This is a genomic window from Citrobacter sp. Cpo221 (assembly GCF_030332345.1).
GTDB classification, from domain to species: Bacteria; Pseudomonadota; Gammaproteobacteria; order Enterobacterales; family Enterobacteriaceae; genus Citrobacter; species Citrobacter portucalensis.
On record NZ_JAOWIA010000057.1, the window covers coordinates 189,156 to 246,139 of the forward strand.

At 53.2% G+C, this 56,984-nt stretch carries 57 protein-coding genes, 1 tRNA gene and 1 pseudogene (2 of these 59 cut by a window edge); 24 read left to right on the plus strand and 35 right to left on the minus strand.

The genetic code is table 11. The annotated features are described in order from the left end of the window. Positions 1-462, minus strand: partial view of a nitrogen assimilation transcriptional regulator NAC gene (gene nac, locus OGY72_RS16495; protein ID WP_008784390.1) — the 5' portion only. Its footprint begins 456 nt before the window's first position; 462 of the gene's 918 nt are visible here — the first part of the coding sequence; its start codon is at positions 460-462; its stop codon lies beyond the left edge, outside the window. 327 nt (positions 463-789) lie between these two features. On the opposite strand from nac, the gene OGY72_RS16500 reads away from it, so the two are divergent. Then, positions 790-865 (plus strand) — tRNA-Asn (locus tag OGY72_RS16500). Positions 866-940: 75 nt separating this feature from the next. Here OGY72_RS16500 and OGY72_RS16505 read toward each other — a convergent pair. Continuing rightward, positions 941-1,027 (minus strand): annotated as a pseudogene (locus OGY72_RS16505) (type II toxin-antitoxin system PemK/MazF family toxin); the annotation flags it as partial. A 183-nt stretch (positions 1,028-1,210) separates the two neighbouring features. Here OGY72_RS16505 and OGY72_RS16510 point away from each other — a divergent pair. The 8 genes from OGY72_RS16510 to fecE all read left to right on the plus strand — a co-directional run bounded on the left by OGY72_RS16510 (position 1,211) and on the right by fecE (position 10,057). Continuing rightward, entirely contained in the window at positions 1,211-2,194 is a 984-nt protein-coding gene (locus OGY72_RS16510; RefSeq protein ID WP_286548360.1) for an alpha/beta hydrolase, read from the plus strand. Positions 2,195-2,485: 291 nt separating this feature from the next. Further along, complete coding sequence (gene fecI / locus OGY72_RS16515) at positions 2,486-3,007, plus strand: ferric citrate uptake sigma factor FecI (RefSeq protein ID WP_008784388.1); 522 nt, start codon at positions 2,486-2,488, stop codon at positions 3,005-3,007. Further along, on the plus strand, positions 3,004-3,957 hold the full coding sequence (fecR, locus tag OGY72_RS16520; protein WP_264957228.1) for a ferric citrate uptake sigma factor regulator FecR: 954 nt from the start codon (positions 3,004-3,006) through the stop codon (positions 3,955-3,957). The genes fecI and fecR overlap by 4 nt, the downstream gene beginning before the upstream one ends. Positions 3,958-4,043: 86 nt before the next feature. Beyond that, a complete protein-coding gene (gene fecA, locus OGY72_RS16525; protein ID WP_286548366.1) occupies positions 4,044-6,368 on the plus strand; it encodes a TonB-dependent Fe(3+) dicitrate receptor FecA in 2,325 nt (774 codons plus the stop codon). Between the two features lie 73 nt (positions 6,369-6,441). Next, entirely contained in the window at positions 6,442-7,341 is a 900-nt protein-coding gene (locus OGY72_RS16530; protein WP_003832216.1) for a Fe(3+) dicitrate ABC transporter substrate-binding protein FecB, read from the plus strand. Next, positions 7,338-8,336, plus strand: coding sequence for an iron-dicitrate ABC transporter permease FecC (gene fecC, locus OGY72_RS16535; RefSeq protein WP_264957232.1), 999 nt, complete (start codon positions 7,338-7,340; stop codon positions 8,334-8,336). The genes OGY72_RS16530 and fecC overlap by 4 nt, the downstream gene beginning before the upstream one ends. Beyond that, the gene (gene fecD, locus OGY72_RS16540; RefSeq protein WP_286548370.1) at positions 8,333-9,289 is read left to right on the plus strand and encodes a Fe(3+) dicitrate ABC transporter permease subunit FecD; all 957 of its coding nucleotides are present in this window, start codon (positions 8,333-8,335) and stop codon (positions 9,287-9,289) included. The genes fecC and fecD overlap by 4 nt, the downstream gene beginning before the upstream one ends. Then, the gene (gene fecE, locus OGY72_RS16545; protein ID WP_286548372.1) at positions 9,290-10,057 is read left to right on the plus strand and encodes a Fe(3+) dicitrate ABC transporter ATP-binding protein FecE; all 768 of its coding nucleotides are present in this window, start codon (positions 9,290-9,292) and stop codon (positions 10,055-10,057) included. Positions 10,058-10,147: 90 nt separating this feature from the next. On the opposite strand, the gene OGY72_RS24805 is transcribed toward fecE, so the two are convergent. Together OGY72_RS24805 and arsH are read right to left on the minus strand one after the other, a co-directional pair. Then, the gene (locus tag OGY72_RS24805; protein WP_348652543.1) at positions 10,148-10,231 is read right to left on the minus strand and encodes a hypothetical protein; all 84 of its coding nucleotides are present in this window, start codon (positions 10,229-10,231) and stop codon (positions 10,148-10,150) included. 262 nt (positions 10,232-10,493) lie between these two features. Next, positions 10,494-11,192: an arsenical resistance protein ArsH gene (gene arsH, locus OGY72_RS16550; protein WP_048211256.1), complete on the minus strand. Its 699-nt coding sequence runs from the start codon at positions 11,190-11,192 to the stop codon at positions 10,494-10,496. 85 nt (positions 11,193-11,277) lie between these two features. Here arsH and OGY72_RS16555 point away from each other — a divergent pair, with 85 nt between their 5' ends. The 7 genes from OGY72_RS16555 (at position 11,278) to OGY72_RS16585 (ending at position 18,896) form a co-directional block, all read left to right on the plus strand. Beyond that, the gene (locus OGY72_RS16555; protein WP_047041444.1) at positions 11,278-11,598 is read left to right on the plus strand and encodes a transcriptional regulator; all 321 of its coding nucleotides are present in this window, start codon (positions 11,278-11,280) and stop codon (positions 11,596-11,598) included. Positions 11,599-11,642: 44 nt separating this feature from the next. Continuing rightward, positions 11,643-12,932: an arsenic transporter gene (locus OGY72_RS16560; protein ID WP_148362118.1), complete on the plus strand. Its 1,290-nt coding sequence runs from the start codon at positions 11,643-11,645 to the stop codon at positions 12,930-12,932. 12 nt (positions 12,933-12,944) lie between these two features. Then, the gene (gene arsC, locus OGY72_RS16565; protein WP_148362119.1) at positions 12,945-13,370 is read left to right on the plus strand and encodes a glutaredoxin-dependent arsenate reductase; all 426 of its coding nucleotides are present in this window, start codon (positions 12,945-12,947) and stop codon (positions 13,368-13,370) included. A 130-nt stretch (positions 13,371-13,500) separates the two neighbouring features. Continuing rightward, complete coding sequence (locus OGY72_RS16570; RefSeq protein WP_149385028.1) at positions 13,501-13,968, plus strand: GNAT family N-acetyltransferase; 468 nt, start codon at positions 13,501-13,503, stop codon at positions 13,966-13,968. A 244-nt stretch (positions 13,969-14,212) separates the two neighbouring features. Next, positions 14,213-15,529 carry a shikimate transporter gene (gene shiA, locus OGY72_RS16575; RefSeq protein WP_286548377.1) on the plus strand — a complete coding sequence of 439 codons (1,317 nt, stop codon included), beginning with the start codon at positions 14,213-14,215 and terminating at the stop codon, positions 15,527-15,529. Between the two features lie 118 nt (positions 15,530-15,647). After that, positions 15,648-17,102: an AMP nucleosidase gene (locus OGY72_RS16580; RefSeq protein WP_032942969.1), complete on the plus strand. Its 1,455-nt coding sequence runs from the start codon at positions 15,648-15,650 to the stop codon at positions 17,100-17,102. Between the two features lie 15 nt (positions 17,103-17,117). Next, complete coding sequence (locus OGY72_RS16585; RefSeq protein WP_286548379.1) at positions 17,118-18,896, plus strand: aminopeptidase P family protein; 1,779 nt, start codon at positions 17,118-17,120, stop codon at positions 18,894-18,896. A 55-nt stretch (positions 18,897-18,951) separates the two neighbouring features. Here OGY72_RS16585 and ptsG read toward each other — a convergent pair whose 3' ends face one another. The 14 genes from ptsG to yceD form a co-directional block, all read right to left on the minus strand. Next, entirely contained in the window at positions 18,952-20,385 is a 1,434-nt protein-coding gene (ptsG, locus tag OGY72_RS16590) for a PTS glucose transporter subunit IIBC (RefSeq protein ID WP_003036277.1), read from the minus strand. A gap of 416 nt (positions 20,386-20,801) precedes the next feature. After that, positions 20,802-21,599: a metal-dependent hydrolase gene (locus OGY72_RS16595; RefSeq protein WP_003832193.1), complete on the minus strand. Its 798-nt coding sequence runs from the start codon at positions 21,597-21,599 to the stop codon at positions 20,802-20,804. A gap of 10 nt (positions 21,600-21,609) precedes the next feature. Further along, positions 21,610-22,614 carry a DNA polymerase III subunit delta' gene (holB, locus tag OGY72_RS16600; protein WP_003832190.1) on the minus strand — a complete coding sequence of 335 codons (1,005 nt, stop codon included), beginning with the start codon at positions 22,612-22,614 and terminating at the stop codon, positions 21,610-21,612. Beyond that, positions 22,611-23,252, minus strand: coding sequence for a dTMP kinase (gene tmk / locus OGY72_RS16605; RefSeq protein WP_286548381.1), 642 nt, complete (start codon positions 23,250-23,252; stop codon positions 22,611-22,613). The genes holB and tmk overlap by 4 nt, the downstream gene beginning before the upstream one ends. Further along, positions 23,242-24,264: a cell division protein YceG gene (yceG, locus tag OGY72_RS16610; protein WP_008784373.1), complete on the minus strand. Its 1,023-nt coding sequence runs from the start codon at positions 24,262-24,264 to the stop codon at positions 23,242-23,244. Before yceG ends, tmk begins: the two co-directional genes overlap by 11 nt. A gap of 2 nt (positions 24,265-24,266) precedes the next feature. Then, positions 24,267-25,076, minus strand: a complete 810-nt coding sequence (gene pabC, locus OGY72_RS16615) for an aminodeoxychorismate lyase (RefSeq protein ID WP_286548382.1) — start codon at positions 25,074-25,076, stop codon at positions 24,267-24,269. Between the two features lie 135 nt (positions 25,077-25,211). Continuing rightward, on the minus strand, positions 25,212-26,453 hold the full coding sequence (gene fabF / locus OGY72_RS16620; RefSeq protein ID WP_003036260.1) for a beta-ketoacyl-ACP synthase II: 1,242 nt from the start codon (positions 26,451-26,453) through the stop codon (positions 25,212-25,214). 85 nt (positions 26,454-26,538) lie between these two features. Beyond that, a complete protein-coding gene (gene acpP, locus OGY72_RS16625; RefSeq protein ID WP_000103754.1) occupies positions 26,539-26,775 on the minus strand; it encodes an acyl carrier protein in 237 nt (78 codons plus the stop codon). Between the two features lie 154 nt (positions 26,776-26,929). Continuing rightward, positions 26,930-27,664, minus strand: a complete 735-nt coding sequence (fabG, locus tag OGY72_RS16630; RefSeq protein ID WP_003036255.1) for a 3-oxoacyl-ACP reductase FabG — start codon at positions 27,662-27,664, stop codon at positions 26,930-26,932. Positions 27,665-27,676: 12 nt separating this feature from the next. Beyond that, entirely contained in the window at positions 27,677-28,606 is a 930-nt protein-coding gene (gene fabD / locus OGY72_RS16635) for an ACP S-malonyltransferase (RefSeq protein WP_126318487.1), read from the minus strand. 15 nt (positions 28,607-28,621) lie between these two features. Continuing rightward, a complete protein-coding gene (gene fabH / locus OGY72_RS16640) occupies positions 28,622-29,575 on the minus strand; it encodes a beta-ketoacyl-ACP synthase III (protein WP_003832181.1) in 954 nt (317 codons plus the stop codon). Between the two features lie 77 nt (positions 29,576-29,652). Next, on the minus strand, positions 29,653-30,732 hold the full coding sequence (gene plsX / locus OGY72_RS16645; RefSeq protein ID WP_071846967.1) for a phosphate acyltransferase PlsX: 1,080 nt from the start codon (positions 30,730-30,732) through the stop codon (positions 29,653-29,655). A gap of 123 nt (positions 30,733-30,855) precedes the next feature. Continuing rightward, positions 30,856-31,029 carry a 50S ribosomal protein L32 gene (rpmF, locus tag OGY72_RS16650; RefSeq protein ID WP_003036242.1) on the minus strand — a complete coding sequence of 58 codons (174 nt, stop codon included), beginning with the start codon at positions 31,027-31,029 and terminating at the stop codon, positions 30,856-30,858. Between the two features lie 16 nt (positions 31,030-31,045). Then, complete coding sequence (yceD, locus tag OGY72_RS16655) at positions 31,046-31,567, minus strand: 23S rRNA accumulation protein YceD (RefSeq protein WP_003036239.1); 522 nt, start codon at positions 31,565-31,567, stop codon at positions 31,046-31,048. A gap of 197 nt (positions 31,568-31,764) precedes the next feature. On the opposite strand from yceD, the gene OGY72_RS16660 reads away from it, so the two are divergent. Further along, positions 31,765-32,349, plus strand: a complete 585-nt coding sequence (locus tag OGY72_RS16660) for a Maf family protein (protein ID WP_003832177.1) — start codon at positions 31,765-31,767, stop codon at positions 32,347-32,349. Positions 32,350-32,431: 82 nt separating this feature from the next. Here OGY72_RS16660 and rluC read toward each other — a convergent pair whose 3' ends face one another. Beyond that, positions 32,432-33,385, minus strand: a complete 954-nt coding sequence (rluC, locus tag OGY72_RS16665) for a 23S rRNA pseudouridine(955/2504/2580) synthase RluC (RefSeq protein ID WP_003036228.1) — start codon at positions 33,383-33,385, stop codon at positions 32,432-32,434. Between the two features lie 574 nt (positions 33,386-33,959). Between rluC and rne the strand changes: the two genes are divergently transcribed. Continuing rightward, positions 33,960-37,223, plus strand: a complete 3,264-nt coding sequence (gene rne / locus OGY72_RS16670; RefSeq protein ID WP_286548389.1) for a ribonuclease E — start codon at positions 33,960-33,962, stop codon at positions 37,221-37,223. A 41-nt stretch (positions 37,224-37,264) separates the two neighbouring features. Here rne and OGY72_RS16675 read toward each other — a convergent pair whose 3' ends face one another. Next, entirely contained in the window at positions 37,265-38,290 is a 1,026-nt protein-coding gene (locus OGY72_RS16675) for a LysR family transcriptional regulator (RefSeq protein WP_286548391.1), read from the minus strand. Positions 38,291-38,311: 21 nt separating this feature from the next. Between OGY72_RS16675 and OGY72_RS16680 the strand changes: the two genes are divergently transcribed. Beyond that, positions 38,312-39,511 (plus strand): MFS transporter, encoded by a 1,200-nt coding sequence (locus OGY72_RS16680; protein WP_100272646.1) that lies wholly within the window; start codon positions 38,312-38,314, stop codon positions 39,509-39,511. Between the two features lie 78 nt (positions 39,512-39,589). Here the strand turns inward: OGY72_RS16680 and flgL are convergent, their stop codons facing one another. The 11 genes from flgL to flgB all read right to left on the minus strand — a co-directional run bounded on the left by flgL (position 39,590) and on the right by flgB (position 49,465). Then, a complete protein-coding gene (flgL, locus tag OGY72_RS16685; RefSeq protein WP_032942958.1) occupies positions 39,590-40,543 on the minus strand; it encodes a flagellar hook-associated protein FlgL in 954 nt (317 codons plus the stop codon). 14 nt (positions 40,544-40,557) lie between these two features. Next, positions 40,558-42,216 carry a flagellar hook-associated protein FlgK gene (flgK, locus tag OGY72_RS16690; protein ID WP_279274884.1) on the minus strand — a complete coding sequence of 553 codons (1,659 nt, stop codon included), beginning with the start codon at positions 42,214-42,216 and terminating at the stop codon, positions 40,558-40,560. Positions 42,217-42,280: 64 nt separating this feature from the next. Next, on the minus strand, positions 42,281-43,231 hold the full coding sequence (flgJ, locus tag OGY72_RS16695) for a flagellar assembly peptidoglycan hydrolase FlgJ (protein WP_279274885.1): 951 nt from the start codon (positions 43,229-43,231) through the stop codon (positions 42,281-42,283). Further along, entirely contained in the window at positions 43,231-44,307 is a 1,077-nt protein-coding gene (locus tag OGY72_RS16700; RefSeq protein ID WP_032934416.1) for a flagellar basal body P-ring protein FlgI, read from the minus strand. The genes flgJ and OGY72_RS16700 overlap by 1 nt, the downstream gene beginning before the upstream one ends. 33 nt (positions 44,308-44,340) lie before the next feature. After that, the gene (locus tag OGY72_RS16705) at positions 44,341-45,039 is read right to left on the minus strand and encodes a flagellar basal body L-ring protein FlgH (RefSeq protein ID WP_032934415.1); all 699 of its coding nucleotides are present in this window, start codon (positions 45,037-45,039) and stop codon (positions 44,341-44,343) included. A 57-nt stretch (positions 45,040-45,096) separates the two neighbouring features. After that, the gene (flgG, locus tag OGY72_RS16710; protein WP_003036202.1) at positions 45,097-45,879 is read right to left on the minus strand and encodes a flagellar basal-body rod protein FlgG; all 783 of its coding nucleotides are present in this window, start codon (positions 45,877-45,879) and stop codon (positions 45,097-45,099) included. Positions 45,880-45,892: 13 nt separating this feature from the next. Next, a complete protein-coding gene (locus OGY72_RS16715; RefSeq protein ID WP_286548399.1) occupies positions 45,893-46,648 on the minus strand; it encodes a flagellar basal body rod protein FlgF in 756 nt (251 codons plus the stop codon). Positions 46,649-46,668: 20 nt separating this feature from the next. Further along, positions 46,669-47,904 (minus strand): flagellar hook protein FlgE, encoded by a 1,236-nt coding sequence (gene flgE / locus OGY72_RS16720; RefSeq protein WP_286548401.1) that lies wholly within the window; start codon positions 47,902-47,904, stop codon positions 46,669-46,671. A 26-nt stretch (positions 47,905-47,930) separates the two neighbouring features. Beyond that, entirely contained in the window at positions 47,931-48,629 is a 699-nt protein-coding gene (gene flgD / locus OGY72_RS16725) for a flagellar hook assembly protein FlgD (protein ID WP_286548403.1), read from the minus strand. 11 nt (positions 48,630-48,640) lie between these two features. Further along, positions 48,641-49,045, minus strand: a complete 405-nt coding sequence (flgC, locus tag OGY72_RS16730) for a flagellar basal body rod protein FlgC (RefSeq protein ID WP_003036191.1) — start codon at positions 49,043-49,045, stop codon at positions 48,641-48,643. 3 nt (positions 49,046-49,048) lie between these two features. Next, positions 49,049-49,465: a flagellar basal body rod protein FlgB gene (gene flgB / locus OGY72_RS16735; protein ID WP_003036189.1), complete on the minus strand. Its 417-nt coding sequence runs from the start codon at positions 49,463-49,465 to the stop codon at positions 49,049-49,051. A gap of 157 nt (positions 49,466-49,622) precedes the next feature. On the opposite strand from flgB, the gene flgA reads away from it, so the two are divergent. The 3 genes from flgA to flgN all read left to right on the plus strand — a co-directional run bounded on the left by flgA (position 49,623) and on the right by flgN (position 51,095). Continuing rightward, a complete protein-coding gene (gene flgA / locus OGY72_RS16740; RefSeq protein WP_148362127.1) occupies positions 49,623-50,282 on the plus strand; it encodes a flagellar basal body P-ring formation chaperone FlgA in 660 nt (219 codons plus the stop codon). 93 nt (positions 50,283-50,375) lie between these two features. Continuing rightward, positions 50,376-50,669: a flagellar biosynthesis anti-sigma factor FlgM gene (gene flgM / locus OGY72_RS16745; RefSeq protein WP_003832153.1), complete on the plus strand. Its 294-nt coding sequence runs from the start codon at positions 50,376-50,378 to the stop codon at positions 50,667-50,669. A gap of 3 nt (positions 50,670-50,672) precedes the next feature. Continuing rightward, positions 50,673-51,095, plus strand: coding sequence for a flagella biosynthesis chaperone FlgN (gene flgN / locus OGY72_RS16750; protein ID WP_003036178.1), 423 nt, complete (start codon positions 50,673-50,675; stop codon positions 51,093-51,095). A gap of 85 nt (positions 51,096-51,180) precedes the next feature. On the opposite strand, the gene murJ is transcribed toward flgN, so the two are convergent. The 4 genes from murJ to rimJ form a co-directional block, all read right to left on the minus strand. Then, on the minus strand, positions 51,181-52,716 hold the full coding sequence (gene murJ / locus OGY72_RS16755) for a murein biosynthesis integral membrane protein MurJ (RefSeq protein ID WP_003832150.1): 1,536 nt from the start codon (positions 52,714-52,716) through the stop codon (positions 51,181-51,183). A 222-nt stretch (positions 52,717-52,938) separates the two neighbouring features. Continuing rightward, positions 52,939-53,862, minus strand: coding sequence for a Gfo/Idh/MocA family protein (locus OGY72_RS16760; RefSeq protein ID WP_286548406.1), 924 nt, complete (start codon positions 53,860-53,862; stop codon positions 52,939-52,941). 1 nt (position 53,863) lies between these two features. Continuing rightward, entirely contained in the window at positions 53,864-54,511 is a 648-nt protein-coding gene (locus OGY72_RS16765) for a YceH family protein (RefSeq protein WP_286548408.1), read from the minus strand. Positions 54,512-54,545: 34 nt separating this feature from the next. Continuing rightward, entirely contained in the window at positions 54,546-55,130 is a 585-nt protein-coding gene (gene rimJ / locus OGY72_RS16770) for a ribosomal protein S5-alanine N-acetyltransferase (RefSeq protein WP_003832145.1), read from the minus strand. A 259-nt stretch (positions 55,131-55,389) separates the two neighbouring features. Between rimJ and mdtH the strand changes: the two genes are divergently transcribed. Together mdtH and OGY72_RS16780 are read left to right on the plus strand one after the other, a co-directional pair. Then, positions 55,390-56,598, plus strand: coding sequence for a multidrug efflux MFS transporter MdtH (mdtH, locus tag OGY72_RS16775; RefSeq protein ID WP_003832142.1), 1,209 nt, complete (start codon positions 55,390-55,392; stop codon positions 56,596-56,598). 114 nt (positions 56,599-56,712) lie between these two features. Beyond that, positions 56,713-56,984: the 5' portion of a lipoprotein gene (locus tag OGY72_RS16780; protein WP_020996498.1), read on the plus strand. 289 nt of this gene lie beyond the right edge of the window; only the first 272 of its 561 coding nucleotides appear in the window; it begins with the start codon at positions 56,713-56,715; its stop codon lies off the right edge, out of view.

A 56,984-nucleotide genomic window follows, 5' to 3' on the forward strand; every position in this document is an offset into this window, starting at 1 on the left:
CGCCACAGGTGAACGCTCATAGAGCACTGCCATATCTAATTGCCCGCTGAGCAGCTTGTCATTCAGCACTGCCCCACTGTTTTCATGCAAATAGACCAGCACATCAGGCAGTTCGGCACGTAGCGTCTGTAATAACGGCATGGTAATGGATGACGCGACTGTCCCCGGCGCAAGGCCGATAGAGACCTGTCCACTCAAGGTCTGGCCCACGTTATTAACCGCAAGTTGCGCCTGTTCGCACTGACGTAAAATCGTCCGGGCGTGGGTATATAGCACTTTTCCTGCTTCCGTCGGCGTGACGCCACGCTTGGTACGAATCAGCAATTGCTGATCCAGCTCACCTTCCAGCGTAGCAACCTGCTGGCTCAGCGCGGGTTGCGCAATGTGCAACACTTCCGCTGCCTGGGTCAGGCTACCAATATCGACGATTTTCACGAAATATTTCAGTCGTCTGAAGTTCATTTTGCCTCCTGTCGGAATACCAGAACCCTTGCTGGCAGTCATTGAACTCAGGATTGCAAGATGCTTGCCACTTTCGTCTAAAACTGTGTTTTACGGTTAAAGCCGCATAAAGTCAGGAGTAAAAGCGAAGGAAAAATCATTCTGCACACCTAAGTATCTCATTCAGGCTGCCCTGGAAGAGGTAGACACGCACCAGAATGGGGCAAAAGCATAAAAAGACGGAAAGATCGCCGCTTTGCTGATTTTGTCAGCAAACGAACACACAAATGTATTTACCCCTTTGACAAGCCTCACCACCTTCGCTAATATGCGCCTCGTTCAAACGATTCCTCTGTAGTTCAGTCGGTAGAACGGCGGACTGTTAATCCGTATGTCACTGGTTCGAGTCCAGTCAGAGGAGCCAAATTTAAGAAGCCTGCTTAGGAAACTAAGCAGGCTTTTTGCTTTTATGCCATTGCTCATTGCGCATATCAAAACCTCAACTTAGTCTGGCCAACACTTCATTCATAATAGCCGCAGGTATTTGTTCCAGACGCTTGCCGTTCCGGGCTTTCATATCAATAGACAGGAACACCAATGAGTTGAGATGTCCGCTCTTCGCTCACTGCAGACTTTAAACTCACCCAGTACCTCCGCTCTGTGCCAGCAGAGGACTTTTCTATCGCCGCTGATATATTAATCCATGGAGAGCAGGCCATATTTATAATATAAATGGACGGGTACGCTGAATTTTACAGGAACATCTCCAATGAATATTGCCGCCTCAATTGCCCTTTTGGGCGCTTGCCCATTTGTGAGTCTGGCGGCAGTACCGGTGACCTTTTCCGAAACTGTCCTGGATGCCGCAGGGCCAAAAGGCCCTTTGAAAGGCACGTTACTCACCCCGAATTCAAAACCAACAGCCGTTGTTCTTATCATTCCTGGCTCCGGGCCAACCGATCGGGATGGAAACAACCCGCTTGGTGTGAATGCATCGCCTTACCGACTTCTTGCTGAAGGCCTTGCTGCCAAAGGCTTTGCGACGCTTCGTATCGACAAACGTGGAATGTTCGCTAGCGCAATGGCCGTAGAGGATGCCAATGCGGTGACGATTGCTGACTATGTTGACGACGTTCGATCCTGGGTAGACGTGCTTAGACGTCACATGCACACCCCCTGTATTTGGGTTTTAGGGCACAGTGAAGGGGGCGTAGTCGCACTTGCCTCGGCTCAAGAAGAGAATGTGTGCGGTGTGATTCTTATCGCAACGCCCGGGAGGCCGATGGGCGAGGTGTTGAGGGGGCAACTTAACGCTAATCCGGAAAATGAAATTCTATTAAAGCACGCACTGCCGATAATTGATGCTCTGGAGCATCGGCGGCGAGTCGATATTACGAATATTCACCCAGCACTGCAAAGTATCTTTAATCCTGCTGTTCAGGGGTTTTTGATCAATGCATTTTCATATAATCCGGGTCATCTCATTTCGAGTATTTCCAAACCCGTGTTAGTGCTACAAGGGCAACGCGATCTCCAGGTGGAAGAAACGGATGCAAGACTGCTTAAGGCCGCGAATCCTCAAGCGTCCCTGGTTATACTGCCCAATATGAACCATGTTATGAAAGAGGTGACTTCGGACGATCGCAAAGCGAATATCGCGTCATACACTGAACCCGCGCTCCCCTTAGCTCCCGGTTTAATCGACTCGATTGAGCATTTCCTGATCCGCAACTCACTTTTTCCCGAAAAGTAACAGCTGCTCTGCTCTCGGTGTCCTCCCAAAAACGGTTTACTTTTAAAGAGTTCAGCATGCTTTAAAGCATTCGTCTGCTCCATGCTCACAGCTGACATGGTCAGATGTCATTCCAACCGTCACATGCCAAAAGCAGACTCCCCCTTCCCCATCCGATATCCACCTCATAACATTTTTATAAATAACAAAGCATTAAGAAGTTCAACGTAATACAATTATATTTATAATTGTAATGATAACCATTCTCATATTACTATAAACGCGTGATAATTAACTTTTGATACATTCCACATGTCTGACCACGCCACTACCACTGCTTCCTTTACGCTCGAGTCGCTTTATGGCGCACATCACGGCTGGTTGAAAAGCTGGCTGACGCGCAAACTCCAGTCCGCCTTTGATGCAGATGACATTGCCCAGGACACTTTTCTACGGGTAATGGGCAGCGACTCGCTCTCGACGATCCGCGATCCGCGCTCCTTTCTGTGCACTCTCGCTAAACGGGTGATGGTCGACCTGTTTCGCCGAAACGCGCTGGAAAAAGCCTATCTGGAGATGCTGGCGCTTATGCCGGAGGCGCTCGCGCCTTCCCCCGAGGAACGCGAGAGCCAGCTCGAAACCCTGCAACTCATCGACAGCATGCTTGACGGGCTGAACGGAAAAACACGAGAAGCGTTTCTGCTTTCGCAACTGGATGGTCTGACATACAGCGAGATCGCGCTGAAGCTCGGTATCTCCGTCAGCTCGGTGAAAAAGTATATGGCAAAGGCTATCGAACATTGTCTGCTGTTTCGTCTGGAGCACGGCCTGTGAACGCTTCTATCACTGATTCTCGCCGCCAGGCATTGCGCTCGGCATCGCACTGGTATGCTGTATTGAGCGGCGAGCGTGTCAGCCCACAGCAAGAAGCGCGCTGGCAACAATGGTACGAAGAGGACAAAGATCATCAGTGGGCCTGGCAACAGGTTGAAAACCTGCGCAGCCAGCTCAGCCGCGTACCGGGCGATGTCGCCAGCCGGGCGCTGCACGATACGCGCCTTACCCGTCGTCATGTCATGAAAGGGCTACTGCTGCTACTTGGCGTAGGCGGCGGCTGGCAGCTCTGGCAATCTGAAGCCGGTGAAGGTCTGCGCGCGGATTACCGCACCGCCAAAGGCGCGGTCAGCCATCAGCGGCTGGAAGATGGCTCGCTGCTGACGCTCAACACACAAAGCGCCGCGGACGTTCGTTTTGATACGCGTCAACGCGCTGTCCATCTCTGGTACGGCGAAATTGCTATTACTACTGCAAAAGACGCGCAGCAGAGACCTTTCCGCGTTGTGACCCGCCAGGGCCAACTCACCGCATTAGGCACAGAATTTACCGTCTATCAGCAGGACAACGTCACGCGCGTTACCGTACAACAACATGCTGTGGAAGTCATACTGGCAAACCGTCCGCAGGAAAAACGCATCGTCAGCGCTGGCGAGAGCCTGCAGTTTAGCGCGTCTGAATTTGGTGCAATAGCCTCAGCGGATGATGAAAGCGCCGCATGGACGCAGGGCATTCTGAGCTTCAGCGATAAACCTTTGGGTGAAGTGATTGCCACGCTGAGCCGTTATCGCAACGGCGTGCTGCGCTGCGATCCGGCTGTGGCCGGGTTACGCCTGAGTGGCACTTTCCCGCTGAAAAATACCGATGCAATCCTGGATGTTATTGCCAAGACTCTTCCAGTGAAAATTCAGTCAGTTACGCGATACTGGGTAAATATTTCTGCATTGTAAGAAAAATAATTCTCATTTCGATTGTCCTTTTTCCCCTTCTCATTCGACTCATAGATGAACACAACAAAAATGATGATGGAGAAGGTATGACGCCTTTACGCGTTTTTCGCAAAACAACACCTTTGGTTAACGTCGTTCGCCTGAGCCTGCTGCCGCTGGCCGGGCTGTCGTTATCCGCCTTCGCAGCGCAGGTTGATATCGCACCGGGTTCGCTCGACAAAGCCCTTAATCAGTATGCCGCGCTCAGCGGAATTACCCTGTCGGTTGACGCCAGCCTGACGCGCGGCAAACAGAGTAACGGTCTTCACGGTGACTACGACGTCGAAACCGGCCTGCAACACCTGCTGAACGGTAGTGGCCTGCAGGTGAAACCGCTGGGTAATAACAGCTGGACGCTGGAGCCCGCACCAACACCGCAAGAAGATGCCCTGACCGTGGTGGGCGACTGGCTGGGGGATGCGCGCGAAAACGACGTTTTCGAACATGCTGGCGCACGTGACGTTATCCGCCGTGAGGATTTCGCCAAAACCGGCGCAACATCCATGCGCGAGGTACTGAACCGCATTCCTGGCGTTACCGCCCCAGAAAACAACGGCACCGGTAGCCACGATCTGGCGATGAACTTTGGTATTCGCGGCCTGAACCCGCGCCTGGCCAGTCGTTCAACGGTACTGATGGACGGTATTCCCGTGCCGTTTGCCCCTTACGGCCAGCCGCAGCTTTCACTGGCGCCTGTCTCACTCGGAAATATGGACGCCATCGATGTGGTTCGCGGCGGTGGCGCGGTGCGTTACGGGCCACAGAGCGTGGGCGGTGTGGTGAACTTTGTTACCCGCGCTATTCCGCAAGACTTCGGCATGGAAGCCGGCGTGGAAGGCCAGCTCAGCCCAACATCTTCACAAAATAACCCAAAAGAAACGCACAACCTGATGGTGGGCGGCACGGCGGATAACGGTTTTGGTACCGCCCTGCTTTACTCCGGCACACGTGGAAGCGACTGGCGCGAACACAGCGCGACCCGCATCGACGACCTGATGCTGAAAAGCAAATATGCGCCAAACGAAGTGCATACCTTCAACAGTCTTTTGCAATACTACGACGGTGAAGCTGACATGCCCGGCGGCCTGTCTCGCGCGGATTACGACGCCGACCGCTGGCAATCCACGCGCCCTTACGATCGCTTCTGGGGGCGCCGCAAGCTGGCGAGCCTCGGCTATCAGTTCCAGCCGGACAGCCAGCATAAATTCAATATTCAGGGCTTCTACACTGAAACTCTGCGCAGCGGCTACCTGGAACAGGGCAAACGCCTCACCCTTTCACCGCGTAACTACTGGGTACGCGGCATTGAACCGCGCTACAGCCAGAGCTTTATGGTGGGTCCTTCCGCGCACGAAGTGGGCGTGGGATACCGCTATGTGAGCGAGTCGACGCATGAAATGCGTTACTACACGACCACCAGCAGCGGACAACTGCCGTCCAGCGCCAGCCCTTACGATCGCGACACTCGTTCCGGCACCGAAGCGCACGCCTGGTATCTGGATGACAAAATCGACATTGGCAACTGGACTATCACACCGGGTATGCGCTTTGAACATATCGAGTCATACCAGAACAACGCCATCAAAGGCACACATGAGGAAGTGAGCTACAACGCCCCACTTCCGGCGCTAAACGTGCTTTACCACCTGACTGATAGCTGGAATCTTTATGCAAACACTGAAGGCTCATTCGGCACCGTACAGTACAGCCAAATTGGCAAGGCTGTGCAAAGCGGCAATGTGGAACCGGAAAAAGCGCGAACCTGGGAGCTCGGAACCCGATACGACGATGGCGCGCTGACGGCGGAAATGGGGCTGTTCCTGATTAACTTTAATAATCAGTACGATTCCAACCAAACCAACGACACCGTTACCGCACGCGGTAAAACGCGCCATACCGGACTGGAAACTCAGACTCGCTATGATCTTGGCACATTGACGCCAATGCTCGACAACGTTTCAGTCTACGCAAGCTATGCGTATGTGAACGCTGAGATTCGCGAGAAAGGCGATACCTATGGCAATCAGGTGCCCTTCTCACCAAAACACAAAGGCACGTTGGGCGTGGACTATAAGCCGGGCAACTGGACCTTCAACCTGAATAGCGATTTCCAGTCCAGCCAGTTTGCGGATAACGCCAACACCGTTAAAGAGAGCGCTGACGGTAGTACCGGTCGCATCCCTGGCTTTATGCTCTGGGGCGCACGCGTAGCCTATGACTTCGGCCCGCAGATGGCAGACCTGAACCTGGCGTTCGGTGTGAAAAATATCTTCGACCAAGAGTATTTCACCCGCTCTTACGACGACAACAACAAAGGCATCTACGCAGGCCAGCCGCGCACGCTGTATATGCAGGGTTCGTTGAAGTTCTAAACCCCGTTTACCCGGCCTGCATGCTGTTTTGTAGGTCGGGCAAACGAAACGCCACCCGACGCAGGCAATTTACATGTTCACACCATTACGCACCCTATTCGCCGCTCTGCTGCTCACCGGCCATGCTTTTGCCGCCACGGTTCATGACGAACATGGCACCTTTACGCTTGATAAAACGCCACAACGGATAGTGGTGCTGGAACTGTCGTTCGCGGACGCACTGGCTGCTGTCGATGTCAGTCCGGTCGGCATTGCCGACGATAACGATGCCATGCGCATTCTTCCAGAGGTTCGTACCCATCTGAAACCCTGGCAGTCTGTCGGCACGCGTGCGCAGCCGAGTTTAGAAGCCATCAGCGCGCTGAAACCGGATCTGATCATTGCCGACAGCAGCCGCCATGCGGGTATTTACAGCGCCTTACAGCAAATCGCACCGGTGCTGCTGCTCAAGTCCCGCAATGAAACCTACGCTGAAAATCTTCAGTCTGCGGCCATCATCGGTGAAATCGTGGGTAAAAAGGCACAGATGCAGTCACGCCTGGCGCAACACCAACAACAGATGTCAGAGTGGGCCAGCCAACTGCCAAAAGACACGATGGTGGTGTTTGGTACGTCCCGAGAGCAGCAGTTCAACCTGCACACGCAGGAGACCTGGACCGGGGGCGTCCTGACCTCTCTGGGGCTGACGGTGCCTGCGGCTATGGCGGGTTCGTCTATGCCTTCCATCGGTCTGGAACAGCTGCTGGCGCTCAATCCGGCATGGCTGCTGGTCGCGCACTATCGTGAAGAGAGCATCGTGAAACGCTGGCAACAAGACCCGCTGTGGCAGATGTTAACTGCGGCGCAGAAGCAGCAGACGGCGTCGGTCGACAGTAACGCCTGGGCGCGGATGCGCGGCATTTTCGCAGCCGAACGCATTGCCAGCGACACGGTAAAAATCTTTCACCACCAGCCTTTATCCGATGTGAAATGACAGTTTTCAAACATCCAGCGCTACAGTGGGGGATTCCCCTTGTCGCGCTTATCGCTATCTTCTGGCTGAGTCTGTTTTGCTACTCGGCCATTCCTGTTTCTGGCGTTGATGCCATTCACGCCCTGCTGCCAGGCCATACGCCGACGCTTCCACAAGCGCTGGTGCAAAACCTTCGTTTGCCGAGAAGCCTGGTCGCCATTTTGATCGGCGCAAGCCTGGCTCTGGCGGGAACGCTGCTGCAGACCCTGACGCATAATGCAATGGCCTCCCCTTCACTACTCGGTATTAACAGTGGCGCAGCGCTGGCGATGGCGCTTACCAGCGCTATCAGCCCTGCGCCCGTTACGGGTTACTCCATCGCCTTTATCGCCGCCTGCGGTGGCGGCGTAAGCTGGCTGATGGTGATGACCGCAGGTGGTGGATTTCGTCACACCCAGGACAGAAACAAACTGATCCTCGCGGGCATCGCGTTCTCGGCTTTCTGTATGGCCCTTACCCGCATCACCTTGCTGCTGACGGAAGATCACGCTTACGGCATTTTTTACTGGCTAGCGGGAGGCGTATCCCACGCACGTTGGCAGGAGTTCTGGCAGCTTTTCCCAATGGTGGCGGTTGCTGTACCGGTGGTATTGCTGCTGGCTAATCAACTGAACCTGCTTAACGTCAGTGACAGCACCGCCCGCACGCTGGGGGTGAATCTGCCGAAGCTCCGTTTGATCATCAATATTCTGGTGCTGCTTCTGGTCGGTACCTGCGTCAGCGTGGCAGGTCCGGTGGCGTTTATCGGTCTGCTGATGCCGCATCTGGCTCGCTTCTGGGTGGGATTCGATCAGCGCAAGGTCCTGCCGATGAGCATGCTGATGGGCGCCACACTGCTGCTGCTGGCTGATGTTCTGGCCCGAGCGCTGGCCTTCCCTGGCGAATTGCCCGCGGGGGCAGTAGTGGCGCTGATTGGTGCACCCTGTTTTGTCTGGCTGGTCAGGAGGCGTGGATGAAAATTGCGATAGTCATTCTCATCGCCCTCACGCTGGCAGGATTTTCGGTTCTGTCACTACAAATGGGGGTGATCGCCATTCCCTGGCGTGCTCTGCTGAGCGACTGGCAGACCGGGCGCGAATATCATTACGTGTTAACGGCCTACCGCCTGCCGCGACTGCTGCTGGCGTTGCTTGTCGGTGCAGCCCTCGCGGTGGCAGGCGTGCTGGTACAAGGGATCGTGCGTAACCCTCTGGCATCGCCGGATATTCTCGGCGTAAACCATGCCGCCAGTCTTGCCTCTGTGGGCGCGCTGCTTCTCTTACCGTCACTACCGGTGATTTCTCTGCCGCTACTGGCCTTTGCCGGTGGCATGGCGGGCCTGATCCTGCTGAGAATACTGGCGAACACCAGCCAGCCGATGAAGCTGGCGCTCACGGGTGTTGCGCTCTCTGCCTGCTGGGCCAGTCTGACGGATTATCTGATGCTTTCGCGTCCGCAGGATGTGAACAGCGCCCTGCTGTGGCTGACCGGCAGCTTATGGGGGCGTGACTGGAGCTTTGTGAAAATAGCCGCCCCGCTGCTGATTTTGTTTCTGCCGCTGAGTCTGCGTTTTTGCCGCGATCTCGACCTCCTGGCATTGGGTGATGCGCGCGCCACCACGCTCGGTGTGTCGGTGCCGCGTATACGGCTCCAGGCTTTGCTACTGGCCGTCGCCATGACATCGACCGGCGTGGCCGTCTGCGGCCCAATTAGCTTTATTGGTCTTGTGGTGCCGCATATGGTGCGCAGCATTACCGGTGGACGTCACCGCTGGCTGCTGCCCGTTTCAGCCATGACAGGTGCGTTGCTGCTGGTGGTTGCCGACCTGCTGGCACGAATTATTCATCCCCCGCTGGAGCTTCCGGCTGGCGTGCTGACCGCCATTATCGGTGCACCATGGTTTGTCTGGCTGCTTGTGAGAATGCGATAAATGACATTACGAACTGAAAATCTGACGGTCTGTTACGGTACAAACAAGGTGCTTGATGGTGTTTCACTCGCCCTACCAGCAGGGAAGACAACCGCCCTGCTCGGCCCTAACGGCTGCGGGAAATCAACGTTGTTAAACTGTTTTTCACGACTGTTAACGCCGCAGTCGGGTGGCGTATTTCTCGGCGAGAATGCCATCAACACGCTCTCATCACGCCAGCTAGCACGCAGGCTGGCGCTGCTGCCCCAGCACCATTTAACTCCCGAGGGGATCACCGTCCAGGAGCTTGTTTCGTACGGTCGCAACCCGTGGTTGTCACTCTGGGGGCGTCTCTGCGTTGATGACAATGCGCGGGTCCATGACGCTATGAGCCAGACCCGGATCCTACATCTTGCCGACCGACGGCTAACCGATCTCTCAGGCGGTCAGCGACAGCGCGCATTTCTGGCGATGGTGCTGGCGCAGGATACGCCCGTTGTACTTCTCGATGAGCCAACCACCTATCTCGATATCAATCACCAGGTAGAACTGATGCGGCTGATGGGCGAACTCCGGACTCAAGGGAAAACGGTGGTCGCAGTGCTGCACGACCTTAATCAGGCCAGCCGGTACTGCGACCATCTGGTGGTCATGGCGAACGGACATGTTATGGCGCAAGGCACACCAGAAGTGGTGATGAACCCTGGATTGCTGAGAACCGTATTCAGCGTGGATACGGAGATACACCCCGAACCGGTATCTGGCAGGCCGATGTGTGTAGTGAGGTAGATGATACAGTCTGTAATGGTACCATGGCTTCAACAGGTCGCCGGTTATATCACTCGTGCTACGATGACTTCAGTCCGCCCAGGTAACATTTCAACGGTTCTGGGCTGGATCATGTTGCAGCGTTCTGTCATCAACCATCATGCGTTTAGAACCAGTCAAAACCATATGAATCATCGGTTCATAAACCGCAGACAACGGTGTTCAGGGATTACTCTCTGCACCATAGCAACCCGTGAAATGCAGTTTACCGAGTGATAACACGTCGCTGTATGCACAGCAACAAAGGCAGGATTAAGTAAAACGCGAAGAGGATGACGAAACGGGGAGACACGCTAATTCATCTTTCCGCTTAATATTAACGGGCGCTGGGTTGCTTCATACCGACGTCCGCGGTGTGCCAATAGCCGACGTTGTTAAGCTTATGCAAAGAACAACGTTATATTTTGTCCTGATTGACACGGGATGAAAGCTCCTGATGGTTCTCTTTTCGTTCGCTGTAACGATCCGCAAGATAGCCGGTTTGCCCCTTAAGCAGCAGAGTGATTTTAAACAGCTCTTCGGCTACATCGACAATGCGGTCATACCATGACGAAGGTTTCATTCGTCCGTTTTCGTCGAACTCTTGCCATGCCTTGGCTACGGAGGACTGGTTAGGGATCGTAAACATCCGCATCCACCGGCCCAGAATACGCATCTGGTTCACTGCATTGAAGGACTGTGAACCTCCGCAAACCTGCATTACCGCAAGTGTTTTGCCCTGCGAAGGACGAACTGCGCCTTCACTTAATGGTATCCAGTCAATCTGCGCCTTCATAACTGCGCTCATAGCCCCGTGCCGTTCCGGAGAACTCCACACCATCCCGTCACACCATCTGACCAGACCGCGCAGCTCGGCGACTTTAGGATGTGTATCTGGCGCATCATCCGGCAGGGGTAAACCTGAGGGATTAAATAGTTTTACCTCCGCGCCCATCGCTGCCAGCAGGCGACCAGCTTCTTCCGCAGCAAAGCGGCTGTAGGAGCGCTCTCTAACTGAGCCATATAGGATCAGAATCCGCGGCGGCTCGTGCAGGTGCAGGCGCTCGGCGATGTGTTGATCAAAGCATTCACTATTCAGTGCTGGAAATTGTTCCATTTTTCTACTCCGGAGAGATCAGATGATTTCAAATTTAACACATATGATTTACCATATGTATATTCTAAAGGGAACGGAGTGAAAAATGCTACAACCTGTTCAGCTTTTCAAAATCCTGTCGGATGAAACCCGGCTCGCCATCGTCATGATTCTCCGGGAGTCAGGAGAACTGTGCGTCTGTGATATCTGCGCAACCATTTCCGAATCACAGCCCAAAGTCTCGCGACATATGGCTATTCTTCGCGAGGCTGGGTTGGTTCTGGATCGTCGTGAAGGCAAATGGATCCATTATCGTCTGTCACCCCACATACCGGCATGGGCAGCTGAGACAATCACAACGTCCTGGCAGTGTATGCGAGAGGATGTGCGTGAATGGCTGGATAAATCAGCCTGCACCTCCTGTTGAGAAATGAAAACACATTTACATAATCATATATAACTGAGTCTGAGATGCTTTTGGCAGGGAGTATATTTTTACTGACGCTGATACTGGTGATCTGGCAACCCAGAGGCTTGAGCATTGGCTGGAGTGCGAGTATCGGGGCTGTGCTGGCGCTGGTAACCGGTGTCATCCATATCAATGATATTCCCGTTGTCTGGAATATCGTCTGGAACGCGACAGCGGCATTTATTGCGGTCATTATCATCAGTCTGCTACTCGATGAGGCCGGTTTCTTTGAGTGGACCGCACTGCACGTCTCCCGCTGGGGTAACGGGCGTGGTCGCCTGCTGTTTTCCTGGATAGTGTTGCTCGGTGCCGCTGTCGCTGCTTTGTTCGCCAATGACGGCGCCGCGCTGATTCTGACACCAATTGTGATTGCGATGCTGCTTGCAATGGGATTCAGCAAGGGCACAACACTGGCCTTTGTGATGGCCGCAGGATTTATAGCAGATACGGCCAGCCTGCCGCTCATTGTTTCTAACCTGGTGAATATCGTCTCGGCGGACTTTTTCGGTCTGGGCTTTACGCAGTATGCCTCCGTTATGATCCCCGTAGATGTGGCAGCGATTGCGGCCACGCTAGTCATGCTGCATCTCTTCTTCCGCAGGGACATTCCGGCGACGTATGACGTTTCGCTGCTGAAGACTCCTGCCAGTGTGATAAAAGATCCGGCAACGTTCAGGGTGGGCTGGATTGTCCTGTTATTGCTGCTTGTCGGTTTCTTTGTTTTGGAGCCTATGGGGATCCCGGTCAGTGCGATAGCGGCTACTGGCGCAGCAGTACTGTTTATAGTGGCGAAAAGAGGTCATGCCATCAACACCGGAAAAGTCCTGCGCGGTGCGCCATGGCAGATCGTTATTTTTTCGCTGGGCATGTACTTGGTTGTCTATGGCCTCCGCAATGCAGGGTTAACGGAGTATCTGTCTGGCGTGCTAAACCTGCTGGCAGAAAAGGGATTATGGGCAGCAACGTTTGGCACCGGCTTTCTGACCGCGTTCCTGTCGTCGGTGATGAACAATATGCCGACAGTGCTGATTGGCGCGCTGTCGATTGATGGGAGTACGGCGACTGGCGTCGTCAAAGAGGCAATGATTTATGCCAACGTGATCGGCTGCGATTTAGGCCCGAAAATCACCCCGATTGGCAGTCTGGCAACCCTGCTTTGGCTGCATGTGCTTGCCCAGAAAAATATAACGATTACATGGGGATATTACTTCCGCACCGGCATTATCATGACTCTGCCCGTGCTGTTTATCACTCTGGCCGCGCTGGCGTTGCGGCTCTCCATCACTTTGTAATGAGATACAGATATGAGCAACATTACCATCTATCACAATCCAGCCTGTGGCACCTCACGTAACACGCTGGAGATGATCCGTAACAGCGGTAACGAACCAACCATTATTTATTATCTCGATACTCCCCCGACTCGTGATGAACTTAGCAAACTGATTTCAGATATGGGCATTTCAGTACGTACATTGCTGCGTAAGAACGTCGAACCTTATGAGCAGTTGGGTCTTGATGAAGACAAGTTTTCTGATGAGCAGTTGATTGATTTTATGCTTCAGCATCCGATCCTGATTAATCGGCCGATTGTAGTGACACCGATCGGCACACGTCTTTGTCGTCCCTCCGAAATGGTGCTGGATATTCTACCGGAAGGTCAGAAAGGAGTGTTTACCAAAGAGGATGGTGAGAAGGTCATTGACGAAACGGGTAAACGAGTTAAGTAATCTGCCCACTTCAAAATATCGGACGCCTGTTAACGCTATGCGGGCGTCCGCTTCTCGCTCACAGCGGACCTTCAGCTCAGTCAGCAATGTCCGCTCCGTGCTGTGAGTTCAACGGGTCGATGCAACGCTAATGAGAGCCAGACTTACGAACTACTTTATTCGACCAGCTACCCCTGACGATATCAACAAAATCATCGAATTCACCACTCAGGAAGCACAAGAATCTGAAGGTTCAGTGATTGACCTTGTTGCTGTGGAGCGTGGCGTTTCCTCGGCGTTTTGTGAAAACCCACGTTCAAAATATTGGGCCATGGAAGATTCTTCAGGAACAGTGATCGCCAATACCTCTGTCGTAAAAGAATGGAGTGCTTTTCATGGAAATGACTACTGGTGGATCCAAAGCTTTTATATCGCCCCGGAGCATCGTGGGATGGGATTAGCTGATGAGCTCATCAAACATCTTACAAAAGAAGCTAAATCAGAAAAGGCACTGGAGCTTCGCTTATATGTCCACGGAGATAACGGGCGTGCGATTCGTGCTTATGAGCGATGTGGTTTCACCGAATCTCCGTATACCATTATGAAAGTGGGTTTATAACTTCCCCAAATACAGCGCTCCTAATGCTCCGCCTGAAATCAGAACACTCCTGACAGGCCACGATTCCACCAGGTTCAGATTTCTCATTCGTCTTATTTTTCATGTTGCCATCAGATGAGGGAGATAATCGTTTTCACTTCTCGTCTGTCGCGGTAATCTCATAACGGTCGTTAATATTGCGACTGCAATGTGTGTAACCCAACTCAAATACTAATAACTAAAAAACAGTACAGACAGGATAACTATGGATTCCTCCCTCACCTCCACGGGTCCCCAACAGGACGCCTCTTCGCTTAACCGCGCCCGACGCGCTGCGCTTGGTAGCTTCGCGGGTGCCGTGGTTGACTGGTATGATTTTCTGCTTTACGGCATCACTGCCGCACTGGTCTTTAACCGCGAGTTCTTCCCGCAGGTTAGCCCGGCGATGGGGACGCTTGCTGCATTCGCCACCTTTGGCGTCGGATTTTTGTTCCGCCCGTTAGGCGGGGTGATCTTCGGCCACTTCGGCGATCGCCTGGGTCGTAAACGAATGCTGATGCTCACCGTCTGGATGATGGGGATCGCCACTGCACTGATAGGGATTATTCCTTCCTTTGACGCCATTGGCTGGTGGGCTCCCGTTCTGCTGGTAACGCTGCGTGCTATTCAGGGATTCGCCGTTGGCGGTGAATGGGGCGGCGCGGCGTTGCTCTCGGTCGAAAGCGCGCCGAAAAATAAAAAAGCGTTCTACAGCAGCGGCGTTCAGGTCGGTTATGGCGTCGGGCTACTGCTTTCTACCGGTCTGGTCTCGCTGATTAGCTCGCAAACCACCGATGAGCAGTTCCTGAGTTGGGGCTGGCGTATTCCATTTCTGTTCAGCATCGTACTGGTATTGGGCGCGTTGTGGATGCGTAACCGAATGGATGAATCGGCCGAATTCGAACTGCAGCAGCAGGCACCGCAACCAGAGAAAAAGAGACTACCGGTAGTCGAGGCGTTAATCCGTCATCCCGGTGCCTTTTTGAAAATTATCGCTCTGCGCCTGTGTGAACTGCTGACGATGTATATCGTCACCGCGTTTGCCCTAAATTACTCCACGCAGAATCTGGGCTTACCCCGTGAACTGTTTCTGAATATCGGCTTGTTGGTGGGTGGGCTGAGCTGTCTGACCATCCCCTGCTTCGCCTGGCTCGCCGACCGTTTTGGTCGCCGGCGCGTTTACATTACCGGCGCACTGGTCGGGACGCTCAGCGCATTCCCGTTCTTTATGGCGTTAGAAGCGCAATCCATTTTCTGGATCGTGTTCTTCGCGATTATGTTGGCCAACATTGCACACGATATGGTGGTCTGCGTGCAGCAACCTATGTTTACCGGTTTGTTTGGCGCAAGCTATCGCTACAGCGGCGCAGGCGTTGGTTATCAGGTAGCAAGCGTGGTCGGCGGCGGTTTTACCCCCTTCATTGCTGCTGCACTGGTAACATTCTCCGGCGGAGACTGGCACAGTGTGGCCATTTATCTGATGGCGGGTTGTCTTATTTCCGCCACTACAGCATTGCTGATGCGGGATAAGCAGCACGGTTAAGCCCGGGTGCGGAGGCCGTCCGGTCTTCGCACAATCTTCCTCAACGTCTGACTTTTGTTTCACATTCCTGTGACATACTATCGGGAGAGCAGTACATCTGTGGAACAAGGAGACAGACATGAACAATAAGGGCTCCAGCCTGACCCCGGCTCAGGCACTGGATAAACTGGACGCGCTGTACGAGCAGTCGGTTAAAGCACTGCGTAGCGCCATTGGTAAGTATATTGAAACAGGGACGCTCCCTGACGTAATCGCCCGCCATAACGGTCTTTTTGTTTACCCATCACTGTGTGTCACCTGGGATGGCAGCGCCACCAATCCCCCGAAAACCCGCGCCTATGGTCGTTTTACCCATGCGGGCTGCTACACCACTACGATTACCCGTCCGTCGCTTTTTCGTCCGTATCTTGAAGAACAACTCACGCTGCTGTATCAGGATTATGATGCGCATATCTCCGTCGAGCCATCGCAACATGAGATTCCCTATCCGTATGTCATTGACGGTTCTGAACTGACGCTCGACCGCTCGATGAGCGCCGGATTAACGCGTCATTTCCCAACAACCGAGCTGTCACAGATTGGCGATGAAACAGCAGACGGTACCTATCATCCGGCGGAATTCTCCCCGTTGTCACACTTCGACGCCCGACGAGTAGATTTTTCGCTGGCGCGACTACGCCACTACACGGGAACACCGGTTGAACATTTTCAGCCGTTTGTGCTGTTCACCAACTACACCCGCTATGTCGATGAGTTTGTGCGTTGGGGGTGCAGCCAGATCCTCGACCCTGATAGCCCATATATCGCGCTTTCTTGCGCGGGCGGGATTTGGATCACCGCTGAAACTGAAGCGCCTGAAGAAGCCATCTCCGATCTCGCCTGGAAGAAACATCAGATGCCCGCCTGGCATTTAATCACCGCCGACGGTCAGGGGATCACGCTGGTTAATATCGGCGTTGGCCCGTCTAACGCCAAAACCATTTGCGATCATCTGGCTGTACTGCGTCCTGACGTCTGGCTGATGATTGGTCACTGTGGCGGGCTGCGTGAAAGCCAGGCGATCGGCGACTATGTTCTGGCCCACGCTTATCTGCGTGACGACCACGTGTTGGATGCCGTACTGCCGCCAGATATTCCAATTCCGAGCATAGCGGAAGTGCAGCGCGCACTGTATGACGCCACCAAAGAAGTCAGCGGTATGCCCGGCGAAGAGGTTAAACAGCGCCTGCGTACTGGTACCGTCGTCACCACTGACGATCGCAACTGGGAGCTACGCTATTCCGCTTCTGCGCTACGCTTTAACCTCAGCCGAGCGGTGGCTATCGATATGGAAAGCGCCACCATCGCCGCCCAGGGATACCGTTTCCGCGTTCCTTACGGCACGCTGCTGTGCGTTTCCGACAAGCCACTGCACGGTGAGATCAAACTGCCTGGTCAGGCCAACCGTTTTTATGAAGGTGCCATTTCTGAGCATCTGCAAATAGGTATCCGGGCTATCGATCGTCTGCGTGCTGAAGGCGACCGACTGCACTCCCGTAAATTACGTACATTCAACGAACCGCCGTTCCGTTAAGACCTGAAGGTAACTATGCACAACTCAACTCCTCTTTCCGCCCTGCGCAACCTGCTGATAGCGCAGGGGCTGGATGGCATGATTGTTCCGCGCGCCGATGCTCATCAAAGTGAAGATTGTACGCCGCATGACAATAAACTGGCCTGGCTGACCGGTTTTAGCGGCTCTGCCGGCCTCGCGTTGGTCCTTCGGGATCGCGCGTTAATGTTTGTCGATGGACGCTATCAGGTCCAGGTACGCAATGAAGTCTCGCTGGATGATTTTGAAATTCATCATTTACACGATGAGCCGCTGGCCGACTATTTGCAGTCTCACGTTGCAGCGGGTACACGTATCGGCTTTGAACCAATGCTGATGGTCAACAGCCAGTTTGAAGCCTTGTCGGCAACACATTGCAAGCTGGTGCCTCTTGAGCAAGATCCTTTTGACCAGGTATGGCTAGACCGACCGGCAGCCCCCTGCGGCATCATTCGTGAAATGCCCATTGAAATCAGCGGGGAAAGCAGCACGCAAAAGCGTGCCCGCGTCGTGGAACAACTCGCTCAACACCAGGCTGACGTGCTGGCAATTACCCTGCCGGATAACATTGCATGGTTATTGAATGTACGCGGTTCGGATCTGGCCATGGTGCCAGTGCCGTTTTCGTTTGCCCTGCTCCATCGCAGCGGTGAGCTGGAATGGTTTGTGGATAGCAATAAAACGCAGCAACTCCCCGCATCACTACTGAACACGCTCACGCTGGCCCCGCAAGAGAGTTTTCTGACTCGCTGCCAGCAGTTGGCCAATGGGAAGCGCTTCCTGGTCGATAAAGACTACGCCCCGGTCGCGTTGCGTTTTGCCATTGAAGAACACGGTGGCAACGTTCTTTGGGCGCCCGATCCCATCACTCTGATGAAATCCCACAAAAATGACGTTGAACTGGCAGGCTATCGGGAATGCCATGAACAAGATGGCGCAGCCTGGGTAAACTTCCTTGCCTGGCTGGCCCATGAAGTTCCTTTGCGCGAAGCGGCAGGCAATCCGGTCACCGAGCTGGAAGCGCAGGCCAAGCAACTGGAATTTCGCCAGCAGCAGCCGGGATTTATCGAGCAAAGTTTCAGCACGATTTCGGCCTCTGCCAGCAATGCCGCAATGTGCCATTACCACTCCAGTGAAAAGACCAATACGCCAATTACCTCGCAGGCCATGTATCTGAATGATTCCGGTGGCCAGTACCACAATGGTACGACGGATACGACGCGTACCCTCGCATTTGGCCCACAGGATCCGCAACGTCGCCTACATTACACAGCCGTGTTGAAAGGCTTTTTGTCGCTTATTTCGCTGCAGTTTCCCAGTGGGACTCAGGGCCATCAACTGGATGCCTTTAGCCGCCGGGCGTTGTGGGAGCTGGGACTGGATTTTGATCATGGCACGGGACACGGCGTGGGTCACCAGTTGCTTATTCATGAGCAACCCCATCGCATCGCCAAAAAAGTAAACCCGTGGCCACTGGTCGCAGGCAATATCATCACCATCGAGCCGGGTTATTATCTGGCCGGACAGTATGGGATCCGTATTGAGAATCAGGTGGAGATTATCAACAGTCGTCCTGGTTTTTGTCGTTTCTCAACGCTGACGCTGGTACCGATTGATTTGAATCTGGTTGAACTGCATCTGCTGAGTGATGCTGAGAAACAGTGGATTGATGATTACCACCAGCAGGTCAGAGAGACGTTATCCCCGCGCGTGAACGCAGAGGCACGTCCATGGCTGTTCGCTGCCACCGCACCGATTCGCGTTCAGGCTAATTAATGCAATAAAAAAGGCAGCCCGCAGGCTGCCTTAGTTCTCCCCAACATCTTACTGCTTAGCTGTTACGGATGTACTCATCCATTTCAGTTTTCAGGTTATCGGACTTAGTCCCGAAGATAGCCTGAACACCGGAACCAGCTACCACAACGCCAGCCGCCCCCAGTTTCTTCAGGCCAGCCTGATCCACTTTGGCAACGTCAGCCACGCTGACACGCAGACGGGTGATGCACGCATCAAGGTTAGTGATGTTTTCTTTACCGCCGAATGCCGCAACCAGAGCCGGAGCCATTTCGCCGGACGCACCTGCTTTGCTGTCTTCGGTAGCATCTTCACGACCCGGAGTTTTCAGGTCCAGCGCTTTGATCAGCACACGGAAGATGGTGTAGTAAACAATCGCATAACCGATACCGACAATCGGGAACAGCCATAGTTTGCTGCTGTTACCGGACAGAACGATAAAGTCGATCAGACCGTGGGAGAACGACGTACCGTCACGCATACCCAGCAGGATACAGATCGGGAATGCCAGACCAGCCAGAATCGCGTGGATGATGTACAGGATCGGCGCCACGAACATGAAGGAGAACTCGATCGGCTCGGTAATACCGGTCAGGAACGAGGTCAGCGCCGCGGAGATCATGATACCGCCCACTTTCGCGCGGTTTTCTGGTTTAGCAGAGTGCCAGATAGCGATAGCGGCAGCCGGCAGACCGTACATTTTGAACAGGAAGCCACCGGACAGTTTGCCCGCAGTCGGGTCACCCGCCATATAGCGAGGGATATCACCGTGGAACACCTGACCTGCAGCGTTGGTGTATTCACCGATCTGCATCTGGAAAGGAACGTTCCAGATATGGTGCAGACCAAACGGCACCAGGCAGCGTTCAATGAAGCCATAGATACCGAACGCCACGACCGGGTTCTGGTATGCAGCCCACTGGGAGAACGTCTGAATAGCAGTACCGATCGGAGGCCAAATGAAGGACAGAACCACACCCGTGAAGATGGCAGCCAGACCAGAAATGATAGGAACGAAGCGCTTACCCGCAAAGAAGCCAAGATACTCAGGCAATTTAATACGGTAGAAGCGGTTGAACATATACGCTGCAATCGCACCGGAGATAATCCCCCCGAGAACACCCGTATCAGCAAGGTGTTTAGCGGCGATCTCTTCAGCAGGTAAATGCAGAACCAGCGGCGCAACAACAGCCATGGTTTTAACCATGATGCCATAAGCAACAACGGATGCCAGTGCAGATACGCCGTCGTTGTTGGTGAAGCCTAACGCAACACCGATAGCAAAAATCAGCGGCATGTTTGCAAAAACAGAACCGCCTGCTTCTGCCATTACGTGCGATACAACGGCTGGCAGCCAGCTGAAGTTAGCGGAACCGACGCCCAGCAGGATACCTGCAATCGGGAGTACGGAAACCGGCAGCATCAGCGATTTACCGACCTTTTGCAGGTTAGCAAATGCATTCTTAAACATAATTAGGAGTGCTCCTGAGTATTTGTGCTTATACACTTCATCCTTCAAACCGCCTCTGCGTTGGCTGCGCGCTTAAATCCCAGTCACTTACTCTGGTAAGCTCCTGCAATTCACTCACTTGCCGCCTTGATGCCGCTTGAATGATTTTGTGTATTCTACGTTCTCACGCATTGGCGAGGGGGGAGAACCTCGCCGTGTACAGGGCATCTAAGTACCCTTTATTTATTACACAGAGTAAAATAATTCAGTTTGTTTTTGTTTGACGGCTATCACAGTTCAGTCGTGAATGGCCGCAAAATCCGCACATTCCGATAAAATGAGTTTCAGAATGTGTCAAACTGATTATTCACCGCCCATTTTGTGGCGGTGAACTTTACTCGCATTAGTGATTAATTACGAGCTTTAAAAAAAGTCAGTTAACGAACAGATTGCAGGCGAGAAGCGTCGATGTGAAACAGGCGGGCAAAGTTATCAGTGGTTGCCTGCGCCAGTTCTTCAACGGCAACACCTTTCACTACGGCCATGTACTCTGCAACGTCACGAGTCATGGCGGGCTGGTTCTCTTTTCCACGATGCGGTACAGGCGCAAGGTAGGGAGAATCCGTCTCGACCAATAACCGGTCCAGAGGAACATAGCGGGCGGCATCACGGAGCTGCTCTGCATTTCGGAACGTGACGATGCCGGAAAACGAGATATAGAATCCAAGGTCCAGTAATTTGCCCGCCGTTTCTCTGTCCTCTGTAAAACAGTGTAGTACGCCGCCACAATCCGTCACTTTTTCTTCGTGCAGAATAGACAGCGTATCGGCTCGCGCATCGCGGGTATGCACGATAACCGGCTTCTGTAACTCACGGCCGATCTGAATGTGGTGGATAAAAGATTCCTGCTGGCGCACCTTTGTTTCCGGCGTGTAAAAATAGTCCAGCCCGGTTTCTCCCATCGCCACAACCCCCTCTTCGGCGGCAAAACGACGCAGGTCCTCAACATCATAGGTTTCATCCTGATTTAACGGATGCACGCCGCAGGAAAAAACCACATTGTCACGCTCACCGACCAGTTCGCGCATACTGCGATATCCTGGCAGAGTTGTCGCGACGGCAAGACAGAATTTCACATCGCGTGCGGCCGCTTTCGCCAGCACGTCATCCACGTCCTTATGCAGAGATTGATAATCCAGGCCATCAAGATGGCAGTGTGAGTCGACTAAAAACATAATGTCTCTCTCAAAGATGGGGAACAGGCAGTACGGAGCCTGGTTGCAGGTAATGCTCAATACGAAGAATAAGATCGGTTAACACCAGCTCACGGTTTACGCCCGTCACGTTCAGCAGTTGCTGACGACAATGACAAACGTCACCGAGTATCGCCTGTATCTGGGCAACGGATAACCGTTCTGCGATAGAAGATATCAGGTCCAGTGCATCAGGATTCGTTAAATGGGAAACGCCATACGGACGTTTCAACGCATCGGTCAACAACGTTGCCAGCCAGTGTAAACGGGCGGCAGCCTGATCGTGGTTTAACGCCGCGAGCAGTATATACCAGTCGCCTGTGTTTAATGTGTTCACCAGTGCCGCACAAAAATCTGTGCGGTGCGCCCAGCTTTCAGCCTGTAACAACGTAAGTGCCGCGCCTGGCGAACCTGCACTCAGGCGTAACGCGCTCAGCAGCGCTTCTGACGACGCAGTCACTTCACGAGCAAGCCAGGAAATCGCATACGACTCCGGCGGTGGTGCAAGATGATGTAACCGACAACGGCTGCGTAATGTCGCCAGCAAGCGAGCTGGCTCTGTGCTGGCGAGGAAAAACCAGGTTTGTGCCGGGGGTTCTTCCAGCGTTTTCAGCAAGGCGTTGGCGGCGGCATCAGTTAACTGGGCAGCATCCGGGATCCACACGACCTTCGCGCCGCCGAGACGCGAATGCTCGTACAGCTTTTCACTGACTTCGCGTACCGCATCAACCCCCAGCGTGCTTTTGCCTTTTTCCGGCAGCAGCGAATAGTAGTCAGGGTGCGTCCCCGCCTGCATTAGCTGACAGCCGCGGCACTGTCCACAGCTTTTATGCCCTTCCGGCTGCTGGCACATTAAATAGCGGCTGAGGGCGTAAATCAGCGCGTCGTCGCCCATTCCGGGTAACGCCTGAATCAGTAACGCATGGTGACCACGACCCGTCTGGTAGCTGGCTACCAGTTTTTCAAAATCCGGTCGTAACCATGGGTACCATTTCATGCGCCCTGCTCCTTCACCCATTGGGTGATGGTATGACGGATATCAGCCATCACAGCCTCCAACGGCTGCGTAGCGTCTATAGTACGAATGCTGGCGTCTTTGGCAGACAGCTCAAGATAACGCGCGCGAGTACGATTAAAGAAGTCGAAAGATTCCTGCTCAATACGATCCAGCTCGCCGCGGGCACGGGCACGCTTCAACCCGACTTCTGGCGTCACATCCAGATAGATCGTCAGGTCCGGACGAAAATCACCAAGCACCGCATCACGCAGGGTTGCCAGCATGTTTTGATCGATACCGCGTCCGCCGCCCTGATACGCCTGGGTCGACAGATCGTGACGATCGCCAATTACCCACGCGCCTTTCGCCAGTGCAGGTTTAATAACGGTTTCGACCAACTGCACACGCGCCGCGTAAAACATCAGAACTTCGGCTTTATCGGTAATGACCTCGTCACCGACCGATTTAATATCCAGCACCAGACTTCTTAGTTTCTCAGCCAGCTGCGTTCCACCAGGTTCGCGGGTGAAAACCATGTCACGAATACCGAGTTGCTCAAGTGTCTCCACCACCACGTTACGCGCGGTGGTTTTTCCGGCGCCTTCCAGGCCTTCAATGACGATATAGTTACTGCCCATTTTTTTCCTTAAGCACTTTCAGGTAATCCTGCACGGACCGGTTATGGCTGGCAAGATTGGTGTTAAACGTGTGGCCGCCTTTACCGTCAGCCACAAAATAGAGATACGGTGTTTTTGCCGGATGCGCCGCGGCCTGCAATGAAGCCTCTCCCGGCATGGCAATCGGGCCTGGCGGCAGTCCAGTAATGGTATAGGTGTTATAGGCGGTCGGGGTGTCTAAATCCACACGCGACAATTTGCCATTATACCGTGTACCCATCCCGTAAATCACGGTCGGATCGGTTTGTAAACGCATACCGATACGTAAGCGGTTAATAAAGACCGAAGCCACCTGGTCGCGCTCGCTGGCGACCGCAGTTTCTTTTTCAATAATAGAAGCCATGGTTACCAGCTGATTTTTGTCCTGATAAGGCAGGCCATCAGCGCGCCCCTCCCAGACAGTATCCACCGCTTTAACCATTTTCTGATGCGCGCGTTTTAGCAACGCTACGTCAGTAGTATTGGCGGTATACATCCAGGTATCTGGCCAGAACCAGCCTTCTACCCATTGCGGGTTTTCCAGCTTAAGTGCCTCGGCCACGGTCTCATAGCTATCGTCGCTTAACGTATGTTTGATATACGGGGCATCACGCAGCTGTTTGAGATAATCGCTCAGGCGCATCCCTTCAACCAGACGTAACGGGAACTGCGCCTCTTTGCCGCTTTCCAGTAGTTGCAGCATGTCCCGCACCGTCATGTCAGGCGTGAAGCGATATGTTCCGGCCTTAAAATGCGACAGCTCGGGCTCCACACGCAGCAGCCACTGGAACACGCGCGGACGATTGATAACTTTGTCTGCATACAGCTGTTCGCCGAGAGCCAGACGGCCCGTCCCCGCTTTCAGCGTAAAAATCGTTTCTTCTTTAATCAATAATTTGCTGTCCGCCAGATGGCGAACTTTCCACATTCCCACTCCAGCGGCAATGCCCAGCACAACCAGCAATAACAGGACAACAAGTAACAGTTTTTTCATGACTAATTCGGGTGCTCACAAAGTGGGGCTAAATAATCGAATAACAAACGTGAAGACAACAACGTGTCGCCACAGGCACGCACGGGAATAATGGGCATTAACGCGTTACAGACGACGATTTCATCAGCCTGCATTACCTCCTCCAACCCGGCATACACTTCGACAATACTGAATGGCGATTGTGCCAGCATCCGGATACAGAATTGTCGCATAATACCGTTCACTCCGGCCTGATCCAGCCGGGGCGTGTAAACCACATCGCCTTTACGCCAGAACAAATTAGCCGCACAGCATTCCGTAACCCATCCCTCGCTGTCAAGAACCAGCGCTTCATCGGCGTCCGTCTGTTCAAGATGAGAGCGAATCAACACCTGCTCCAGTCGATTCAGGTGTTTAAGCCCGGCAAGCAGTGGATTACGTCCCAGCCGCACTGGGCTTAGCGCCAGCGTAATACCTTCTTGCCGCCAACGATCGTAATGATCGGGCCAGGCTGAAACGGAGAGGATGCGTGTGGCACTATGACAATTTTTGCCACTGTAACCCCGGCCTCCACTGCCACGGCTGATAATCACTTTCAACACACCGCGTACGTGCCCTTTCGCCAGCATTTTCATTTCATTTTGCAGCTCGGACCAATCTTCAAAAGAGATCAGCAGTTTTTGGCAAGCGTCTTGTAAACGCTCAAGATGCGCTGCAAAGAGAGGGATTTCGCCGTCGATAATACAGGCAGTGGTAAAACAGCCATCACCAAATTGGGTCGCTCGATCGCTTGCGGCCAGCATATTCTGCTCGCAGCCATTAATTAAGAACATGGTGGCTCCTTATTTCTGGTCCGCTAGTTTGGCAGGATGAGGTACACAGGACAAGGGCGGAAAACCGAATAAAAAAAGGCCCGACAAGCGGACCTTTTCAATTTGCAATCGATGCTAGCGCATCACCTGACGGACTTAAATCTTTTTAAAGATCAAAGAGCCGTTGGTACCACCGAAGCCAAAGGAGTTACACAGCGCATACTCCAGACCACTAACCTGACGCGCTTCGTGAGGTACGAAGTCCAGGTCACAACCTTCATCCGGGTTATCCAGGTTGATGGTTGGCGGAATAGCCTGATCGCGCAGCGCCAGGATAGAGAAAATTGACTCCACCGCGCCCGCCGCACCCAACAGGTGTCCGGTCATGGATTTAGTGGAGCTTACCATCACACGGCTTGCCGCATCGCCAAAGACAGATTTCACTGCCTGGGTTTCCGCTTTATCGCCCGCTGGGGTAGACGTACCATGTGCGTTGACATAGCCAATCTGACCCGCTTCAATAGCCGCATCGCGCAGTGCGTTGACCATTGCCAGCGCAGCGCCTGCACCGTTTTCCGGTGGCGACGTCATGTGGTAAGCATCGCTGCTCATACCGAAGCCAACGACTTCAGCATAGATTTTTGCACCGCGCGCTTTTGCATGCTCGTACTCTTCCAGTACCACCATGCCAGCGCCGTCGCCCAGCACAAAGCCGTCACGCTCTTTGTCCCACGGGCGGCTTGCCGCTTGCGGGTTATCATTACGCGTAGACAGTGCACGTGCCGCGCCAAAGCCACCCACACCCAACGGCGTACTGGCTTTTTCAGCACCACCCGCAACCATCGCGTCTGCATCGCCGTATGCAATGATACGTGCGGCATGACCGATGTTATGCACGCCTGAAGTACAGGCGGTCGCGATGGAGATGCTTGGCCCTTGCAGGCCGTACATGATGGTCAGGTGACCAGCCACCATGTTAACAATCGTCGACGGAACGAAGAACGGGCTGATCTTACGCGGTCCACCGTTTACCAGTGAGGTATGGTTTTCTTCGATAAGACCGAGACCGCCAATACCAGAGCCGATAGCGGCGCCAATACGATGAGCGTTCTCTTCCGTAATTTCGAGGCCAGAATCCTGCATGGCCTGAACGCCAGCGACAATTCCATATTGAATGAAGGCATCCATCTTGCGCTGTTCTTTGCGCGAGATAATGTCTTCACAGTTAAAATCCTTTACTAAGCCAGCAAATTTCGTTGCATAGGCGCTAGTATCGAAATGGTCGATCAGGCTGATGCCACTCTGACCGGCAAGGAGAGCTTTCCAGGTAGACTCTACGGTATTGCCGACAGGAGACAACATGCCCAGTCCGGTCACAACTACACGACGCTTAGACACGGTTGTCCTCCAGGGAGGGAAAATAATTCAAGTGGGATAAAAAGATAAAACTCAGGCGGTCGAATGACCGCCTGGAGATGTTCACTTACGCCTGGTGGCCGTTGATGTAATCAATGGCAGCCTGAACGGTAGTGATTTTCTCAGCTTCTTCGTCCGGAATCTCAGTATCAAACTCTTCTTCCAGAGCCATTACCAGCTCAACGGTGTCAAGAGAATCTGCGCCCAGGTCTTCAACGAAGGAAGCATTGTTGGTTACTTCTTCCTGCTTAACGCCCAGCTGTTCGCCGATAATTTTCTTAACGCGTTCTTCGATAGTGCTCATACTCTTAAATTTCCTATCAAAACTCGCTTTCGCGATGGTTTTCGTAGTGTATAAAATGTTGAAAAATTTGCAACTAAATCCCGGCAGGTCTTACCACGATTTTACGTTATTTTGAGGCCAAGACCTACAATAACGCAAATATTTTTCATCGTGGTTAAACCATGTACATCCCGCCGTTGACGTGCAAAGTCTCACCTGTGATGTAACTTGCTTCGTCAGAAGCTAAAAATGCAACCGCACTGGCGATTTCCTGAGCGCCGCCGAGGCGACCCGCAGGAACCTGCGCCAGAATACCCGCACGCTGATCATCAGACAGCGCACGCGTCATGTCCGTTTCAATAAAGCCCGGAGCAACAACGTTTACAGTAATGCCACGAGACGCAACTTCGCGCGCCAGTGATTTACTGAAGCCGATCAGACCCGCTTTCGCCGCAGCGTAGTTAGCCTGACCCGCATTTCCCATGGTACCAACCACAGAACCGATAGTGATAATACGCCCATGACGCTTTTTCATCATAGCTCGCATTACCGCTTTTGACAGACGGAAAACAGATGACAGGTTGGTTTCGATGATATCGTTCCACTCGTCATCTTTCATGCGCATTAACAGGTTATCACGAGTAATCCCGGCATTATTGACCAGGATATCGACTTCACCAAATTCTGCGCGAATATTTTCCAGAACAGATTCGATAGATGCCGGATCGGTCACATTCAACATCAGACCTTTACCATTTGCACCTAAGTAATCGCTAATGGCCTGCGCGCCGCTTTCGCTGGTAGCAGTACCGATAACTTTCGCGCCACGGGCAACGAGTGTCTCAGCAATTGCGCGGCCAATGCCACGGCTTGCACCGGTAACCAGCGCGATTTTTCCTTCAAAACTCATGGTCTTCCTCTTTTATTGCTCTAGCGCCGCAGACAGTGCCGCCGGCTCATTCAGTGCCGAAGCAGTCAGGGTATCAACAATACGTTTCGTCAGACCGGTCAGAACTTTACCCGGACCGACTTCATACAGGTGCTCTACGCCCTGGGATGCCATAAATTCAACGGTTTTAGTCCACTGAACCGGGCTATACAGCTGACGAACCAGCGCATCGCGAATTGCGTCTGCCGTAGTTTCACACTTCACATCAACGTTGTTCACAACCGGAACAGTCGGTGCGTTAAAGGTGATTTTCTGCAGCTCAACGGCCAGTTTCTCAGCAGCAGGCTTCATCAGCGCGCAGTGAGAAGGAACGCTGACCGGCAGCGGCAGCGCACGCTTAGCGCCCGCGGCTTTACAGGCAACACCAGCACGTTCTACGGCTTCTTTATGCCCGGCAATAACCACCTGACCCGGTGAGTTAAAGTTTACCGGTGAAACCACCTGGCCTTCGGCAGACTCTTCGCACGCTTTAGCGATAGCGGCATCGTCCAGACCGATAATAGCAGACATGCCGCCAGTGCCTTCCGGAACCGCTTCCTGCATGAATTTGCCACGCAGTTCAACCAGACGTACGGCATCGGCAAAACCGATAACACCCGCACATACCAGCGCAGAATATTCGCCCAGGCTGTGACCCGCCATCAGCGCAGGTGTTTTACCCCCCTGCTGCTGCCATACGCGATAAAGCGCAACGGATGCGGTCAACAGCGCGGGCTGCGTCTGCCAGGTTTTATTCAGTTCTTCAGCCGGACCTTGCTGAGTCAACGCCCACAGATCATAGCCCAGTGCAGCTGATGCTTCAGCAAATGTTTCTTCAACAATTGGGTAGGTTGCTGCCATTTCAGACAACATCCCAACGGTCTGGGAACCCTGCCCCGGAAACACAAATGCAAATTGCGTCATGTTTAAATCCTTATACTAGAAACGAACCAGCGCGGAGCCCCAGGTGAATCCACCCCCGAAGGCTTCAAGCAATATCAACTGCCCAGCTTTAATACGCCCGTCGCGGACGGCTTCGTCCAGCGCGCACGGTACGGAGGCAGCAGAGGTATTACCATGTCTGTCGAGCGTCACGACAACATTATCCATCGACATACCCAGCTTTTTAGCTGTCGCGCTGATAATGCGCAGGTTAGCCTGATGCGGCACCAGCCAGTCCAGCGCAGAACGGTCGAGATTATTGGCTTCCAGCGTTTCATCAACGATGTGCGCAAGCTCGGTCACCGCGACTTTAAATACTTCGTTACCCGCCATCGTCAGGTGGATCGGGTTTTCCGGGTTCACGCGATCGGCGTTAGGCAGCGTCAACAGTTCGCCGTAGCGACCGTCAGCGTGCAGATGCGTGGAGAGAATGCCTGGCTCTTCTGATGCGCTCAGTACAACCGCACCAGCCCCATCACCGAAAATGATGATCGTTCCGCGATCGGTTGGATCGCAGGTACGGGCAAGGACATCGGAGCCAACGACCAGAGCATGCTTAACTGCGCCAGATTTAACGTACTGGTCGGCAACGCTCAGGGCGTAAGTGAAGCCAGCACAAGCGGCTGCAACGTCAAACGCCGGACAGCCTTTGATCCCCAGCATACTTTGGATCTGGCACGCCGCGCTTGGAAATGCGTGAGTGGATGATGTGGTAGCAACCACAATCAGACCAATTTGTTCTTTGTCGATGCCCGCCATTTCAATCGCACGGTTTGCGGCGGCAAAGCCCATCGTCGCAACTGTTTCATTTGGCGCTGCAATATGGCGTTCACGGATACCTGTACGAGTGACGATCCACTCATCAGATGTCTCAACCATTTTTTCCAAATCGGCGTTAGTACGCACTTGTTCAGGCAGATAGCTGCCAGTACCAATAATCTTCGTATACATGTACGCTCAGTCACTTTTTGGTTATATACCGCTACGAGCAAATCGCTGATACGTTGGCCACATTCACAAACGCACCGTTATCTGTGTGCTCGTGATTTTGCGCTTTCGCCACCGTCCAGCAGTTCGAATCCAGCTGGGTATACAGATTCCAGGCGAGCGGCAATTCGCTGAGGAACTTGTCGCTGCACCGCCTGCACTGCCTGTTCAATCGCGACTTCAAATGCTCGCTGATTGGCCGCACCATGACTCTTAATCACCGTGCCGCGCAATCCTAACAGACAGGCGCCATTATACTGGTCGGGGTTGAGGTGACTAAATCGCCTTGTCAGGCTTTTTTGTAACCAACGTTTTAATAACAGAAGCCACCACGACCGTTTTTTGCCCTCACCCTGAGATTTCAGCAGTGAAAGGAACATTCTGACAACACCTTCCATCGTCTTTAATGTGACATTACCTGTAAAACCGTCACAGACCAACACATCGGTTTTGCCAGTCAGTAACTCATTGGCTTCAAGATAGCCGATATAATTAATGGAAGGGATTGTTTTTAGCACAGCTGAAGCATCTCGAATACTGTCGAGACCTTTCGTTTCTTCTTCGCCGATGTTGAGTAACGCTACGCGAGGATTGGCAATGCCAACAACCTCTTCTGCCAGCACGGAACCCATGACGGCAAATTGCACCAACATCGTGCTATCACAATCTACGTTGGCGCCCAAATCCAGCACCACCGTTTTGCCCTTTTGCTGATGGGGTAACACCGTCACCAACGCAGGACGCTCAATCCCCTCAAGAGGTTTGAGCAATAACTTCGCAAGTCCCATGAGTGCGCCCGTATTACCGGCGCTGACACAAGCTTGTGCCTGACCTTCTTTCACGAGCTCCAGGGCAACACGCATTGAGCTTCCACGACTGGCGCGAATAGCTTGCGAGGGCCGGGCATCACTGGCAATAACTGACTGAGCAGGGATAATCTGCAGACGCGAACGTTGTTCGAAGTCAGCTTTGGCAAGTAATGGCGTGATTGTATCGGGATCCCCGACTAAAAGAAGTGTGAGTTGCGAATTAGAATTCAGTGCCTGCAATGCTGCAGGCACTGTCACGGTAGGGCCAAAATCTCCCCCCATGACATCTAACGCCAGGGTTAGACGTGTCAAGGTATCGTCGCTGCCCGGTTAGGTGTTTCCCCAGTTACCCGGGGAAAGCCTCACTAAGCTTCATCACGCGTTCACTCTTTGTCTTTCTCACCAGAAGTGGGAAAGCCATTGAGTCATGCGTGATTACTTAGCGATTACCTTACGGCCACGGTAGAAACCGTCGGCAGTGATGTGGTGACGCAGGTGTTGTTCACCAGAAGTTTTGTCTACAGACAGGCTGGTGACTGCGGTCAGAGCGTCATGAGAACGACGCATGCCACGTTTGGAACGGGTTGGTTTATTCTGTTGTACGGCCATGGACCTTACTCCTCAATTACTTACGCTTTAAGCTGGCTAATACGGCAAATGGGTTTGGTTTTTGCGCTTCATCAGGCAATTCGCCAAAGACCATGTCCGCCTCGGACACTTCACAGTGTTCAGAATCATGCACCGGAACTACCGGCAAGGAGAGGATAATCTCATCTTCAACCATTGCAAGCAGATCGATTTCACCGAATTCGTTAACCTCAATCGGCTCATACGCTTCCGGGAGTGCTTCAGCCTGCTCGTCAGAACGGACAGGACTAAAACAATATGTTGTGTGAACATGAAGTGGGAACGGTTTCCCGCAACGCTGGCATTCGAGCGTAACCGATACCTTCGCATCACCGGTTATAACGGCGAGACGCTGGTTATCGATAGCGAACGACATGGAGCATTCCACATCACTGTCCACACTGACTACAGAATCGGCGACGCGCTCAACCAGATCAGAAGTATAGATACCTTCATAATCGAGGCGTTTTTGAGCCGTACGAACCGGATCAAGAGTCAGGGGTAATTTTACCTTTTGCATAGGGCGCGCATATTAACTTTGTAACGTCATATAGTCAAAGAAAAAGGCAGCCTGTGGTTGCCTTTTGCCAATAATTCGCACACATTGCGGGTCATCGACTTAAAATCGCTCAAGACAAGCCACTACAGCCAGCTTGTAGGTCGAAGTCCATAGTTTAAAATGGCTCTCATCAATACGCTATATGCGAGGGAAAAAATATGCCTCAACTTATTCTTGCTTCTACCTCCCCCTGGCGTCGCGCTTTACTCGAAAAACTGGCAATCCCGTTTGAATGCGCAGCGCCAGAGGTTGATGAAACGCCGTTGCCCGGCGAAGCACCACGCCATTTAGTCTTGCGACTGGCGCAGAAAAAAGCGCAATCTCTCGCCCACCGTTACCCATCGCATCTGATTATTGGCTCCGATCAAATTTGTGTTCTTGATGGTGAAATAACCGGCAAACCATTAACAGAAGAAAATGCGCGCCAACAATTACTCAAAGCCCGTGGCAATATTGTGACGTTTTACACCGGACTGGCGCTGTATAATTCTGCGACCGGACATTTACAAACTGAAGTAGAACCTTTTGACGTCCATTTCCGTCATTTAAGCGAGGCGGAAATTGATGATTATCTGCGCAAAGAGCGCCCGCTCCATTGTGCGGGTAGTTTCAAAAGTGAAGGGTTAGGTATTGCACTCTTTGAACGCCTGGAGGGTCGTGACCCAAATACCTTGATCGGTTTGCCGCTTATCGCGTTGTGTCAAATGCTGCGGCGGGAAGAGATGAACCCGTTGAACGCCTGATTAATCTGCCTGATGGCGACACGATGCGTCTTATCAGGCCTACGGTGCATCACACGATTGTAGGCCTGATAAGCAACGCGCATCAGGCTTTACTGCGTAAAACCTCGAGGCAGCGCTTCAATTGCTTATCCATCGGCGCTTCAATACGCATCACTTCCCCCGTTCCCGGATGGGTAAATTTCAACGCTGCGGCGTGCAGGAAAAGCCGATTCAACCCCGTATCCGCCAGTTGCTTATCGAACTCACGGTCACCGTAGCGATCGTCAAAAGCAATTGGATGACCGGCATACTGGGTATGCACACGAATCTGGTGCGTACGTCCGGTCACCGGGCTACAGCGCACAAGCGTAGCAAACGCATAGCGCTCTTCCACTTTAAAACGTGTTTCTGACGGTTTGCCTTCCTGGTTCACCCGCACGATACGCTCGCCGCTTTGCAGAATGTTCTTTAACAGCGGCGCCTGCACGGTTTTGACATGCGACTGCCATTGGCCTCGAACCAGCGCGAGATAGTCTTTCTGCATGCCTTTTTCACGCAGTTGTTCATGCAATGAACGCAAGGCTGAGCGTTTTTTAGCCACCAGCAAAACGCCGGAGGTATCCCGGTCGAGGCGATGCACCAGTTCAAGGAAACGCGCTTCCGGTCGCAACGCACGTAATCCTTCAATGACGCCAAAGCTTAACCCGCTTCCGCCATGTACGGCCGTACCTGAAGGTTTGTTAAGCACCAGAATGTGGTCATCTTCATATAAAATGACGTCGGTCAGCGCCGCGACCTTCTGCAGGTTTGGCGAAATGGCCTCTTCTTCACGTTCAGCGACACGAACAGGTGGAATACGCACAATATCCCCGTCTTCGAGTTTGTACTCGGGTTTAATGCGTTTTTTGTTCACCCGCACTTCGCCTTTACGCAAAATGCGATAAATCATACTTTTTGGCACGCCCTTAAGCTGGGTGCGCAAAAAGTTGTCGATGCGTTGCCCTGCTTCGTCTGCAGTAATGGCAACTGTTTTTACGGCTGGAGTCTCTGTTTTCATGGGGGCCGATTTTAAATAGCCATCAAGATTCGCGCCACACATTTTTCTATGCTTATATTAACTGCTATACCTTATTACTTAAGTTTGACATAGCCGATTTGGTGGTTATTAAAGCAATCACTACGCGGAAGTGAAAAAACTGTGAGTAACCGGGTGATAAATGGCAAAAGTCATCTTGCTATAACAAGGTTAGCAGTGGAATAATGAGGTTGTTTCCGTGTTGAATCTTGTTAAAACAAGAACTTTTCCGGAATGACCCAATTTTGCCCGACCGATCATCAACGCAGCAATGGCGTAAGACGTATTGATCTTTCAGGCAGTTAGCGGGCTGCGGGTTGCAGTCCTTACCGGTAATATGGAAGCTTTTCTGGAGAGTAACACCCAGACTGTTCCCCTGATAATTGCGCTGTGTTTCCGTATGAAATGCAGGCAACCGACACTCTGCGCCTCTTTGAGCTGACGATAACCGTGAGGTTGGCGACGCGAATAGACACGAGGCCATCGGTTCACACCCGGAAAGGCATTACTCTGCCCGCAGCTTAGTCGTCAATGTAAGAATAATGAGTAAGTTACGATGAAAAGAATGTTAATTAACGCAACTCAGCAGGAAGAGTTGCGTGTCGCCCTTGTAGATGGGCAACGTCTGTACGATCTGGATATCGAAAGTCCTGGACACGAACAGAAAAAAGCCAACATCTATAAAGGCAAAATTACCCGTATTGAACCGAGTCTGGAAGCTGCTTTTGTTGATTACGGCGCTGAACGTCACGGTTTCCTCCCGTTAAAAGAAATTGCCCGCGAATACTTCCCCGCTAACTACAACTCCCATGGTCGTCCCAACATTAAAGACGTGTTGCGCGAAGGTCAGGAAGTCATCGTTCAGATCGATAAAGAAGAACGCGGCAATAAAGGCGCTGCGCTGACTACCTTTATCAGCCTGGCGGGTAGTTATCTGGTTCTGATGCCGAACAACCCACGCGCGGGCGGTATCTCCCGTCGCATTGAAGGCGACGACCGTACCGAATTAAAAGAAGCGCTGGCAAGCCTGGAACTGCCTGATGGCATGGGGCTTATCGTGCGTACCGCAGGGGTCGGCAAATCCGCCGAAGCACTGCAGTGGGACCTGAGCTTCCGCCTGAAGCACTGGGAAGCGATTCAAAAAGCCGCTGACAGCCGCCCTGCTCCATTCCTGATCCACCAGGAAAGCAACGTTATCGTTCGCGCTTTCCGTGACTACTTACGTCAGGACATCGGCGAAATCCTTATCGATAACCCGAAAGTGATGGAGATGGCGCGTCAGCACATCGCCGCACTGGGTCGTCCGGATTTCAGCAGCAAAATCAAACTGTACACCGGTGAAATCCCGCTGTTCAGCCACTATCAGATCGAGTCTCAGATTGAATCCGCGTTCCAGCGCGAAGTACGTCTGCCGTCCGGCGGCTCAATCGTTATTGACAGCACAGAGGCACTGACCGCTATCGATATCAACTCCGCACGCGCAACTCGCGGCGGCGACATCGAAGAAACAGCGTTCAACACTAACCTTGAAGCAGCCGATGAAATTGCCCGTCAGTTGCGTCTGCGCGACCTCGGCGGTCTGATTGTAATCGACTTCATTGATATGACTCCGGTTCGCCACCAGCGCGCGGTTGAAAACCGTCTGCGCGAGGCCGTACGCCAGGACAGAGCGCGTATTCAGATCAGTCATATTTCTCGCTTCGGTCTGCTGGAGATGTCTCGTCAGCGTCTGAGCCCGTCTCTGGGTGAATCCAGCCATCACGTGTGCCCGCGTTGTTCCGGCACCGGTACCGTACGTGATAACGAATCACTGTCGCTGTCTATTCTGCGTCTGATCGAAGAAGAAGCACTGAAAGAAAATACGCAAGAAGTTCACGCTATTGTTCCTGTGCCGATCGCCTCTTACCTGCTCAACGAAAAACGTACCGCGGTTAATGCTATCGAAACGCGTCAGAATGGCGTGCGCTGTGTGATCGTGCCAAACGATCAGATGGAAACCCCGCACTATTCTGTGCTGCGCGTACGTAAAGGGGAAGAAACACCGACCCTGAGCTATCTGCTGCCGAAACTGCATGAAGAGGCAATGGCATTGCCGACGGAAGAAGAGTACGTCGAGCGTAAACAGCCTGAGCAACCGGCACTGGCCACCTTCGCCATGCCAGACGTTCCGCCAGCCCCTGCTCTGCAGGAACCTGCCGCGAAAGCCGCCGCACCTAAAGCTGCAGCAGCAACCGCAGCCGTTGCCGCACAGCCCGGTTTGATTAGCCGTTTCTTTGGCGCCCTGAAGTCCATCTTCGGTGGTAGCGAAGAAGTGAAACCGGTTGAACAACCTGCGCCGAAAGCTGAAGAAAAAACCGAACGCCAGCAGGATCGTCGTAAACCGCGTCAGAACAATCGTCGCGACCGTAACGATCGCCGTGATAACCGTGATAATCGCGGTGACCGTGACAACCGTAACGAACGTTCGGAAAACGGCGAAAACCGTGAAGATAACCGCCGTAACCGTCGTCAGTCCCAGCAGCAAAATGCGGAAGCTCGCGATAACCGCCAGCAAACCACTGATGTTGCAGACAAAGCGAAATCCGGTGATGAACAGCAGGCGCCGCGTCGCGAACGCAACCGCCGTCGTAACGATGACAAGCGTCAGGCTCAGCAGGAAGTTAAAGAGCTGAACCAGGCTGAACAACCTGTGCAGGATACCGAGCAGGAAGAGCGCGTACGTCAGCCTCAAACCCGCCGCAAACAGCGTCAGTTGACTCAGAAAGTTCGTTTCACAGACAGCCCGGCGGTTGAAGCCGAAGTGGCTACTGTTGCTGCAATCGCTGAAACTGCTGTTGCTCAACCAACAGAACAGCCGGTACCAGCACAGCGCACCGAACTGGCGAAAGTTGATCTGCCAGCCGTCGTTGCGACTGAGCAGGAAGACAACAGCGAAACTCGTGACTCCAACGGTATGCCGCGTCGTTCTCGCCGCTCTCCTCGCCATCTGCGCGTCAGTGGACAGCGTCGTCGTCGTTACCGTGACGAGCGTTATCCGGTTCAGTCGCCGATACCGTTAACGGTCGCCTGCGCATCTCCAGAATTAGCGTCCGGTAAAGTTTGGATCCGCTACCCTGTTGCACGTCCTCAGGATCAGCAGGTTGAAGAACAGCGCGAACAGGAAATGGTCCAGCAGCAAGCTGCACCTGTCGCCGTAGAGCCTCAGGTTGCTGCCGCTGCCGTTGAACACATTGTGGATGCCCCTGCGCCGGTTGAAGCCGTGCGACCAGAGGTTGTCGTAGCTGAGCCTCAGGCCGCCGTTGTTGAAACCACACAGGTTGAAACCACGCATCCGGAAGTGATTGCGACCCCTGTCGAGGAACAACCGCAAATTATCGCTGCATCTGATGCGCCCGTAGCAGAAGAAATCGCCGCTGAAGCCGAACCTGTGGCTGACGTTGTGACTGCACCGGTTGCTGAAGAGCCTGCAGAGGTTGTTATTCCCCAGCCAGAAGTGGTTGAAGAGATTGCTGAAGTTGTGGAAACAGCGCCAGTTGTTGAAGAGGTTGCAGCGCCGAGAGACGTTGTTGCCGCGCCTGTCGTCGAAACTGAAGTCGTTAAGGCTGAAGTTGTCGCAGCAAGCGCTGATGCTGAACACCTGCACAGCCATGCAACCGCGCCAATGACCCGCGCTCCTGCACCGGAATATGTGCCAGAAGCGCCGCGTCATAGCGACTGGCAGCGTCCGGCATTCGCCTTTGAAGGCAAAGGTGCCGCAGGTGGACACAGCGCAACGCATCAAGCGACTGCGCCAGCAACACGTCCACAGCCTGTTGAGTAAGCCATAATCAATATCAAAGCCGGCCTTCGGGTCGGCTTTTTTTATATCTGATCTACGCCTTTCATCCCCGTCAGCTGCGGCATAACATCCTTCATTAGGGCCAGAAACTTGCGTAAGCGGGTCGGATAGTAACGCGCCCATGGATAAACCAAATGTACAGGCAACGGCGCCGCATGCCACTCAGGTAGCAACGCAACCAGACGTCCATTGGCAATATCCTCCGCCACCATCCAGCTTGAAATAATAGTCACTCCCAACCCCGCCAGCGCGGCATTTCTGGCGACATAAATACTGTCGGTACTTAACCTGGGTGAAATATTCAACGTGACTGGCTCATTACGCAATTGGTGCAACAACGAAACGCTATGCTGAAAAAACGTGTTCACGGCAATCCAGGGCAGCGCTGATAACTGCTCAGGATGAGAAAGCTCGCTATATTGCTCCAGCAGTCCTGGACTCGCTACCATACTACGGGGAACTTCAGCCAGTAAAACGGAAACCGTGGCCGGATCCACCTCAGCACCAACCCTGATCGCGCAGTCAATATTATCGCTCAGAAAATCAACGGTTTTATCGTTGAGCATCCACTCGACTGCCAACTGGGGATAGCGCGAAAGAAACTGCAAAAGCGGCTCAAGTAGTTGTTGTTGCCCGAACGCATGCGGTGCGCGAACTCGCAACGTCCCCACCGGTTCATCTTCTGTGACATTAAGTCCATCTTCCAGCGCCAGCCAGGCATCAATAATCTTCTTAGCATGCTGATAGCCTCTTTCACCATCGTCGGTCAATTTCATCGCATGCGTGGTACGCATAAGCAGTTTCACACCCAGCAGCGTTTCCAGCGATTGCAGCCGTCTGCTAACGGTCGCCTGCGTCGTCCCTATCTGTTTTGCCGCTGCCGAAAGCGATCCTGCTTCGACAATACGTACAAACGTACGCATCAGCTCCACCCTGTCTATACGCTCATTTTTTATCATTTTCAGTTTCATCATACGTTTGACGTATAACTGTTTTACCACTGCGCTCGCTACCGCGCCACTCGCTGAAGGATAAAAATAACCGCACATCCTGTGATTGAGGAATCATTTGTGAACACACATACCGCACTTTCCCGTTGGGTCATTTTTGTTCTGGCAATGGGCGCCGGATTCAGCGTGGCCGCTATCTACTACGCCCAGCCTCTTCTGCCTTTAATGGGTCAGGATCTGGCCTTAAGTCTCACCGGTATGGGGCTGGTCCCGACGCTGACCCAGGCGGGATATGCGTTAGGTATATTGTTTTTATTGCCATTAGGCGATCGTTATGACCGCCGGACATTAATCCTGCTGAAAAGCATCTCTCTTGCCGCGCTGCTGCTGGCCTGTAGCTTTACCGGTCAGTTGCATTCGCTATTACTGGTGAGCCTGCTGATGGGAATGGCGGCAACCATGGCACAAGATATTGTGCCTGCGGCGGCAATACTGGCGCCCGAAGGCAAGCAGGGAAAAACGGTGGGCACCGTGATGACGGGCCTTCTGTTGGGGATTTTACTCTCACGTACCGTCAGTGGACTGGTGGGCGAAGCGTTTGGCTGGCGCGAGATGTACCAACTCGCTGCCGTCAGCATTGCCGTAATTACCGCGATTATGTGGAAAGTACTGCCTCGCTTTACGGTCCATTCCACGTTGAGCTATCCATCATTAATGCTCTCAATGGCGCAACTTTGGCAACGATATTCCACCTTGCGCCGCGCAGCACTGGCACAAGGCTTTCTGTCCATTGCTTTTAGCGCCTTCTGGTCTACGCTGGCGGTGATGTTATCTGAGCATTACCACATGGGTAGCGCTATAGCGGGTGCTTTTGGTATCGCGGGAGCAGCCGGAGCGCTTGCCGCACCGATGGCGGGCCATCTTGCCGATAAAGTGGGTGCGGCAAAAGTGACGCAATTGGGTGCTTTGCTGGTAACGGTATCTTTCGCACTGATGTTTTTGTTACCCGCCCTGCCCGTTCAGGGGCAGTGGCTGCTCATCGCCCTTTCGGCTGTAGGTTTTGATCTCGGATTGCAATCCAGCCTGGTTGCCCACCAGAATTTGGTCTATAGCCTGGAGCCTCTGGCACGAGGACGACTGAACGCTCTGCTGTTTACGATGGTGTTTATCGGTATGGCGCTGGGTTCAGTTCTCGGAAGTCAGGTCTACGCCCTGGCAAATTGGGAAGGTGTCGTTGTGTTGGCTACCTTCAGCAGTGCAATTGCGTTGGTCATAAGACTGACGGGGAACCCGTCGCTTAGTAAGACGTCGGTTGCCTAAAAAAATGCCCGCTCCGGGGTGTTAAAGGAGCGGGCAGACAAACATACCCAGTTTCAAGATATGTTTCAAAACGAGGCGTTAACGATTGAGCTGGAACAACGACATTCCCTGCATATCGGTGAACGCTTTATAGGATGCCTGTAGCGCAGCCTGCTGCATGACATAAGACGAGATCGCGGCGTTCCAGTCAACATCCACCAGATTACTCATCTGCTGAGTTTGGCCTAATGCACGATCGGCGCCCAGTGAATCCAGCGAGCTTAGTTCACTCAGCTGCGTACCTAATTCTGCACGGACGCTCAAAACATTATTGAGTGAATTCTTTAAACCACGGTTGGTTTTATCAATGGCAGCAGCGGCGGTAGCTTTTGCAACGTCATCACCCGCAATAGGGGTTTTGAGCGCATCAATAGCGGTATCCAGCATTTTAAACAGGTTCTTTTCCTGAGTGCCGCCACCAGGTTCCGGTACAGCGTTGCTGGTCAGGTTGGCGAATACTTTATCGCCAGTATGACCAATCACCATGGTTCGGGAGGCATCGACCTGTTGGGTAACGTTTGTTGTACCGCCGCTGTAAGCGCCATCTGCCTGGGCAAACGGTGCGGATTCTGTTTTATATCCACCGAAAATATAGCGACCATTACCGTCGGTACTGTTTGCCAGGTTCATCAGCTGATCGCGGATCCCCTGTAGGTCGGTGGCCAGCGATGCACGGTCGTCATCACTTAACGTTCCGTTCCCGGCATAAACGATTTTTTCCTGTGCAGCCTGAATTGCCGTCGTCACCTGGCTCAGAACATTCTCTTCCAGCGACACCTTTTGCGTCGCGAATGAGCGTGCCAGCGTATATTGGCTGTTCTGCGCCTGAGCCTGAGAAAGTACCACGGCCTGCGAGGCGGCAATCGGATCGTCTGATGGGTTGATCACGCGTTTGCCCGTTGACATCTGCTCACCAAACTTCATCCATTCAGCCTGAGAGTTAGTGATGCCACGCATATTCTGCTGGTACATCATCTGGGTGCTGATACGCATTGTGTCCCTCTCCCTTAGCGGATATTAATCAGTGCATCAAACAACGCATTCGCGGTCTGCAGCACTTGAGCGTTAGCCAGGTAATACTGCTGAAAACGCTGTAAATTACCGTACTCTTCGTCGAGGTTAACGCCGGAAATAGACTGTTGCTGCCGGTAAAGCTGTGTCACCACGTTGTTCTGGGTGGTGGCGCTGGTTTTCAGCGTAGCGGTTTTGTTCCCAACATCGCTTACCAGCGTGGCATATGCATCGTTGAAGGTCTTATTGCCGACAGTCGCTTTGGTTTGCAGATCTAACAGTTTCTGACCGTTACGGTTGTCGCTCTTGCCTTTATCGATGGTGGGGTCCGTATCATTTTTAGACACTTGAGCCATGGCGATTTTCGACTCATCGGTCACCATAACTTTCATATCAACGATAGCGTTACTCACGGGTTTTACAGTAAAACTGTCATTAGCTTTCGCGCCAGCATTAACGGTGATTTCCATCCCGTCAAAGGACATTTTTCCACCGGTAACGGTGGCTTTGAAACTGGTATTATCCGCCAGGCGAGTAACCTGCCAGTCCTTCCCATCAAAAACGATTTTATAATCTGTCGCCTGCACGGCGGAGCTGTCAGTGATCTTAGCGCTTAACGATCCTGTACCCGTATTTTTCGCGTTGTTGAAGACTTCCGGGCTGCCGATAGCAAAGAAATCCTTACCCTGATCGCCGTTGGCATCAAAACCTTCTTTATGCTGGGTGTTAAACGCATCGGCAAATGCAAGCGCCAGTTGGCCGAGGGTATTACGCGTCTGATCTAGCTCCTGAGAACGGAAGGTGAGCAGTCCGCCCAGTGAACCGGTATTCAGCAGTTTCTCCGGAATTTCAACAGCTCCGGCAACGCCATCAACGTAGGCCACAGTTGTACGATTAGGATCATCGCTGGAAGGCACTGCCGCCAGTTGGCGTGCATTGCTACCCTGTACCAGCGAATAACCGTTCGCCATGGTCAGGTTGTAAGTGCCACCATCCTGAACGCTGACTTCAACACCGACAATCTGATTCAATTCACTGACCAGTTGATCGCGCTGGTCAAGCAGGTCGTTAGGAGACGCACCTGCGCCGACGCCTGTCATACGAGAAATCTGGTCGTTGAGGCTGGCAATTTGTTTCGAATAGTTGTTGATCTGATCAACGCTGGCTTTAATCGCGGTATTGACCTGCTTATCCTGATCGCGCAGATACTGGTCGGTCGTTTTAAACTGATTTACCAACCCATCAGCTTTACCGATTAGCGCCTGGCGTGCCGCCGGATCTTCGGCGTTGCTGACCAGCGTTTGCAGGCTGGTAAAAAAGCCCTGCATGGAGGTCGAAATAGAACTGGTTTTGCTGGAGAGCAGATTGTCGATTTTTGACATTTGCTCATATCGTGTCGTCAGACCGCTGCTCTGGTTCTGCGCTGCTCGCAACTGGTTAGTGATAAAGGAGTCATATTCACGTTGTACACCAGAAACATAGACACCATTGCCTACCCAGCCCCCCGCACCCAGCGTGCTGTTCGCTTGCGCCATAATTGTCGTCTGTCGGGTATATCCGGCAACGTTATAGCTGGAGATGTTGTTACTGGCAGTATTCAACGCGGCCTGCGCTGCGCTGAGTCCACTCATCGCGTTATTAATCAAGCTGGACATGGAGGTTCCTTGTAATCCTTCAATACTCGTTATTATCGGCAGCAGGTCGGTAGACTTGAGCTATTTAAAAGAGATTATCGATGTTCGTGCTGTAGGTTTTGCTCACTTTTTCACTCATCGATTTCAACTGCTGGATCATGCTGGTTAATTTTCGCGCATAGTTAGGGTCCGTGGCGTAACCCGCATTTTGCAATGCCAGCGCCCCTTGCTCGGCGGTCGCGGCAGCGGTCACTGCCGCATAGCGCGGGTTACGTGATATCAGACCGACATAATCCGACAACGCCTCAAGGTAAGAGCTATAGACGCGGAATCTGGCTTTCACCTTTTTCGCCTCACCGTTCTCATATTCAGTTGTGGTGATTTCAGTGGTTGGACCTTTCCAGCTTCCCGAAGCCTTCACGCCAAAAATGTTAAAGCTCGGCTCACCGTTCTCACGGCGAATTTGTCGCTGCCCCCATCCGGATTCCAGCGCCGCCTGTGCCAGAATAAGATGATGCGGGACCCCGCTTTGCTGGCTGGCCAGCTTAGCCGGCAGCGATAGCTGGGCGAGGAAGTCTTTGCTGTCACCTGACAGTGGCTCATCATTGCTTTCTGTCGCCCGAGGGATGGCTTTGCGGACCAGTTGCGTCAGTGCCTGATTTTGATAGCTGGTCACCGTTTCCAGTGAAAACTTCATCGGCACCTGCGGCGCGTCATCCGCAGGTTGCGCTTGCCCTTCAGTCATCTGCTTGACCATCATTTCAGCCAGCCCCAGACCTTTGCCTGCGGTCATTTGCTGCGCAATTTGTTGGTCATACATACTGGTATACAAGCGCGTTGAATCGCTACTAAACACGCCATCTTTCGGCAGCGCTTCACGCATGCTTTTCAGCATCATCTGCACGAACATCCCTTCAACCTGACGGGCGACCGGACGGATATTCGCCGCCGGGTCCTGACCCGCTTTCGCTTTCAGTTCGTTCAGTGATTGCGCATCCCAGGCAGCGCTGGTCAGCAGTTTGCTGTCACCAATCATTAGATGATTTCCAGTTTGGCGCGTAAGCAACCCGCGCTCTGCATCGATTGCAGAATGGACATCAGATCCATCGGCGTTGCCCCCAGCGCATTCAGCGCACGCACCACATTGTTCAGGTTGGCGCTGGAACGCACGCTTTGCAGTGAACCACCGCTTTGGCGCAGGTCAATCTGGGTTTGTGGCGTCACCACGGTTTGTCCACCGCCAAACGGTGTGTCCGGTTGGCTGACGTTCGCCTGGCGGTTCACCGTGATCGACAAGTTGCCTTGTGCCACGGCACAGCTATCCAGCGTCACTTCGCGGTTCATGACAACAGATCCGGTGCGCGAGTTGATAATCACTTTCGCATCCTGCGGCGTGACGTTCACCTCAATATTCTGGATATCAGCGAGGAAACGCACCTGCGAGCTGTTGCCGCTTGGCACGCGCACCTGAATGGTTCGGGCATCCAACGCCGTTGCGCTACCAAAGCCACGCGAGCGGTTGATGGTGTCGGTAATCTGCTGCGCCATCGTGAAATCTTCATTATTGAGCTGCAGATTAATGGTGTTACCACCGCCGAACTGGCTGGGTAATTCACGTTCGATAATCGCACCGTTGGTAATGCGTCCACCATTGAGCTGGTTAACCTGTACGCTACTACCACCTGCAGCCGCGCCCGCACCACCCACCAAAATATTCCCCTGAGCCAGCGCATATACCTGACTATCGACCCCTTTTAACGGGGTCATCAGCAGCGTACCGCCGCGCAGGCTTTTGGCATTCCCCATAGAGGAGACCACTACGTCGATGGTTTGTCCCTGACGACCAAATGCAGGAAATGACGCGGTAACCATCACCGCCGCCACGTTTTTCAGCTGCATATTGGTGCCAGTTGGCACGGTTATCCCCAACTGCGAAAGCATGTTATTGAGCGTTTGCGTCGTAAACGGCGTCTGTGTGGTCTGGTCACCCGTACCATCCAGACCGACTACCAGCCCATAACCTATCAACGAGTTTTCCCGCACGCCCTGAACGCTGGTCAGGTCACGAATACGGTCAGCATGCGCAAAGGTGGTTATCAGCACCAGTACCATTCCAACAAAAGATTTAAACACTGGGTACCTCGCTTACATCGGCGACAAGTTAAGGAAGAAACGCTGCAACCAGCCCATATTCTGCGCTTCATTGATGTAGCCGTTACCGACGTACTCAATACGCGCGTCCGCAACCTGGGTTGACGGTACGGAGTTGCTGCCACTGATGGTGCGCGGGTTTACAACCCCGGAGAAGCGGATGAATTCAGTGCCCTGATTTATAGCGATCTGTTTTTCACCCACGACATGTAAGTTGCCATTCACCAGTACCTGATCGACCGTTACGGTCAGCGTACCACTGAAGGTATTTCTGGCGTTCGCGCCGCCTTTACCGTTAAAGGAGTTACCGCCGGAGGCTTCTACGTCGGCACGTTCGTTACCGAACAATCCTTCCAGATAGCGCGGTACGGTATCAAAGCCAAAGTTTGTCTTGCCGTCGCGGCTGGCGTTCGCCGAAGAGCTTTTGCTCGCGCTGACGTTTTCCTGCAATACGATGGTCAGCGTATCGCCAATATTGCGTGGACGACGGTCTTCAAAGAGTGGCTGATAACCATAGTTAATCGGTTGTGCCGACTGGAAGATTGAGCCATTCGCCACCGGCGTTGGACCTGGAACGGGCTGGGCAGACGTTGCGCCCTGCACGAGCGGCGTGGCCGGGATCCAGGCACATCCTGTTAGTGAAACCACCAGCAGGGCTAAAATTGGGTATGGGTGAAGCGCGTATTTTCGCATTGCGGTCATCTTCAAAATCAGTGTGCCGGTGAGATTTTCACCCCACCGGGCTCCACTTTAGAGTTGCGTCAGTTTTTGCAGCATCTGATCGGTGGTCGATACCGCTTTACTGTTGATTTCGTAAGCGCGCTGAACCTGGATCATGTTTACCAGCTCTTCCGCCACGTTGACGTTAGAGGTTTCAACATAGCCCTGATACAGCAGACCCGCGCCGTTCAGCCCTGGCGTGCTCTCATTCGGCGCACCGGATGACTGCGTTTCGGTGTACAGATTCTCACCAATGCTTTCCAGACCGGTATCGTTCATGAAGGTTGTCAGGTTAAGCTGCCCGACCTGAACAGGCGCCGCCTGCCCCTGTTGGGTCACGCTGACAATACCGTCGCGTCCAATGGTGATACTGAGCGAGTTAGCCGGAATAGTGATGGCAGGCTGAACCTGAAAACCACCCGCCGTCACCAACTGACCGTTCTGATCCACCTGGAAAGAACCGTCGCGGGTATAAGCGGACGTACCATCGGGCAACATGACCTGGAAAAAGCCCTGGCCTTTAATCGCCACATCTTTACTGTTGTTGGTCTGCGACAGGTTACCCTGGCTGTGTAAACGCTCGGTCGCAACCGGACGTACGCCGGTACCAATCTGCAAACCAGACGGCAGTGTGGTCTGCTCAGAAGACTGGGCGCCAGGCTGACGAATCGTCTGGTACAACAGATCTTCAAATACGGCACGTTGGCGCTTAAATCCGTTGGTGCTGACGTTTGCCAGGTTGTTGGCAATCACATCCATGTTGGTTTGCTGCGCATCCAGGCCGGTTTTGGCGATCCATAATGAACTGATCATAAAATGTCCTGTATTAACTCATCGACAGCAGTTGGTTGGCGCGGCCCGCGTTATCATCCACGCTACTGATAATTTTCATCTGCATTTCAAAGCGGCGGGCGTTGGCGATCATGTCGCTCATCGCAGCAACCGGTTTAACGTTACTGCCTTCCAGCACGCCCGACATCACGCGAATGCTGGGGTCAGCCTGTAACGTTGCACCACGGGTAGCCTGTGCGGCCTGGGTCAGGCGGAACATACCGTCATCACCACGTTGCACTTCAAGCCCTGTTGCCTTCACCAGCTTCAGCCGCCCCACTGGCGCGACCGTATTAGCCGGATCGCCAGGGTTAAGTGCAGAAATTGTCCCGTCCGCCGCAATGGTGACTTCTGAACCTTCCGGTACGGCTATCGGTCCAGCTTCGCCAATTACCGGGTGTCCCTGGATAGTCAGTTCACCCGTAGGGCTTACCTGAATAGCGCCGTTGCGGGTATATCCTTCGCTACCGTCTGCGGTCTGCACAGCCAACCAGCCATCCTGTTGCAGCGCCACATCCAGCGGGCGGGAGGTATAATCCATCTGACCGGGCGTCATATCGGCCCCCGGCGTGGAGGCCACCACCAGCGTACGCGTCGGTAAAGACAATCCTTCTACAGGAACCGCGCGCAGCGCATTGAGCTGTGCACGAAACCCTGGCGTGGAAGCGTTTGCCAGGTTGCTGGCCGTCGCCGCCTGTTGATTCAGCGTCTGACTGGCCGCGCCCATAGCGGTATAAATTGCGTGATCCATTAAGCTATCCCGTCAGGCGCTTAGCGCAGGTTGACCAGCGTGTTGAGGATCTGATCCTGGGTTTTGATGGTCTGCGCGTTCGACTGATAGTTACGCTGAGCAACGATCATATTCACCAGTTCTTTACTCAAATCCACGTTTGACGCTTCCAGCGCACCGTTGGTCAGTTTGCCGAAGTTACCTTCGCCTGCGGTACCCAGCAGCGCCACGCCGGAAGCCTGTGTGGCCGCCCAGACGTTGTCGCCCTGAGACGCCAGACCTTCGTTGTTGGCAAAGTTTGCCAGCACGATCTGCCCCAGAACCTGTTGCTGTTCGTTGGAGTAGTTACCGACCACCGTACCGTCATTGTTAATCTGGTAGCTCACCAGATCGCCCGGCTTGTAGCCGTTCTGATTCGTGGCGACGATGTTGTTGGCACCGGTGTTCTGCTGCATGGAGTTCAGGAAACTCAGAGAGAAGGTGGCTTCAGTTGCGCCATTAATCTTCCCAGTTGTGATGTTGATATCCGTTCCTGCTGGCGCCCCAGTTGCAGTGGCGCTAATCCCTAAAAACACACCGTTTTTGCTAAACTGCATAAACCCAGCAGGATCTGCGGGCTCGCCGGTAGAAGCATCTTGAGTGAAGACTTCCCAGGTGTTGCTCTGCGCGTTTTTGACATAAAAAATATTCATGTCATGGGCGTTACCCTGGCTATCGAAAACGGTAACGCTGCCTTTTTTATTGTAGGAATCGGCATCGCTTGGGTTAAACGGGGTCTTGGTTGGCACTTTGTCAGTGGAGTTCAGGTTGACCTGCATTGACGCAGTGGTGGTGGATTTAGCCGCCATCAGCGTATTCGGGATAGTGATCGGTGCCGGGTTCGCACCCTGCTGAACTGTTGGCGGTGTACCGGTAGCCGGATAGCCCGTGAGCTGCAGCCCCTGCATGTTAACGATATTGCGGTTTTCATCGAGCTTGAATTGACCGTTACGGCTGTAGAAAACGGAACCGTTGCTGTCTACCATACGGAAAAAACCGTTCTGGCTGATAGCAACATCCAGACCACGTCCGGTGTTGGTGGTAGTACCGTCGGTAAAGTCCTGAGTAATACCCGCAACTTTAACGCCCAAACCGACTTTGGAACCGGCAAACATATCGGCAAAAGATGCCGTGCCAGATTTAAAACCGTAGGTAGCGGAGTTGGCGATGTTGTTACCAATGACATCGAGGTTGGTCGCTGCAGCGTTCAGACCGCTGACCGCTTGAGAAAAGGCCATGACTTACTCCTGATAAGTGTGAAGGCTTAAATTATCTGCCGTACTTCGTCGAGGGTGGTGGTTCCATAGGTGCCCAGATCCAGCGTATTACCGCCGTTACTGCGAATAACGCCCTGCACCAGCGCAAACTGAAGCGGCTGGGCCACCAGTTGCGTTCCGCCATTACTGGCAGCAATTGACACGTTGTAAGAACCGCTTGGTGCATCCGTGCCATCGGTCATGGTGCCGTCCCAGGTAAAGGTATGAACGCCCGCTTTCAATCCACCAATATCAATGGTGCGTACCACTTTGCCGTCTTTATCGGTAATGGTTGCGGTAACCTTATCTGCCAGTTGCTGCAGCTCAACGCCAAATGGTGTTGTCGTGGTTTTGGCACCTTCTTCTGTCCCTTTACCGGTCAGGATGGTGGTACCCGGGATCATGACACCGTGGCCAATCAGCGTACTGGCCTGCAGTGACTGACTGTTGTCGATCTGCCCGGAGATCGATCCCAGCGTAGTGTTCAGCTTCTCAATCCCGCTCACGGTACTGATTTGCGCCAACTGGGTAGTCAGTTCGTTGTTTTGCAGCGGGTTGGTCGGATCCTGGTTTTTCAGCTGTGCAACCAGCAGCGTAAGAAAGCTGCTTTGCAGGTCAGCAGCGTTGCTGCCCGTCAGTGAGCTATTCCCCGTGGCGGCATTAACCCCCGTCGTGCTCGGGTCATTCATTTTTACAGCAATAGACATGTGCGCCTCCTTTACTGGCCTAGCGTCAACGTTTTAAGCATCAAGCTTTTCACGGTGTTGAGCACTTCGACGTTTGCCTGATAGCTACGTGAGGCAGACATGGTGTTGACCATCTCGCCAACAACGTCCACATTCGGCATTTTTACGTAGCCATTCGCATCGGCCAGCGGATTACCGGGTTCATAAACCAGCTTATCCGGCGCCTGACTTTCAATGACGTCAGCAACTTTTACGCCACCGGTTGCCGCACCTGGCGCAGCATCTACCTGAAAAACAACCTGTTTCGCGCGATACGGCTGACCGTCGGGTCCGCTGACGCTATCCGCATTCGCCATGTTGCTGGCCGCGACGTTCAGGCGTTTAGACTGAGCCGTCAGCGCAGAACCTGCGATATCAAAAATATTTAACAGCGCCACGAATTAGTTCCCTCCTTGCAGCACGTTCATCATGCCTTTGATTTGTCCACCCAGCGCCGTCAGCCCCATTTGATATTTGAGGCTGTTGTCTGCAAATTGCGTGCGCTCCCGGTCCATATCTACCGTGTTGCCATCAAGAGATGGCTGGTCAGGAATACGGTAGAGCAGCTCCGTAGACGGCGCAGAAACGGTCTGGGCTGGAATGTGTTGTGCAGAGGTCAGCGTCAACGAAACGCCGCCGGTTTCTTCCCGTCCTCGCACCATGACTTTTTTTAATTCACTGGCGAAATCCAGATCGCGCGCCTGGTACCCCGGCGTGTCGGCATTGGCAATGTTGGCCGCCAATATTTCCTGGCGTTGGGCGCGCAAATTCAGCGCTTCCTGTTGAAAACGTAAGGCGGCGTCGAGCTTATCGAGCATATCTCCTCCGCAAATGACAAAATTCAGCCGACAGCTTAAATCCCATTACGCGCGCGTTATCGCCGGAATAAACGCAAAATGCGTCGCTATTTGTTGCGTTGATGACTGCGTCACACAGGTAAAATCCTGCCACTACCTGAAAAAGCGCGAGGTTTTGATGCAAACGTTTAAACGTGGAATAGTCGTGGCAGCATTGCTGTTCAGCCCTATGACGCTGGCACAAGACCTGAATTCGCAGCTAACGGCATGGTTTTCCCAGCGCCTGGCTGGATTTAGCGATGAGGTGGTGGTCACTCTCCGAACGTCACCTAACTTACTGCCGAGCTGTGAGCAACCAGCATTAAGCGTGTCAGGTAGCGCAAAACTGTGGGGTAATGTGAATGTGCTGGCTCGCTGTGCCAACGAAAAACGTTATCTGCAGGTGAACGTGCAGGCGACGGGAAACTACGTTGTTGCCGCTGCGTCCGTAGCGCGAGGTAGCACCCTGACCCCGGCCAGCGTAACGCTGAAACGTGGTCGACTGGACCAACTACCGCCGCGCGCGGTGCTGGATATGAGTCAGGTGCAGGATGCAGTGAGCCTGCGCGATCTGGTGCCGGGCCAACCGATACAGCTTTCGATGTTGCGCCAGGCATGGCGGATCAAGGCCGGTCAGCGCGTACTGGTTATTGCCAACGGAGATGGCTTTCGGGTCAATGCCGAAGGTAAAGCGCTGAACAACGCCGCTGTCGCACAGAATGCGCGAGTGCGGATGATTTCAGGCCAGGTGGTGAGCGGCGTCGTCGATTCTGATGGGAATATTCTTATTAACCTATAATAGGTTAAAGATTTTTTAGCGTGTGCCGATAGATAAACAACCAATGATTACAGCGGGCCGCTATAGCGTAACCCCTCGATGAGGAAAAATAAAATGAGCATTGATCGTACCTCACCATTGAAGCCAGTAAGCACCGTTCAGCCGCGTGAAACCAGCGATGCGCCGGTACAAAAAGCGCGGAAGGAAAAAACCACCGCGACCACCAGCACCAGCGTCATGCTGAGCGACGCCCAGGCCAAACTGATGCAGCCTGGCACCAATGACATCAATATGGAACGCGTGGAAGCACTGAAAACCGCAATCCGTAACGGTGAATTGAAAATGGATACCGGAAAAATTGCCGACTCGCTGATTCGCGAGGCGCAGAGCTACCTACAGAGTAAATAAAGTATGACTCGTTTGTCAGAAATACTTGACCAGATGACGACTGTCCTCAATGACCTGAAAACGGTAATGGATGCTGAACAGCAGCAGCTTTCCGCAGGGCATATCAACGGCAGCCAGCTACAGCGTATTACAGAAGAAAAAAGCTCCTTGCTGGCAACCCTTGATTATCTTGAGCAGCAGCGCCGTCTGGAGCATGACGCCACGCGTAGCGCCAATGATGAGATTGCCGAGCGCTGGCAGACAATCACCAAGAAGACACAGCACTTACGCGATCTCAACCAGCACAATGGTTGGCTGCTGGAAGGGCAGATCGAGCGTAATCAACAAGCAATACAAGTGCTGAAACCGCACCAGGAACCGGCGTTGTATGGCGCAAACGGTCAAACCTCTGCTGCGCACCGCGGCGGGAAAAAATTCTCTATTTGATGTCAGCCTGATAACGTTTTGCTTATCAGGCCTACGCCTTTAGTAGGCCGGATACGGCGTTATGCCGCCATCCGGCATTGATCCATTACGCCGTCCGGCGCACAAACTCTTTTACTTTAAAGCCCAGTACGGCGAGTGCTGCGAAGTAAGCGGCAATACCTGCCACCACGACCGCCATCAGACGCAGCAGACGCCACAACATCGTTCCCTGCGACCAATCCGGCATGATGTAGAGCATCCCAACCAGCACCGCAGACATCACCAGCACGGAAATCACCAGACGCGCCAGGAACCAGCTCCAGCCCGGTTGTGGGGTAAAGATTTTCTGTTTCCGCAGTTGCCAGTACAGCAGTGAAGCGTTCAGACATGCCGCCAGACCAATCGACAGCGACAATCCGGCATGCTTTAACGGCCCGATAAACGCCAGGTTCATCACCTGGGTCATAATCAGCGTCACAATGGCAATCTTCACTGGCGTTTTAATATCCTGGCGCGAGTAAAAGCCCGGAGCCAACACTTTCACCACGATCAAGCCAATCAAACCTACCGAGTACGCCACCAGCGCACGCTGGGTCATCGCGGCATCAAAGGCGGTAAATTTACCGTACTGGAACAGAGACACCGTCAGCGGTTTGGCCAGAATACCCAACGCTACGGCACTCGGTAATGCCAACAGGAAACACAAACGCAGGCCCCAGTCCATCAGGCGACAATATTCATCATGATTACCGCTGGAAAAACTTTTGGACAGCGATGGCAGCAGGATAGTCCCCAGCGCCACGCCCAGAACACCGGACGGAAACTCCATCAGACGGTCAGCATAATACATCCATGAAACTGAGCCAGAGGCCAGAAACGAGGCGAAAATCGTATTGATGATCAGTGAAATCTGACTGACCGATACCCCAAGGATCGCTGGCCCCATTTGCTTGACGACACGCATCGCCCCTGCATCACGGAAGTTCACGCGCGGCAGCACCAGCATGCCAATTTTCTTCAAGTGCGGAAGCTGATAAATCAGCTGTAGCACGCCGCCAACCGTAACGGCCCACGCCAGCGCCAGCACCGGCGGGTTAAAATAGGGTGCCGCAAATAGCGCGAAGCCGATCATGCTGATATTCAGAAAGGTCGGGGCAAATGCAGGAATGGAAAAGCGGTTCCAGGTATTAAGGATCGCACCAACCAGTGAGGCCAGTGAAATCAGTAGAATATAGGGAAAAGTGATCCGCAGCAGTTGAGTGGTCAGCGCAAATTTATCCGCTGTGTCGGCAAATCCCGGCGCGGTAACTAATATCACCCATGGCGCAGCCAACATCCCGGCTACCGTCACCACGGCCAGCGCCAGCGTCAACAGTCCGGAAACGTAGGCAACAAACACGCGGGTAGCATCTTCCCCCTGCTTGCTTTTGTACTCAGCAAGAATCGGCACAAATGCCTGCGAAAATGCGCCTTCGGCAAAAATTCGGCGCAACAGGTTAGGAAGTTTGAATGCCACAAAAAAGGCATCTGTCGCCATCCCTGCACCAAAGATTCTGGCGACAATCGCATCACGCGCAAAACCCAGCACACGTGAAAACATCGTCATCGAGCTGACGGCTGCCAGCGACTTTAATAAATTCATCTATGTTGTATTCCAGACTCTGAGGCAAAACCCCGACAAACCTGCCCGTAGGTCGGATAAGGCATTCTCGCCGCCATCCGACACTTTTGCTGTGCCTGATGGCGACACCCTGGCACCTTATCAGGCCGACAAACCAGCCTATGGTTGAAAAGAGGTGTTATTTTGAGTGGGCATATAGTACCTGGATTACAATGAATTACTACCGCCAGATGTTACAGGGGATTATTCAGCCATCGCCTCCCGCCACAGCTTTTCAACAACACGCTGGGCCAGTAGCGCCTGCTCGCCTGCCGTCTGGGGAACCGTCTGATTTTGCACGCACTCAATGAAATGACGCGCACATCCGGCAAAACCACGCTGTTCTAAGGTCGTTTGCCAGCCCGCTATCGGCTTATGAATAACACCTTGCCCACGCTCTTCCCGCCATTCCCGCATATCAGTTACGTCAATCAGGCCGCCGTCCGTCACCGCCTGCACGCTCTCGCGCTGACTACCGGCACGGCGATGCATACTGGTCGTTATCTGCATTTGCCCAACAGAAAAATGGTGCTCGGCGTAGAGCATCGCACCAGATTCATTGGTCAGCAGCGTGCCGTTATTTAACTGCGCCTGCCCTCCCGCCAGCCACAAAGCGGTATCGACCACGTGCAGATAGTCGTCCAGCAGAGTGAAGCGCAGATCGTGCGGCCCAACGCTATCCGTACGGTGCTTATCCATACGTACAGACGCTGCACTGCCCAACTGGATTTTGAGATCCTGGTACAGCGGTGCAAATCGACGGTTAAACCCGACCATCAGCGTGAGTTTTTTCCGCGCGGCCAGCTCGACCAGTTGCTCAGCCTCGTGCAGATTTTCCGCCAGCGGTTTATCCACGCACACGTGGACTCCGGCATTCAGCAATTCACTAACTACCGCATAGTGCGTCGCGGTACTGGAATGGACGAAAACCGCGTCGCAGGTTTGCGCCAGATTCTTCAATGAATCCACGTAGGGTATTCGCCAGGTGTCACAGATACGCTGTGCTTTATCGCGCGAAGGTGAAAAGGCGCCTTGCAGCGTCCAGTCCGCGGAGGTGCCCAGCACGGGTAGCCAGGCCTTTTGTGCAATACCGCCCAGACCGGCTACGCCGATACGTAATTTATTCACGTTAGTCTCCCAGGTGCGCCAGCAAGGAATCGAGTCGCTGCTTAAGTTCTGCGACTTCCGTTTCCAGCGCTTCCACGCGCGCATGCAGATCGCCGGAGGCCGCAGGGAGTTCATCTGCCGCGGCAATGGCTTCATCAACCTCACCACAAAACAGGTGCATATAGCGACTTTCACGTTTGCCCGGCTCACGCGCCAGGCGGATCACATAAGGCCCATCTTCCCGGGTTGCCAGATTTTCCAGCGCCGACTCCACTTCGGCCATGTCGCTGAATTCGTACATACGGGATGCGCGGCTACGCAGTTCACCAGGCGTCTGAGCGCCCCGCAGCAGCAGTGTGGTGATTATGGCCACCTCTGCGGCACTAAGTTTCAGATTGCCAAATTCAGAGTTGCAGAAACGCTGCTCATATTTCGTGACGCGATTGCCAAAGCCGCTCACCGTGCGCAGAAAATGTCGCTTAACCAGGTTATCCAGTTGCTCCTGCACGTCCGATTCCGACAGGTTCATCACCTGTTCACGATTTGTTTTTTGATTGCAGGCTGTTACGACTCCATTAACGGAGAGTGGATACTGTTCCGGCGTGGTCACTTGTTTTTCTAATAAACAGCCAATCACTCGCGCTTCGGTGGCGGTTAATTCGTATTTCATCGTCTTCTCCATTAATCATGGCTGCATCTGAAACTTAGCGGCCGGGGGTCCATTCTGATGTGGTCAACGCCGTCAGCACGTGATCGCGCCACTGCCCGTCAATCAGCAGGTAGTCTTTGGCATACCCTTCTTTTTCAAAACCCAGTCGCGCCAGCAGGTCACCGCTGCGCTTATTATGTGGCATGTAGTTAGCCATAATGCGATGAATATGTTGCGTGCGCTGCATATAACGGATGGCCGAGGTTAAGGCTTCATACATTAGCCCCTGCCCCTGCCACTTCTGCGCAATGGAGTAGCCGAGATAACAGGCATGGAAGGATCCCCGCACCACGTTTGAGAAGTTCGCAACGCCGATAATTTCTTTTTCGTCCGGATCGAGCAGCGCAAAATAATAGGCGGTGCCCTGTTTATGAAACTCAGAGATCATGCTCAGACGCGCCTGCCAGCCGGACGGATAGCAGTGGCTTTCATCGCGAATAGGTTCCCAGGGTTTTAAGAAATGACGATTTTCTGCGTAATAATCTGCCAGACGCCAGGCATCACGCTCATGCACTAAACGCACGACCAGGCGGTCGGTGGTTAAGCGCACTTTTGGCACGTTACTGCGATAGCCAAACATTCTATACCTACTCCTTCCCGTAACGTCTTCAATACGCTATTCGCATTACTATACCTGTGCGAATACACCCTGTGAAAAGAGCAAAATGCCATTTTTTGAATTATTCACACATTTTGATGAAAACTCTCTATCAAGACGGACTTTTGATAAAAAAATATTGTCCCGCGAAGGGTGGGAAAAGCGATGACGACACCGCAGAATAGGAGGTGCTTATCTTTTAAACTCTATCCAGAGTGACGAGTTTTTCCCTGGAGGGGAAATGTCGCAAGTCTCGCAGGCAAGGAACCTGGGTAAATACTTCCTTCTCATCGATAATATGCTGGTCGTGCTGGGTTTCTTCGTCGTTTTCCCGCTGATCTCAATTCGTTTCGTCGACCAAATGGGCTGGGCCGCCGTGATGGTCGGTATTGCACTAGGATTACGTCAATTTATCCAGCAGGGGTTGGGTATTTTCGGCGGCGCTATTGCGGACCGTTTTGGTGCAAAACCGATGATAGTCACCGGCATGCTGATGCGCGCTGCCGGGTTCGCCACCATGGGCATTGCCCATGAGCCGTGGCTGCTGTGGTTTTCCTGCTTTCTCTCCGGACTGGGCGGTACACTATTCGACCCTCCCCGCTCGGCGCTGGTGGTTAAACTGATCCGCCCGGAAAAGCGCGGGCGCTTTTTCTCTATTCTGATGATGCAGGATAGCGCCGGGGCCGTGGTTGGCGCATTGCTTGGCAGTTGGTTATTGCAATACGATTTCCGTCTGGTCTGTGCCACCGGCGCAATTTTGTTCGTTCTGTGCGCGGCGTTTAACGCCTGGCTGCTCCCGGCATGGAAGCTGTCGACGGTGAAAATTCCAGTGCGCGAAGGGATGAGCCACGTGATGCATGACAAGCGCTTTGTCACCTATGTGCTGACGCTGGCAGGCTATTACATGCTGGCGGTACAGGTGATGCTGATGCTGCCAATCATGGTGAACGACATCGCAGGTTCACCGGCCGCCGTGAAATGGATGTATGCCATCGAGGCGTGCCTCTCATTGACGCTGCTCTATCCAATTGCCCGCTGGAGTGAAAAACGTTTTCGCCTTGAGCATCGCCTGATGGCCGGTCTGCTGGTGATGTCTCTGAGCATGATGCCGATCGGTCTGGTCGGGAATTTGCAGCAGTTATTCACCCTAATCTGCACGTTCTATATTGGCTCGATCATCGCCGAACCCGCGCGTGAAACCCTGAGCGCCTCACTGGCGAACGCTCGGGCCAGAGGAAGCTATATGGGCTTCAGCCGACTGGGGCTCGCCATCGGGGGCGCAATTGGATATATCGGCGGCGGCTGGTTGTTTGACATGGGCAAGGCCCTGGCACAGCCTGAATTGCCCTGGATGATGCTCGGTATTATCGGCCTCATCACCTTCCTGGCGTTGGGCTGGCAATTCAGTCTCAAACGCCCAACGAGAGGCATGCTGGAGCCAGACGCCTGATAGCCGAGCCTGCTTCCGGGCGCTTTTCAGTTTTTTCTGCTGGCGTCCGGGGCGCTGGTACTCGATGATGCTTTGTGTCACGATTACGCCACATGCATCATGTTGAGGAACCCCATGAAAAAGTTTTTTTTTGCCGCTGCACTGATTGTCAGCGGCCTGTTGGTTGGTTGTAATCAACTCACGCAATACACGGTTAGCGAGCAAGAAATTAATCAGGCCCTGGCAAAGCATAATAACTTTTCTAAAGATATCGGCTTGCCCGGCGTTGCTGAAGCACACATCGTACTAAATAATCTCGCCAGTCAGATTGGCCGTGAAGAACCCAATAAAGTGACGCTGACCGGTGACGCCAACCTGGACATGAATTCCCTGTTTGGCAGTCAAAA

Excerpts from the sequence above, each read along its gene's own strand:
- OGY72_RS16510 (WP_286548360.1), top strand. The coding sequence starts at position 1,211 with ATGAATATTGCCGCCTCAATTGCCCTTTTGGGCGCTTGCCCATTTGTG.
- fecI (WP_008784388.1), top strand. The coding sequence starts at position 2,486 with ATGTCTGACCACGCCACTACCACTGCTTCCTTTACGCTCGAGTCGCTT.
- fecA (WP_286548366.1), top strand. The coding sequence starts at position 4,044 with ATGACGCCTTTACGCGTTTTTCGCAAAACAACACCTTTGGTTAACGTC.
- OGY72_RS16530 (WP_003832216.1), top strand. The coding sequence starts at position 6,442 with ATGTTCACACCATTACGCACCCTATTCGCCGCTCTGCTGCTCACCGGC.
- fecC (WP_264957232.1), top strand. The coding sequence starts at position 7,338 with ATGACAGTTTTCAAACATCCAGCGCTACAGTGGGGGATTCCCCTTGTC.
- fecD (WP_286548370.1), top strand. The coding sequence starts at position 8,333 with ATGAAAATTGCGATAGTCATTCTCATCGCCCTCACGCTGGCAGGATTT.
- fecE (WP_286548372.1), top strand. The coding sequence starts at position 9,290 with ATGACATTACGAACTGAAAATCTGACGGTCTGTTACGGTACAAACAAG.
- OGY72_RS24805 (WP_348652543.1), bottom strand. The coding sequence starts at position 10,231 with ATGATTCATATGGTTTTGACTGGTTCTAAACGCATGATGGTTGATGAC.
- arsH (WP_048211256.1), bottom strand. The coding sequence starts at position 11,192 with ATGGAACAATTTCCAGCACTGAATAGTGAATGCTTTGATCAACACATC.
- OGY72_RS16555 (WP_047041444.1), top strand. The coding sequence starts at position 11,278 with ATGCTACAACCTGTTCAGCTTTTCAAAATCCTGTCGGATGAAACCCGG.
- OGY72_RS16560 (WP_148362118.1), top strand. The coding sequence starts at position 11,643 with ATGCTTTTGGCAGGGAGTATATTTTTACTGACGCTGATACTGGTGATC.
- arsC (WP_148362119.1), top strand. The coding sequence starts at position 12,945 with ATGAGCAACATTACCATCTATCACAATCCAGCCTGTGGCACCTCACGT.
- OGY72_RS16570 (WP_149385028.1), top strand. The coding sequence starts at position 13,501 with ATGAGAGCCAGACTTACGAACTACTTTATTCGACCAGCTACCCCTGAC.
- shiA (WP_286548377.1), top strand. The coding sequence starts at position 14,213 with ATGGATTCCTCCCTCACCTCCACGGGTCCCCAACAGGACGCCTCTTCG.
- OGY72_RS16580 (WP_032942969.1), top strand. The coding sequence starts at position 15,648 with ATGAACAATAAGGGCTCCAGCCTGACCCCGGCTCAGGCACTGGATAAA.
- OGY72_RS16585 (WP_286548379.1), top strand. The coding sequence starts at position 17,118 with ATGCACAACTCAACTCCTCTTTCCGCCCTGCGCAACCTGCTGATAGCG.
- ptsG (WP_003036277.1), bottom strand. The coding sequence starts at position 20,385 with ATGTTTAAGAATGCATTTGCTAACCTGCAAAAGGTCGGTAAATCGCTG.
- OGY72_RS16595 (WP_003832193.1), bottom strand. The coding sequence starts at position 21,599 with ATGTTTTTAGTCGACTCACACTGCCATCTTGATGGCCTGGATTATCAA.
- holB (WP_003832190.1), bottom strand. The coding sequence starts at position 22,614 with ATGAAATGGTACCCATGGTTACGACCGGATTTTGAAAAACTGGTAGCC.
- tmk (WP_286548381.1), bottom strand. The coding sequence starts at position 23,252 with ATGGGCAGTAACTATATCGTCATTGAAGGCCTGGAAGGCGCCGGAAAA.
- yceG (WP_008784373.1), bottom strand. The coding sequence starts at position 24,264 with ATGAAAAAACTGTTACTTGTTGTCCTGTTATTGCTGGTTGTGCTGGGC.
- pabC (WP_286548382.1), bottom strand. The coding sequence starts at position 25,076 with ATGTTCTTAATTAATGGCTGCGAGCAGAATATGCTGGCCGCAAGCGAT.
- acpP (WP_000103754.1), bottom strand. The coding sequence starts at position 26,775 with ATGAGCACTATCGAAGAACGCGTTAAGAAAATTATCGGCGAACAGCTG.
- fabG (WP_003036255.1), bottom strand. The coding sequence starts at position 27,664 with ATGAGTTTTGAAGGAAAAATCGCGCTGGTTACCGGTGCAAGCCGTGGC.
- fabD (WP_126318487.1), bottom strand. The coding sequence starts at position 28,606 with ATGACGCAATTTGCATTTGTGTTTCCGGGGCAGGGTTCCCAGACCGTT.
- fabH (WP_003832181.1), bottom strand. The coding sequence starts at position 29,575 with ATGTATACGAAGATTATTGGTACTGGCAGCTATCTGCCTGAACAAGTG.
- rpmF (WP_003036242.1), bottom strand. The coding sequence starts at position 31,029 with ATGGCCGTACAACAGAATAAACCAACCCGTTCCAAACGTGGCATGCGT.
- yceD (WP_003036239.1), bottom strand. The coding sequence starts at position 31,567 with ATGCAAAAGGTAAAATTACCCCTGACTCTTGATCCGGTTCGTACGGCT.
- OGY72_RS16660 (WP_003832177.1), top strand. The coding sequence starts at position 31,765 with ATGCCTCAACTTATTCTTGCTTCTACCTCCCCCTGGCGTCGCGCTTTA.
- rluC (WP_003036228.1), bottom strand. The coding sequence starts at position 33,385 with ATGAAAACAGAGACTCCAGCCGTAAAAACAGTTGCCATTACTGCAGAC.
- rne (WP_286548389.1), top strand. The coding sequence starts at position 33,960 with ATGAAAAGAATGTTAATTAACGCAACTCAGCAGGAAGAGTTGCGTGTC.
- OGY72_RS16675 (WP_286548391.1), bottom strand. The coding sequence starts at position 38,290 with ATGTGCGGTTATTTTTATCCTTCAGCGAGTGGCGCGGTAGCGAGCGCA.
- flgL (WP_032942958.1), bottom strand. The coding sequence starts at position 40,543 with ATGCGTATCAGCACCCAGATGATGTACCAGCAGAATATGCGTGGCATC.
- flgK (WP_279274884.1), bottom strand. The coding sequence starts at position 42,216 with ATGTCCAGCTTGATTAATAACGCGATGAGTGGACTCAGCGCAGCGCAG.
- flgJ (WP_279274885.1), bottom strand. The coding sequence starts at position 43,231 with ATGATTGGTGACAGCAAACTGCTGACCAGCGCTGCCTGGGATGCGCAA.
- OGY72_RS16700 (WP_032934416.1), bottom strand. The coding sequence starts at position 44,307 with ATGGTACTGGTGCTGATAACCACCTTTGCGCATGCTGACCGTATTCGT.
- OGY72_RS16705 (WP_032934415.1), bottom strand. The coding sequence starts at position 45,039 with ATGCGAAAATACGCGCTTCACCCATACCCAATTTTAGCCCTGCTGGTG.
- flgG (WP_003036202.1), bottom strand. The coding sequence starts at position 45,879 with ATGATCAGTTCATTATGGATCGCCAAAACCGGCCTGGATGCGCAGCAA.
- OGY72_RS16715 (WP_286548399.1), bottom strand. The coding sequence starts at position 46,648 with ATGGATCACGCAATTTATACCGCTATGGGCGCGGCCAGTCAGACGCTG.
- flgE (WP_286548401.1), bottom strand. The coding sequence starts at position 47,904 with ATGGCCTTTTCTCAAGCGGTCAGCGGTCTGAACGCTGCAGCGACCAAC.
- flgD (WP_286548403.1), bottom strand. The coding sequence starts at position 48,629 with ATGTCTATTGCTGTAAAAATGAATGACCCGAGCACGACGGGGGTTAAT.
- flgB (WP_003036189.1), bottom strand. The coding sequence starts at position 49,465 with ATGCTCGATAAGCTCGACGCCGCCTTACGTTTTCAACAGGAAGCGCTG.
- flgA (WP_148362127.1), top strand. The coding sequence starts at position 49,623 with ATGCAAACGTTTAAACGTGGAATAGTCGTGGCAGCATTGCTGTTCAGC.
- flgM (WP_003832153.1), top strand. The coding sequence starts at position 50,376 with ATGAGCATTGATCGTACCTCACCATTGAAGCCAGTAAGCACCGTTCAG.
- flgN (WP_003036178.1), top strand. The coding sequence starts at position 50,673 with ATGACTCGTTTGTCAGAAATACTTGACCAGATGACGACTGTCCTCAAT.
- murJ (WP_003832150.1), bottom strand. The coding sequence starts at position 52,716 with ATGAATTTATTAAAGTCGCTGGCAGCCGTCAGCTCGATGACGATGTTT.
- OGY72_RS16765 (WP_286548408.1), bottom strand. The coding sequence starts at position 54,511 with ATGAAATACGAATTAACCGCCACCGAAGCGCGAGTGATTGGCTGTTTA.
- rimJ (WP_003832145.1), bottom strand. The coding sequence starts at position 55,130 with ATGTTTGGCTATCGCAGTAACGTGCCAAAAGTGCGCTTAACCACCGAC.
- mdtH (WP_003832142.1), top strand. The coding sequence starts at position 55,390 with ATGTCGCAAGTCTCGCAGGCAAGGAACCTGGGTAAATACTTCCTTCTC.